This is a genomic window from Nocardiopsis sp. CNT312 (assembly GCF_000515115.1).
In the GTDB taxonomy this organism is placed as follows: domain Bacteria; phylum Actinomycetota; class Actinomycetes; order Streptosporangiales; family Streptosporangiaceae; genus Nocardiopsis.
Genome location: NZ_AZXF01000020.1, coordinates 1 through 55,915 on the forward strand (window position 1 = coordinate 1; position 55,915 = coordinate 55,915).

Annotated in this window: 52 protein-coding genes and 2 pseudogenes (1 of these 54 cut by a window edge); 36 read left to right on the forward strand and 18 right to left on the reverse strand. The window is 72.4% G+C overall.

Annotated features, from left to right (window positions below; all coding sequences use genetic code 11):
• The 5 genes and pseudogenes from B042_RS26060 to B042_RS0110005 all read left to right on the forward strand — a co-directional run.
• A pseudogene (locus tag B042_RS26060) lies at positions 1–274 on the forward strand (IS30 family transposase); the annotation flags it as partial.
• A gap of 230 nt (positions 275–504) precedes the next feature.
• The gene (locus tag B042_RS0109990) at positions 505–786 is read left to right on the forward strand and encodes a DUF1049 domain-containing protein (protein ID WP_028648169.1); all 282 of its coding nucleotides are present in this window, start codon (positions 505–507) and stop codon (positions 784–786) included.
• Between the two features lie 367 nt (positions 787–1,153).
• Complete coding sequence (folP, locus tag B042_RS0109995) at positions 1,154–2,014, forward strand: dihydropteroate synthase (protein ID WP_028648170.1); 861 nt, start codon at positions 1,154–1,156, stop codon at positions 2,012–2,014.
• Positions 2,011–2,703, forward strand: coding sequence for a hypothetical protein (locus tag B042_RS0110000; protein ID WP_028648171.1), 693 nt, complete (start codon positions 2,011–2,013; stop codon positions 2,701–2,703). Before folP ends, B042_RS0110000 begins: the two co-directional genes overlap by 4 nt.
• A complete protein-coding gene (locus B042_RS0110005) occupies positions 2,691–3,461 on the forward strand; it encodes a dihydrofolate reductase family protein (protein WP_036554590.1) in 771 nt (256 codons plus the stop codon). Before B042_RS0110000 ends, B042_RS0110005 begins: the two co-directional genes overlap by 13 nt.
• Before the next feature lie 233 nt (positions 3,462–3,694).
• Here B042_RS0110005 and B042_RS22690 read toward each other — a convergent pair whose 3' ends face one another.
• From B042_RS22690 to B042_RS0110030, 4 genes are all read right to left on the reverse strand, one after another.
• Entirely contained in the window at positions 3,695–4,726 is a 1,032-nt protein-coding gene (locus B042_RS22690) for a PrsW family intramembrane metalloprotease (RefSeq protein ID WP_051415600.1), read from the reverse strand.
• Positions 4,723–5,346 (reverse strand): hypothetical protein, encoded by a 624-nt coding sequence (locus B042_RS22695; protein ID WP_155988991.1) that lies wholly within the window; start codon positions 5,344–5,346, stop codon positions 4,723–4,725. The genes B042_RS22690 and B042_RS22695 overlap by 4 nt, the downstream gene beginning before the upstream one ends.
• 99 nt (positions 5,347–5,445) lie before the next feature.
• Positions 5,446–6,492, reverse strand: coding sequence for an NAD(P)-dependent alcohol dehydrogenase (locus tag B042_RS0110020; protein WP_028648173.1), 1,047 nt, complete (start codon positions 6,490–6,492; stop codon positions 5,446–5,448).
• Positions 6,493–7,018: 526 nt separating this feature from the next.
• A complete protein-coding gene (locus tag B042_RS0110030; RefSeq protein WP_028648174.1) occupies positions 7,019–9,505 on the reverse strand; it encodes an ATP-dependent Clp protease ATP-binding subunit in 2,487 nt (828 codons plus the stop codon).
• A gap of 223 nt (positions 9,506–9,728) precedes the next feature.
• Here B042_RS0110030 and B042_RS0110040 point away from each other — a divergent pair, with 223 nt between their 5' ends.
• From B042_RS0110040 to B042_RS0110050, 3 genes are read left to right on the forward strand one after another with little or no spacing between them, the layout of a single operon-like run.
• Entirely contained in the window at positions 9,729–10,772 is a 1,044-nt protein-coding gene (locus tag B042_RS0110040; RefSeq protein WP_028648175.1) for an ABC transporter substrate-binding protein, read from the forward strand.
• 8 nt (positions 10,773–10,780) lie between these two features.
• On the forward strand, positions 10,781–11,551 hold the full coding sequence (locus B042_RS0110045; protein ID WP_028648176.1) for an ABC transporter ATP-binding protein: 771 nt from the start codon (positions 10,781–10,783) through the stop codon (positions 11,549–11,551).
• On the forward strand, positions 11,544–12,413 hold the full coding sequence (locus B042_RS0110050) for an ABC transporter permease (RefSeq protein ID WP_028648177.1): 870 nt from the start codon (positions 11,544–11,546) through the stop codon (positions 12,411–12,413). Before B042_RS0110045 ends, B042_RS0110050 begins: the two co-directional genes overlap by 8 nt.
• 49 nt (positions 12,414–12,462) lie before the next feature.
• Here the strand turns inward: B042_RS0110050 and B042_RS0110055 are convergent, their stop codons facing one another.
• Positions 12,463–13,056: a Dps family protein gene (locus B042_RS0110055; RefSeq protein ID WP_028648178.1), complete on the reverse strand. Its 594-nt coding sequence runs from the start codon at positions 13,054–13,056 to the stop codon at positions 12,463–12,465.
• A gap of 331 nt (positions 13,057–13,387) precedes the next feature.
• On the opposite strand from B042_RS0110055, the gene B042_RS0110060 reads away from it, so the two are divergent.
• Positions 13,388–14,215 (forward strand): aldo/keto reductase, encoded by an 828-nt coding sequence (locus tag B042_RS0110060; RefSeq protein ID WP_028648179.1) that lies wholly within the window; start codon positions 13,388–13,390, stop codon positions 14,213–14,215.
• A 23-nt stretch (positions 14,216–14,238) separates the two neighbouring features.
• Here the strand turns inward: B042_RS0110060 and B042_RS26065 are convergent, their stop codons facing one another.
• Positions 14,239–14,400 (reverse strand): hypothetical protein, encoded by a 162-nt coding sequence (locus tag B042_RS26065; protein WP_197024247.1) that lies wholly within the window; start codon positions 14,398–14,400, stop codon positions 14,239–14,241.
• Positions 14,401–14,482: 82 nt separating this feature from the next.
• Here B042_RS26065 and B042_RS0110070 point away from each other — a divergent pair, with 82 nt between their 5' ends.
• Complete coding sequence (locus B042_RS0110070) at positions 14,483–15,007, forward strand: RidA family protein (protein ID WP_028648180.1); 525 nt, start codon at positions 14,483–14,485, stop codon at positions 15,005–15,007.
• Between the two features lie 76 nt (positions 15,008–15,083).
• Entirely contained in the window at positions 15,084–15,695 is a 612-nt protein-coding gene (locus tag B042_RS0110075) for a TetR/AcrR family transcriptional regulator (protein ID WP_028648181.1), read from the forward strand.
• On the opposite strand, the gene B042_RS0110080 is transcribed toward B042_RS0110075, so the two are convergent.
• Positions 15,686–16,615: a sulfotransferase gene (locus tag B042_RS0110080; protein ID WP_051415602.1), complete on the reverse strand. Its 930-nt coding sequence runs from the start codon at positions 16,613–16,615 to the stop codon at positions 15,686–15,688. The genes B042_RS0110075 and B042_RS0110080 overlap by 10 nt on opposite strands.
• A gap of 573 nt (positions 16,616–17,188) precedes the next feature.
• On the opposite strand from B042_RS0110080, the gene B042_RS0110085 reads away from it, so the two are divergent.
• Complete coding sequence (locus tag B042_RS0110085) at positions 17,189–17,989, forward strand: Sir2 family NAD-dependent protein deacetylase (RefSeq protein ID WP_028648183.1); 801 nt, start codon at positions 17,189–17,191, stop codon at positions 17,987–17,989.
• 552 nt (positions 17,990–18,541) lie between these two features.
• Here the strand turns inward: B042_RS0110085 and B042_RS0110090 are convergent.
• The 3 genes from B042_RS0110090 to B042_RS0110100 all read right to left on the reverse strand — a co-directional run bounded on the left by B042_RS0110090 (position 18,542) and on the right by B042_RS0110100 (position 22,889).
• Complete coding sequence (locus B042_RS0110090) at positions 18,542–19,216, reverse strand: uracil-DNA glycosylase (protein ID WP_028648184.1); 675 nt, start codon at positions 19,214–19,216, stop codon at positions 18,542–18,544.
• A gap of 754 nt (positions 19,217–19,970) precedes the next feature.
• Entirely contained in the window at positions 19,971–21,776 is a 1,806-nt protein-coding gene (locus B042_RS0110095; protein WP_231493916.1) for a glycoside hydrolase family 15 protein, read from the reverse strand.
• Between the two features lie 432 nt (positions 21,777–22,208).
• Positions 22,209–22,889 carry a YitT family protein gene (locus B042_RS0110100; protein WP_028648186.1) on the reverse strand — a complete coding sequence of 227 codons (681 nt, stop codon included), beginning with the start codon at positions 22,887–22,889 and terminating at the stop codon, positions 22,209–22,211.
• Positions 22,890–23,025: 136 nt separating this feature from the next.
• On the opposite strand from B042_RS0110100, the gene B042_RS0110105 reads away from it, so the two are divergent.
• Complete coding sequence (locus tag B042_RS0110105) at positions 23,026–24,495, forward strand: PLP-dependent aminotransferase family protein (RefSeq protein WP_028648187.1); 1,470 nt, start codon at positions 23,026–23,028, stop codon at positions 24,493–24,495.
• A 4-nt stretch (positions 24,496–24,499) separates the two neighbouring features.
• Here the strand turns inward: B042_RS0110105 and B042_RS0110110 are convergent, their stop codons facing one another.
• The gene (locus tag B042_RS0110110; protein WP_028648188.1) at positions 24,500–25,321 is read right to left on the reverse strand and encodes an alpha/beta hydrolase; all 822 of its coding nucleotides are present in this window, start codon (positions 25,319–25,321) and stop codon (positions 24,500–24,502) included.
• 339 nt (positions 25,322–25,660) lie between these two features.
• Between B042_RS0110110 and moaA the strand changes: the two genes are divergently transcribed.
• The 3 genes and pseudogenes from moaA (at position 25,661) to B042_RS0110125 (ending at position 27,533) form a co-directional block, all read left to right on the forward strand.
• Positions 25,661–26,668 (forward strand): GTP 3',8-cyclase MoaA, encoded by a 1,008-nt coding sequence (moaA, locus tag B042_RS0110115; RefSeq protein WP_028648189.1) that lies wholly within the window; start codon positions 25,661–25,663, stop codon positions 26,666–26,668.
• Positions 26,669–26,788: 120 nt separating this feature from the next.
• Positions 26,789–26,929 (forward strand): annotated as a pseudogene (locus tag B042_RS25645) (RtcB family protein); the annotation flags it as partial.
• Between the two features lie 22 nt (positions 26,930–26,951).
• The gene (locus B042_RS0110125; protein WP_028648190.1) at positions 26,952–27,533 is read left to right on the forward strand and encodes a molybdenum cofactor guanylyltransferase; all 582 of its coding nucleotides are present in this window, start codon (positions 26,952–26,954) and stop codon (positions 27,531–27,533) included.
• Positions 27,534–27,639: 106 nt separating this feature from the next.
• Here the strand turns inward: B042_RS0110125 and B042_RS0110130 are convergent, their stop codons facing one another.
• Positions 27,640–27,858, reverse strand: a complete 219-nt coding sequence (locus tag B042_RS0110130) for a hypothetical protein (protein WP_028648191.1) — start codon at positions 27,856–27,858, stop codon at positions 27,640–27,642.
• 517 nt (positions 27,859–28,375) lie between these two features.
• Between B042_RS0110130 and B042_RS0110135 the strand changes: the two genes are divergently transcribed.
• On the forward strand, positions 28,376–28,585 hold the full coding sequence (locus B042_RS0110135; RefSeq protein ID WP_028648192.1) for a dodecin: 210 nt from the start codon (positions 28,376–28,378) through the stop codon (positions 28,583–28,585).
• Between the two features lie 49 nt (positions 28,586–28,634).
• On the opposite strand, the gene B042_RS0110140 is transcribed toward B042_RS0110135, so the two are convergent.
• The 3 genes from B042_RS0110140 to B042_RS0110150 all read right to left on the reverse strand — a co-directional run bounded on the left by B042_RS0110140 (position 28,635) and on the right by B042_RS0110150 (position 31,910).
• Positions 28,635–29,432, reverse strand: a complete 798-nt coding sequence (locus B042_RS0110140) for a hypothetical protein (protein ID WP_051415603.1) — start codon at positions 29,430–29,432, stop codon at positions 28,635–28,637.
• Positions 29,433–29,524: 92 nt separating this feature from the next.
• The gene (locus B042_RS0110145) at positions 29,525–30,238 is read right to left on the reverse strand and encodes a hypothetical protein (protein WP_028648194.1); all 714 of its coding nucleotides are present in this window, start codon (positions 30,236–30,238) and stop codon (positions 29,525–29,527) included.
• A 130-nt stretch (positions 30,239–30,368) separates the two neighbouring features.
• The gene (locus tag B042_RS0110150) at positions 30,369–31,910 is read right to left on the reverse strand and encodes an LCP family protein (RefSeq protein ID WP_028648195.1); all 1,542 of its coding nucleotides are present in this window, start codon (positions 31,908–31,910) and stop codon (positions 30,369–30,371) included.
• Between the two features lie 487 nt (positions 31,911–32,397).
• On the opposite strand from B042_RS0110150, the gene B042_RS0110155 reads away from it, so the two are divergent.
• The gene (locus tag B042_RS0110155) at positions 32,398–33,306 is read left to right on the forward strand and encodes an Lrp/AsnC family transcriptional regulator (RefSeq protein WP_028648196.1); all 909 of its coding nucleotides are present in this window, start codon (positions 32,398–32,400) and stop codon (positions 33,304–33,306) included.
• Positions 33,307–33,427: 121 nt separating this feature from the next.
• Here B042_RS0110155 and B042_RS0110160 read toward each other — a convergent pair whose 3' ends face one another.
• Positions 33,428–34,135 (reverse strand): FadR/GntR family transcriptional regulator, encoded by a 708-nt coding sequence (locus B042_RS0110160; RefSeq protein WP_028648197.1) that lies wholly within the window; start codon positions 34,133–34,135, stop codon positions 33,428–33,430.
• Between the two features lie 260 nt (positions 34,136–34,395).
• Between B042_RS0110160 and B042_RS0110165 the strand changes: the two genes are divergently transcribed.
• On the forward strand, positions 34,396–35,583 hold the full coding sequence (locus B042_RS0110165) for an MFS transporter (RefSeq protein ID WP_036554575.1): 1,188 nt from the start codon (positions 34,396–34,398) through the stop codon (positions 35,581–35,583).
• Here the strand turns inward: B042_RS0110165 and B042_RS0110170 are convergent.
• Both B042_RS0110170 and aceA read right to left on the reverse strand, forming a co-directional pair.
• On the reverse strand, positions 35,552–36,361 hold the full coding sequence (locus tag B042_RS0110170; RefSeq protein WP_028648199.1) for a CPBP family intramembrane glutamic endopeptidase: 810 nt from the start codon (positions 36,359–36,361) through the stop codon (positions 35,552–35,554). The two genes, B042_RS0110165 and B042_RS0110170, sit on opposite strands and share 32 nt — an antisense overlap.
• A gap of 171 nt (positions 36,362–36,532) precedes the next feature.
• On the reverse strand, positions 36,533–37,831 hold the full coding sequence (aceA, locus tag B042_RS0110175; protein WP_028648200.1) for an isocitrate lyase: 1,299 nt from the start codon (positions 37,829–37,831) through the stop codon (positions 36,533–36,535).
• A gap of 213 nt (positions 37,832–38,044) precedes the next feature.
• Between aceA and B042_RS0110180 the strand changes: the two genes are divergently transcribed.
• From B042_RS0110180 to B042_RS22705, 17 genes are all read left to right on the forward strand, one after another.
• Positions 38,045–39,487 (forward strand): helix-turn-helix transcriptional regulator, encoded by a 1,443-nt coding sequence (locus B042_RS0110180; protein WP_028648201.1) that lies wholly within the window; start codon positions 38,045–38,047, stop codon positions 39,485–39,487.
• A 450-nt stretch (positions 39,488–39,937) separates the two neighbouring features.
• Complete coding sequence (locus B042_RS25650) at positions 39,938–40,372, forward strand: hypothetical protein (protein WP_028648202.1); 435 nt, start codon at positions 39,938–39,940, stop codon at positions 40,370–40,372.
• 236 nt (positions 40,373–40,608) lie between these two features.
• Positions 40,609–41,007, forward strand: coding sequence for a hypothetical protein (locus B042_RS0110190; protein ID WP_028648203.1), 399 nt, complete (start codon positions 40,609–40,611; stop codon positions 41,005–41,007).
• A gap of 129 nt (positions 41,008–41,136) precedes the next feature.
• Positions 41,137–41,925: a hypothetical protein gene (locus tag B042_RS0110195; RefSeq protein WP_028648204.1), complete on the forward strand. Its 789-nt coding sequence runs from the start codon at positions 41,137–41,139 to the stop codon at positions 41,923–41,925.
• Between the two features lie 58 nt (positions 41,926–41,983).
• Positions 41,984–42,382, forward strand: coding sequence for a MerR family transcriptional regulator (locus tag B042_RS0110200; protein ID WP_028648205.1), 399 nt, complete (start codon positions 41,984–41,986; stop codon positions 42,380–42,382).
• On the forward strand, positions 42,382–43,347 hold the full coding sequence (locus B042_RS0110205; RefSeq protein WP_028648206.1) for an aldo/keto reductase: 966 nt from the start codon (positions 42,382–42,384) through the stop codon (positions 43,345–43,347). Before B042_RS0110200 ends, B042_RS0110205 begins: the two co-directional genes overlap by 1 nt.
• Positions 43,348–43,549: 202 nt before the next feature.
• Positions 43,550–45,319, forward strand: a complete 1,770-nt coding sequence (locus B042_RS0110210; RefSeq protein WP_028648207.1) for a hypothetical protein — start codon at positions 43,550–43,552, stop codon at positions 45,317–45,319.
• A gap of 74 nt (positions 45,320–45,393) precedes the next feature.
• Positions 45,394–46,350 carry an SEC-C domain-containing protein gene (locus B042_RS0110215; RefSeq protein ID WP_028648208.1) on the forward strand — a complete coding sequence of 319 codons (957 nt, stop codon included), beginning with the start codon at positions 45,394–45,396 and terminating at the stop codon, positions 46,348–46,350.
• 95 nt (positions 46,351–46,445) lie between these two features.
• A complete protein-coding gene (locus tag B042_RS0110220) occupies positions 46,446–46,670 on the forward strand; it encodes a hypothetical protein (protein ID WP_155988993.1) in 225 nt (74 codons plus the stop codon).
• Between the two features lie 470 nt (positions 46,671–47,140).
• Complete coding sequence (locus B042_RS0110225; protein ID WP_028648210.1) at positions 47,141–47,608, forward strand: peroxiredoxin; 468 nt, start codon at positions 47,141–47,143, stop codon at positions 47,606–47,608.
• Positions 47,609–47,680: 72 nt separating this feature from the next.
• Positions 47,681–48,661 carry an SEC-C domain-containing protein gene (locus B042_RS0110230; protein WP_028648211.1) on the forward strand — a complete coding sequence of 327 codons (981 nt, stop codon included), beginning with the start codon at positions 47,681–47,683 and terminating at the stop codon, positions 48,659–48,661.
• 46 nt (positions 48,662–48,707) lie between these two features.
• On the forward strand, positions 48,708–48,947 hold the full coding sequence (locus B042_RS0110235) for a hypothetical protein (protein ID WP_197024249.1): 240 nt from the start codon (positions 48,708–48,710) through the stop codon (positions 48,945–48,947).
• Between the two features lie 196 nt (positions 48,948–49,143).
• Positions 49,144–52,302: a DEAD/DEAH box helicase gene (locus tag B042_RS26940; protein WP_028648213.1), complete on the forward strand. Its 3,159-nt coding sequence runs from the start codon at positions 49,144–49,146 to the stop codon at positions 52,300–52,302.
• Positions 52,302–53,027 (forward strand): SWIM zinc finger family protein, encoded by a 726-nt coding sequence (locus B042_RS22700; RefSeq protein ID WP_051415606.1) that lies wholly within the window; start codon positions 52,302–52,304, stop codon positions 53,025–53,027. The genes B042_RS26940 and B042_RS22700 overlap by 1 nt, the downstream gene beginning before the upstream one ends.
• Before the next feature lie 176 nt (positions 53,028–53,203).
• On the forward strand, positions 53,204–53,914 hold the full coding sequence (locus B042_RS0110250; protein WP_028648215.1) for a Crp/Fnr family transcriptional regulator: 711 nt from the start codon (positions 53,204–53,206) through the stop codon (positions 53,912–53,914).
• A gap of 111 nt (positions 53,915–54,025) precedes the next feature.
• Positions 54,026–54,868, forward strand: a complete 843-nt coding sequence (locus tag B042_RS0110255; protein WP_028648216.1) for a hypothetical protein — start codon at positions 54,026–54,028, stop codon at positions 54,866–54,868.
• Positions 54,858–55,915 carry the 5' portion of a hypothetical protein gene (locus B042_RS22705; RefSeq protein WP_051415607.1) on the forward strand. The gene runs 919 nt beyond the window's last position, so the window shows 1,058 of its 1,977 coding nt (coding positions 1–1,058); the start codon lies at positions 54,858–54,860; its stop codon lies beyond the right edge, outside the window. Before B042_RS0110255 ends, B042_RS22705 begins: the two co-directional genes overlap by 11 nt.

The window sequence follows — 55,915 nt, forward strand, 5'->3', positions numbered from 1 at the left end:
CCACGCCGCGGTGACGGTGGCCACTGACCTGCCGGTGTTCTTCGCTGATCCGCACTCGCCGTGGCAGCGGCCCACGAACGAGAACACGAACCGCCTGATCCGGGAGTATCTGCCCAAGGGCACCGACATCCCGCAGCATCAGCCGTACCTGACCGCGATCGCTGAGGAGCTCAACACCCGTCCTCGGGCGTGCTTGGGGTTCTACACACCGCAAGAGGTGTTCCACAAGCAACTGTTGGAGGGCCAGGGCGAGGGCGTTGCTTCAACGAATTGACACCACCGGGGCGTTCCCCCCGGGCGAGCGCCCTTTCGGCGTTCCCGGGACGGTTGCCGTCGTGCCGGGCACGCCACCCCGGTCCGTGTCCGGGGTGCTGTCGGATCCGGGACGGGAATTGACCCTCCCCTGCCCCGGCGGCGGCCGGACCAGGGAATGCCTACGGACCCGGGGCGCGCATCCCGCCCGGCTCGGGGCAGGCATCACCGATCCTGGGCCGGGAGGCGCAGATGGACTCACCTACACCGCCGGACGGTACGGCCGCCGGGGAGAGGGCCTCCCGTTTCTCCCCGGGGTCGATCCCCACTCGCCTGTGGGTGGCGCTCATCCTGCTGATCCTGGCGGTCATCTTCGTGGCGCAGAACCGCGAGGCGGTCCAGATCCAGGTCCTCGTCGTGTCCCTGTCCGCTCCGCTGTGGGCCACACTGGGCTGTGCCGTCCTGGTCGGCCTGGTCATCGGGCTGCTCCTGCGCCCCTCGGCCCGCAAGCAGCGCAAGGCCGCCCAGCGCTGACGCCCCTCGCGGCCACATCGCTTCCGTACCCCGGGTCGTCACCGACGGGGACGGCGAGGCCGCCTGGGACCTGCGCGCGTTCTCCTTCCTCCAAGGCGGTGCCGGCACCGCGCCCCGCCCACCGTCCGGCCGCACCCGCGGTGCCAGGGGCGGCTGACCGCCCTCAACGGCTTGTTCGAGGCCGCCGGGGGCATCTACGGGCCACAGGCGCAGACCCACCGAGCACCCGGCGCAACCCCCTTCGGCGACGGCGCCGCCCCCGCCTGACGGTGCGCGCGTTCCCGACTTCGGCTGACGGTCTCCGCGGCCCCCGGCACGCTCCGGCGCGGCGGTGGCCTAGTGTGGGCGCCAGGGAGGCGGATACCGAGTGCTGAGACTGCGGGGGCGCGAGTACGGCCCGGACGAGACGCTGGTCATGGCGATCGTCAACCGGACCCGGGACTCCTTCTACGACCACGGTGCCACCTGGGAGGACGCGCCCGCCTTCGCGCGGGTGCGCCGGGCGGTCGCCGAGGGCGCCGACATCGTCGACATCGGGGGCGTCAAGGCCGGCCCCGGCGAGGAGGTCGACGCCGAGGAGGAGATGCGCCGCACGGTCGGCTTCGTGGCGGCCGTGCGCGCCCAGTTCCCCGACCTGGTCATCAGCGTCGACACCTGGCGCGCTCCGGTGGGGCGCGCCGCGGTCGAGGCCGGCGCCGACCTGCTCAACGACTCCTGGGGCGGCTACGATCCCGGCCTGGCCGAGGTCGCCGCCGAGTACGGGGCAGCCCTGGTGTGTACCCACACCGGCGGCCTCACGCCCCGCACCGGCCCGGTGCGTCCCGTCTACGACGACGTAGTGCGCTCCGCGATCGAGGCGACGGTCGGGCTCGCCGAACGCGCGGTGTCCCTGGGAGTCGACCCCGCCTCGGTGCTCATCGACCCCGCCCACGACTTCAACAAGAACACCTGGCACTCGCTGGAGCTCACCCGCAGGCTCGACGAGATGACGGCGACCGGCTGGCCGGTGCTTGTCGCCCTGTCCAACAAGGACTTCGTGGGGGAGGCGCTCGGTGCCCCGCTGGGGGAGAGGCTGCCCGGAACGCTCGCCGCCACCGCCGTCTCAGCCTGGCACGGGGCACAGGTCTACCGCGTCCACGAGGTCGCCCAGACCCGCCAGGTCCTCGACATGGTGGCCTCGATCCGAGGCGTGCGGCCCCCCGCGCGGGCGGTACGGGGGCTGGCGTGATCGTCGCGACCGCCGTGTGCCCGCATCCGCCGCTGCTCATGCGCGAGCTCACCGGAATCCAGGACGCCGCGGCCGACCTGCGCGGGGTGTGCGTGTCGGCGGTGTCCTCGCTCCTGTCCGTCCCAGACCTGGACGTGGTCGTGGTGGTGGGGGGCGGCGACGCCTCCGGCGAGGGCGTCTCCGGCGGCGACCCGGCGCACCTGTACGCGGCCCGGCCCCGGACGGAGGGGGAGCGGCTCCTCCCCCTGAGCCTGGCGGTCGCACACCGGCTCCTGGGCGCGGTCGACCACGGAGTCCCCGTGGAGACGGCCACCGTGGCCTGGGACGCCCCCGCAGGGGAGATCGCCGTGCTGGGCCGCACCCTGGCCCGGCGCGCGCCCCGGGTCGGCCTGCTCGTCATGGCCGACGGCGGGACCCGCTGGGGCGTCATGGCCCCCGGGCACCTGGAGGGAGCCAGCGTCGACGTCGACCGGGCCGTGGGCGAGGCCCTGGCCGCCGGGGACGCCCGTGCCCTGCTGGACGTGGACCCCCGGCAGGCGGATGAGCAGCGTGTGGGCGGGCGCGCCGCGCTCCAGGTGATGGCCGCCGCCGTGGCCGAGGGGCCCGTCGTGCCCCGCCCGGAACCGCTCTACCACGACGCCCCCTTCGGCATCACCTACTTCGTGGCGGTGTGGTCGTGCGACTGCTGATGAATGACATCGCCCCCGGTGTGGCCGCCCCCGGCGACCTCCTGGACGGCCGTGCTCTGGAGCGGCTCTACGCCTACCCCGACACGACAGCCCGGGCGTGGACGCGTGCCAACATGGTGGCGACCCTGGACGGGGCGGCCGCGGGCAACGACGGCAGGACCGCCTCCATCAACACCCCTGCCGACCTGGTCGTCTACACGCTCCTGCGCGACCTGGCGGACGTGGTCCTGGTGGGTGCGGGCACGGCCCGGACCGAGGGCTACCGGCGGACCGAACCGCGCTCGCCCGTCTTCCGGGAGCGCGCCGCCGCCGAGGGGCGGACGGAGTGCCCCGTGACGGCCGTGGTGAGCGGTGCCGCCCGGGTGCCGCCCCTGCTCGCCGCGGACGTCCCAGGACACGGGGACGTCCTGCTGGTGACCTGCGCGGGCGCGGGCGGGGAAGCCCTGGCGCGGGCGCGGCACACGGTCGGCCCCGAACGCGTGATCGTGGCCGGGGACACCGGTGTCGACCTGTCCGCCGCCGTCGCCGAACTCCGCGCGCGGGGCCTGCCGCGCGTCCTGTGCGAGGGCGGTCCGCGCCTGTTGCGCGACGTCGCCGCCGCCGACGTGCTCGACGAGCTGTGTCTGACCGTCGTGCCCCGTCTGACCGCGGGTGTGGAGCAGCGCATCACCGTGGGCGCCGGTGTGGACCGGGCGCTGGTGCCGCGCCTGGTGGTCGAGCGGGAGGGCACTCTCCTGCACCGCTGGATGCGTCCCTGAGCCGTGTCTCCGTGAAGCTTCGCCTCGGCCCGCCCGTCGCCCGCCACCACCCTCAACGGACGCCTTCGGCGTGGTTTTTCCTTTGCTCGTCGCCCGCCACCACCCTCAACGGAGGCCTTGCGGCGCAGCCCCTCTCCGCTCGGGCGTCTGGAGAACGGGAACCTGCGGCACCTTTGCCAGCCCCGTGGGCGCCCTCGCCCACTGAGGTACGGCACCGTGTTCAACCATGGGCTCTATTCGGGTGTCGGCGGGGGATCCGTAGCCGGTGTGCGGCGGACGCGCCGCAGGTGGGCGGTGCGCGCCGCCGCGTAGACGGCCATGGCGGCGGCGAAGATCAGCAGGACCTTCACCAGGATCAGGGGGACGCTGCCCTGGAGGAAGGGGGCGTCCAGGAGCCAGTGCTGGCCTATCGCGAGCAGTACGAGCAGGGCGGCCCCGGTGGCGCGGCGGCGGCTCGGGCGCCAGTCGGCGGCGGCGAGCAGTCCCACGGCGGTTCCGGCGACGGCCGACATCGCCCAGTGCGAGCCCAGGCCGGTGAGCCCGACCCGCGCGACGGTGGACTGGAGGGCGGTCAGTACCGGGTCGGTCGCCCCCGACCAGGTCACGGACTGGAGCGCGTAGATGAGGTTCTCGGTGACCTCGAAACCGAGTCCGAGCAGGGCACCCAGCACGAACCCGTCGACGGGGGTGCGCAGCGCGTGCGGGAACACCAGGGCCACGAGCACGATCCCCGAGAGTTTGAGGAGCTCCTCGTTCAGCGGTGCGGTGAGCGAGGCCCCCCACACCCCGCTGAACTCCAGGCCCAGCAGTGTCGACCAGAGGGCGCCGAGCCCGCCGTTGGCGATGATCCCCGCGCTCGTGGCGGCGGTCAGCCCGGTCGCGACCGCCACGGCGGCGGCCGGTGTGTCGGGGGCGCCCCCCGGCCGGATCCGGCGCAGGATCCAGAAGCCGAAGGCCAGTGTCGCCAGGCCGAGGGCGGCCGCGAGTACCGTCGCGGCGGGGAAGGCGCGGGCGTGGCCGAAGAGCTGGTAGAGGAGGAACCCTGAGCCGACCGCGCACGCCGCCGCCAGCACGGCCGCCGCGGTGAGGGCGGGGAGCCGGGTGCCGGGTGGGTAGGCGCGGGCCCGGAGACGTGGGGACAGGGCGTGCCGGGGCGCGCTCCGCTCCCCGGACGGTGTGTCGCCGGGGGCGCGCGGGGCGGGGACGGCCCTGTGCCGGGGGGCCGGTCCGGTGCCGGGGCGCTTCTCACGGCGGGTGGGGCTCATCGGTCGCCCTCCTCGGTGAAGGTGACCGACCGGACCACGCCGCCGACCGCGGCCAGGTCGGCGGGGGTGGTGTCCTCGCCGCCCAGGACCACCTCCACGGCGAAGTCGCCGCCGGGGGAGGGGAAGAGCGAGGCGATCCCCGGCCCGTCGTCGCTGTGCAGGGTGCCGGTGAGGCCCGGGGTGCCGTCGTCGGAGGTGGTGGGGTCGGGGGCGGCGAGCCGGGCGGACGGGTCCTCGGCGCGCATGATCCGGCCCATGCCGTCCCACAGTTCGGTCTCGTCGGGAGGTTCCTGCTCGGTCGGGACGACCGAGTTCAGGGTCAGTTCCACCGGTCCGCGGGTGAAGTAGTAGGTCCGGTCGGCGGTGCTGGCACCGGGGTGCAGCGCCCACCCGGCCTGGTCGAAGGTCAGGGAGGCCTCGTAGCCGCCGTAGGTCCCCACGGGCATCGCGCTGCCCTCCGGGACGGGCTCGGCCCCGGGCAGGATCCAGTTGGCGACCGGCCAGGCCACGACCAGGAAGGCCGCCACCCCGGTGGCCGCGGCCAGGGCCGCCCACCGGCCGACGGCCGGGTGGCCCCTCCGTGTCCCGGTGCCCATCGCGGGCTCGGTTCCTCCGCTCACCGCGCCTCCCTCTGGTTCCTCCCAAGCGAAGCACCCGTACCGGTGCGAAGTGTGCCGGAAAGGAGGTCTTGGCGGGTTTTTGCCGGGATTTCACCCCGATCAGTCCGGGTCGGGCAGCACCACGGCGCGTCCGGCCAGCGCCCCCTCCTCCAGCCTGCGGTAGGCGTCCAGGGCGTCGTCCATGGCGAACAACTCCAGCTCCGGGCGGATCTGCCCGGCCCGGTACATGTCCACGACCTCCCACAGGTCGCCGACGGTGCCCCAGTAGGTGTTGGTCACGTAGGACTCGTAGGGGGTGCTGAAGAACGAGAACTCGTGGGTGCCGCCCGCGATCCCCACCACGCTCAGGCGGCCCTTGGGAGCCATCGAGGAGGCCGCGGCGGCGATGGTGCCGGTCGTGCCCACGAAGTCGAAGGCCGCGTCGACGCCCCGCCCCCCGGTGATCTCGCGGACCTCCTCGACCTGCCGTTCGCCGCCCGTGATGGTGACCGCGCCGCCCCGTTCGGCGAGGTCGCGGGCCTTGGCGTTGAGGTCGGTGGCGATGACGGTCGCCCCCGTCAGCGCCTTGAGGATCTGCACGCCGATCTGGCCGAGGCCACCCAGGCCGATCACCAGGGCGTGGCGTCCGCCGCCGGCCAGGTGCGGCAGGGCTTGTTTGACCGCGTGGTACGGGGTCAGTCCGGCGTCGGCGAGCGGGGCCGCGTGCACCGGGTCGGCGTCCCCCAACGGGATGAGGTGGTGGGCGGGGACCGTCACGTACTCGGCCATGCCGCCGTCACGGCCCAGGCCGACCGCCAGGTAGGGCAGGGACGCGGCGTTCTCGCAGTAGGTCTCCTCGCCGCGCGCACACGCACGGCAGTGGCCGCAGCCGATCGGCCCGTAGACCAGGTAGGCGGCCCCGGGGTCGATGCCCGAGACGTTGTCCCCGAGCCGCTCGGCCCACCCCGAGGTCTCGTGTCCGAGGACGAACGGGGGTTTCTGCGCGCCGGGCTGCCCCTCCTCGAAGTGCCGGTAGACGCTGACGTCGGAGTGGCAGGCCCCCGCTCCGGCCACGCGGAGCAGGACCTCGTCCGGGCCCGGTTCGGGCACGGGGACGTCGGCCAGGGTGGGGAAGCGCTGGTAGTTCTCGAAGACCACGGCTTGCATCGGCGACCCCCTGTGCACGTCGGCTGCCTGTGCGTCGGGTAGGGCGTGCCCCCGTTCGCGCCAATGCACGACCCCGCACCGGTGCTTTTGTCCTTGACCTTGCACGGGGTGCCCGTGCCGGCGGTGCACGGTTCCATGGGCTCATGCCGGGTAGATGCATTGACATCCGGCCCGTGGCCGACCGTCGTGGCTGCGGGCCGCACCGCCCGCACAGGGAAGGAGGACGGAGATGACCGCCCGAACCCGGGACGGCACCCTCCGCGAGCCGGGTCCGATGCCGCCGGACCCGTTCCCCCCGACGCCGATGCCGGACCCGCCGCCCGTACCGGAGCCGCCGATCCCCGAACCGGTTCCGCCGCCGGGGCCGGCCCCGGAGCCCGAACCGGAACCCATGTCGACGTGACCCGGTCCTGGAGGACCGGGCCTGGAGGGGGCGCCCGACCGGCTGCCGGGTGGGCCCCTCCGTCCGGACACCCCGCTACGGGGCGGGCAGGGACGCGTGACCCGCGCCCCGCGGTCCACGCGGTCAGAACGCGTCGACGGTCGCGATCCGCAGCCGCTGGTCCTCGGCGCCCGCGTCCACGAGGACCTTGTCCCCGGGGGCGATCCGGTCGTCGAGGACCTGGCGCGAGAGTTCGTTGCCGACGTTGCGCTGGATCGTACGGGCCAGCGGCCGGGCCCCGTAGGCGGGCTGGTACCCGTGCTCGGCGATCCAGTCCACCGCGGCGTCGGTGAAGCGGACCGCGATGTCCTGCTCGGCGAGCCGCTCCTCGATGCGCTTGAGCATCAGCCGGGTGATCTGGGCGAGCTCCCCGGACTCCAGCGGCTTGAACACGATGACCTCGTCGATGCGGTTGATGAACTCGGGCCGCAGCTCCTCGCGCAGCCGCCGCAGCACCCGCTGCTCGGTCTCGGCGTCCATCAGGCCGTCACTGGTGAAGCCCATCGGGCCGCCGCTGGTGATCGCCTCCGACCCGAGGTTGCTCGTCATGATCACCACGGTGTTGCTGAAGTCGACCGTGCGCCCCTGCCCGTCGGTGAGACGGCCGTCGTCCAGGAGCTGGAGCAGCAGGTTGAACACGTCCGGGTGGGCCTTCTCCACCTCGTCCAGCAGGAGCACCGAATACGGGTGCCGCCGCACCGCCTCGGTGAGCTGCCCGGCCTCCTCGTAGCCCACGAATCCGGGGGGCGCGCCGGTCAGGCGGCTCGCGGTGTGCCGCTCCTGGAACTCGCTCATGTCGATGCGGGTCATCGACTCCTCGTTGCCGAAGAGGCTCTCGGCCAGCGCACGGGCCAGTTCCGTCTTGCCCACGCCGGTGGGCCCCAGGAACAGGAAACTGCCCACGGGCCGGGCGGGGTCGGCCAGCCCGGCGCGCGAGCGGCGGATCGACTCTGAGAGCGCGGTGACCGCCTCGCCCTGGCCGATGACGCGCCGGTGCAGGTCCTCCTCCAGGTGGACGAGCCGGTCGCGCTCCTCCCGGGTGAGCTGGGCGACGGGGATCCCGGTGTTGCGGGAGACAACCGCGGCGATGTCGTCGGCGCCCACCTCGGGCACCGACGAACCGGTGCCGCGCGCCTGGTGCACGGTGCCCTTGTGCCGGGTGATCTCGTCGCGCAGGGAGGAGGCCAGTTCGTAGTCCTCGTCCTGGACGGCCTTGTCCTTGCGCTCCTCCAGCTCCCTGACCTTGTGTTCCAACGCGCGCAGCGCGGAGCCGGAGCCCTTGTTGCGCAGCCGGACGCGGGCCCCGGCCTGGTCGACGAGGTCGATGGCCTTGTCGGGAAGGAAGCGGTCGGTGACGTAGCGGTCCGACATCTGCGCGGCGGCCACCAGGCTCGCGTCTTCGAAGCGGACCTGGTGGTGGGCCTCGTAGCGGTCGCGCAGGCCGCGCAGGATCTCGACGGTGTCCGACACCGACGGCTCGGGCACCAGGATCGGCTGGAAGCGGCGCTCCAGGGCCGTGTCCTTCTCCAGGTTCTTGCGGTACTCGTCGACGGTGGTCGCGCCGATGATGTGCAGATCTCCACGGGCGAGCGCGGGCTTGAGCATGTTCCCGGCGTTGACGGCCCCCTCGCCCGCGCCGGCACCCACGATCGCGTGCAGTTCGTCGATGAACACGAGCAGGCGGCCCGCCTGTTCGCGGATCTCGTCGACGATCTTGGTCAGCCGCTCCTCGAAGTCGCCCCGGTAGCGGGTTCCGGCCACCACCCCGGCCAGGTCGAGCTGGACCAGGCGGCGCCCGTGCAGAGTCTCGGGCACGTCGTCGTCGACGATGCTCTGGGCGATGCCCTCCACGATGGCGGTCTTGCCCACGCCGGGGTCGCCGATGAGGACGGGGTTGTTCTTGCGGCGGCGGGCCAGGACCTCGATGCACTGCTCGACCTCGTCGTCACGGCCCACGACCGGGTCCAGCCGACCCTCCCGCGCCATCGCGGTCATGTCGGTGCCGAACTCGTCGAGGGTGGGAGTCTCCGAGGGCTCGGCCTCCTGCTCGGCGGGGGCGGCGGGGATTCCGGCCGCCGTCTGGAGCTTGCGGGGGGTGACTCCGGAGCCGTGCAGGACCTGTCCGACCGGGCTGTCGGCGTTGACGGAGAGGGCGAACAGCAGGGTTTCGGGCGTGATGCTGGGGCTCTCGGCGGCGCGGGCGATCTGGAAGGCGTCGAGGAGGGTGCGCTTGGCCGCGGGGGTGAGCCGGGCCGACCCGCGGACCGCCCTCGGTGCCTGGGAGACGGCCTGTTCGATGACGGCCATGAGTTCCTGGACGTCGGCATCGGTGCTCTGCACGAGTAGGCGGGTGGGTTCGTAGTGCAGCAGGGCCCAGAGCAGGTGGGCGCTGTCGACGTCGGCGCCGCCGGAGTTCAGGGCCCGCCGGGCGGCGGCGTCGGTGACCTCGCGGGCCTCGGGGCTCATCAGCTTCGACAGGTCCACGCGGTGGATCGGGCCCCGCGCCCCGAAGAAGCGGGACAGGAACTCGTCGAACGATCCGGCCTCGCCGCCGGAGGGGTCGTTGGTCATCGAGCGTCGCTCCCTGTACGTGAAGTGTTCGTATCCTCACTTTAGGTGATGATCTGTGTGTTGCCGGTGGTGGCGGCGCGGCCCGTCTCCGGATGGCTTCCGGGTTCCGGGTGGCGGGGATCACTTCTTCGGGTCGTGCGTGGGTCCGTGTCCAGCTTCCACAAAACCTACTCATTAAGTAGAGTTTCAGGTGGACGTCCGAACCGAGAGGGGGCCACTACTGATGCGACCGCCCGCGCCCGCCACGCGCGCGCTCGCCGCGTGCACCGCCCTGGTACTGGCCCTGGCCGGCTGCGGAGCGCCCGGCGAGGACGACGGCCCCTCCGTGACCCTCGGCTACTTCCCCGCCCTCGCCCATGCCCCCGCACTGGTCGGCGTCGAGACCGGTGCCTACGCCGACGCCCTGGGGGAGGGCGTCGCCTTCGACACCCGCGTCTTCAACGCCGGTCCGGACGCGATCAACGCCGTCTTCTCCGGCGAGGTCGACGTCGCCCTGGTCGGTCCCAACCCCGCCGTCAACGGCTGGGCCCAGTCCGAGGGCCAAGCCCTGCACATCATCGCCGGAGCGGCCTCCGGCGGGGCCGGGCTCGTCACCGCCGAGGGGATCGAGGACGTCGACGACCTGCGCGGCGGCACCGTCGCCAGCCCCCAGCTCGGCAACACCCAGGACGTGGCCCTGCGCTGGTTCGCCCGCGAACGCGGCTGGGACACCGACGCGGCCGGAGGCGGAGAACTCTCCATCCTCCCCCAGACTCCGGCAGAGATCGTCAACGCCCTCGAACTCGGCGAGATCGACGGCGCGTGGGTCCCCGAGCCCCACCTGAGCCGCCTGCTCACCGAGACCGGAGCCCACCTGCTCGTCGACGAGGCCGACACCTGGAGCGGCGGCGCGTTCGTCACCGCCCACCTGGTCGCCGGAACCGCGTTCCTCCAGGACCACCCCGACCTGGCCGAGGACCTGCTGCGCGGCCACATCGACACCGTCGACTGGATCAACGGCCACCCCGAGCAGGCGCGGGCGGCCGTCGACGACCACCTCGAGGCGATCACCGGATCACGGCTGTCGCCCGAGGTCACTGAGGCGGCCTTCGGCCGGATCGACTTCACCGTCGACCCCGTCGCTCCGTCGCTGTACACCGGCGCCGAGCGCGCCGAGGCGGTCGGCCTGCTCGACCCCGTCGACCTCACCGGAATCTATGCCCTGGACACGCTCAACGCCCTCCTCGCCGAGGACGGCCGCGACCCCGTCTCCGTGCTGGAAGGTTGAAACGGCCCATGACCATCACCACCGAGGCACCCCTGCGCACCAGCGCCGTGGAGGTCGACACGATCTCCAAGGTCTTCGGACGGGGGCCGGCGGCCGTGACCGCCATCGACGGCATGTCCGTCTCCGTCGCCGAACACGAGTTCCTGTCCATCGTGGGTGCCTCCGGGTGCGGCAAGAGCACCCTGCTGTCCATGGTCGCCGGGCTCGACCACCCCACCACGGGCAGCGTGGACGCCGGCGGCCACAAGGTGGCGATGATGTTCCAGGAATCCGCACTGTTCCCGTGGCTGACCGTGGGTGCCAACATCGAGGTCCCCATGAAGGTCGACCGCGTCCCCAGAACCGAGCGCAAGCGGCGCGTCGCCGAACTCCTGGACCTGGTACGGCTGGCCGGGTTCGAGCGCAAGCGCCCCCACGAGCTGTCCGGTGGTATGCGCCAGCGCGTGGCCATGGCCCGGGCCCTGGCTCAGAACGCCGACGTGCTGCTCATGGACGAGCCCTTCGCCGCCCTGGACGCCATGACCCGCGACATCCTCCACGACGAACTGGAGCGCATCTGGAGGGAGAAGCGCCTCACCGTCCTGTTCGTCACGCACAACGTGCGCGAGGCGGTGCGCCTGGGCGACCGCGTCGTGCTGCTCTCCAGCCGCCCCGGCCGCGTCATCGACGAGTTCGCCATCGAGGCCGAGCGCCCCCGCCGCATCGACTCCGCGCCGATCGCCACCCGGGCCGCCGTGATCACCGACCGGCTCCGCCAGGAGGTCTCGCGCCATGCCTGACACCGACACCCGGGACCGGCAGGTCCAGGGCCTGGACGCCCTCGAACTCAGACCCGGGAGCGCCCAGCGCGGAGCGGCCCACACGGCCCGCCGGGTCTGGGCCGCCGCCTGGCCCAAACTGCTCGCGGTCGCCGTGGTACTGGCCGCCTGGCAGTTGGTCGTATGGTCGGGATGGCGCTCTGAGTGGGTCTTCCCGGGGCCCGACCGGGTACTGCCCGTCCTGTTGCAGGAGGTCACCGGCGCCGAGTTCTGGGCCGCGGTGGGCGTCACCCTGCGGCGCGCCCTCACCGGGTTCGTGCTGGCCCTGGCGATCGGCCTGGTCCTCGGGCTCGCCGTCTCCCAGATCAAGCCGCTGCGCGTCGCCATCGGATCGCTGATCACCGGCCTGCAGACCATGCCCTCGATCGTGTGGTTCCCGTTCGCCATGCTGCTGTACGGCATCAGCGAGTCGGCGATCATGTTCGTGATCGTGCTGGGAGCCGCCCCCTCCATCGCCGGCGGCCTGGTCACCGGGATCGACTACGTCTCGCCCTCGCTCAAACGCGCCGGGCAGGCGATGGGGCTGCGCGGCCTCCAGTGGTACCGGCTGCTGATCGTGCCCGCCGCGCTGCCGATGTTCGTCGGCGGCCTCAAACAGGGGTGGGCCTTCGCCTGGCGCTCCCTCATGGCCGGCGAGCTGCTGGTGATCATCGACCAGCAGAACTCCATCGGCTGGGCGCTCAGCCAGGCCCGGCAGCTCAACGACGCCGAACTGCTGCTGAGCTACGTCATCATCGTCCTGGCCATCGGCATCGTCATCGACGTGTTCTTCAACTGGGCCGACCGCTCCCTGCGCCGCCGGTGGGGCCTGGCCACCGCGTGAACCGCCCGGGTCCGCGCCCCGCCGCGGGGCGCGGACCCGGGCGCTGTGTCTACGAGTGCACGAGCGGCGTGTCCACCAGGTGCTCGGCCAGGAACCAGGCCTGGAGCTCGTTGCGGCGGATGACACCGGAGACCAGCAGGTCGTTGGTGCCGTCGTCGCCCGCCTCCTGGCAGCGCGCTGCCGCCTCGTGGCAGTCCTCCAGGATGGCCTCGTGCGCCTCCAGCAGCCGGGAGAGCATCGCCGGGACCTCCTCGACCCCGTCCGGCGGGCGCGGGATACGGGTGATCTCCGCGACGTGCCTGGGGTCGCCGATGGCGACCCCGCCGAGGGTCTGGACCCGCTCGGCGATGTCGTCGATCAGGCCGGTCTGCTCGTCGGCGTGCTTGTCCATGAGCAGGTGCAACTGGTAGAACGTGTGTCCGCGCATGAGCCAGTGGTGCTTCTTGTACAGGCCGTGCAGGATCTGGGTGTCGGCCAGGACCTGGTTCAGCCGCTGGCACGAGTACATCCGTGTGTTGTAGGACAGGCCGACCGGGAGCTGGCGGACGGTGCCGAACTCCTGGATCTCCCTCCCCTTCTGGTGCAGCCAGGGCTGGCTGCTGCGCGGTCTGGGCGCCGTACCGGTGTTCTCCGCTGTGGTCACTGGGGACCTCCCCCTCCGTCGTCGGTGGACCGGTTCGGAGTGCGCGGACACGCACCCCACACGCCAGTGTCGGACACCGACCTTCGCGGGAGGAGAAAGCGCGCGCCATCGGCGGGCAAGGCTTCTCCGAAGCCGTGGCCTGCGGGCGCTCCCGGGCGTGTCGTCGGCGCGTCGGGAAGGGCGGCACAGGGGGCGGAGCCGAAAAACCCCGCTCCGGCGCGGCGCAGCCTCAACGCCTGGCGGGGGACGGCGTGGCAGGATGCGGACAGGGCACGGTGGTGCCGCCGCTGGAGGAGCCGGGACCGGCCAGGGCCGACGGGGGATTGAGAAGATGACGCTTCCCGACGTGACGCTGAACAACGGCGTGCGCATGCCGCAGTTGGGCTTCGGAGTATGGCAGGTGTCAGACGAGGACGTGGTCGACGCGGTCTCGGTCGCCTTGGAGACGGGCTACCGCAGTATCGACACGGCCGCCGGCTACGGCAACGAGCGGGGTGTGGGGGAGGCCCTGAGCCGGGCCGGACTCGACCGCGAGGACGTGTTCGTCACGTCCAAGCTGGCCAACGACGACCACGGCTACGACCACGCTCTGCGGGCCTTCGACACCACCATGAAGAACCTGCACCTGGAAGTCCTGGACCTGTACCTCATCCACTGGCCGCTGCCCGCGCGGGACCTGTACGTCCCCACGTGGCGGGCCCTGGAGCGGCTGTACGCCGAGGGCAGGGTCCGCGCCATCGGGGTGTCCAACTTCCAGCGCCCGCACCTGGAGCGGGTCATGGACGAGGGCGGCATCATCCCCATGGTCAACCAGATCGAACTGCACCCGCTGCTCGACCAGCGGGACCTGCGTGAGTTCCACGCCGAGCACCACATCGCCACCGAGGCGTGGAGCCCGCTGGGCCGGGGCTACCTGCTGGAGCACCCGGTGATCGTGGACATCGCCGAACAGATGGAGCGCACCCCCGCCCAGGTGCTGCTGCGCTGGCACATCCAGCTCGGCAACGTGGCCATCCCCAAGTCGGTGACCCCGGAGCGGATCGAGTCCAACTTCCGCATCGACGACTTCGAACTCTCACGAGCGGACATGGACCGCATCGACGGGATCGACGAGGACAAGAGGTTCGGCCCGCACCCCGACGAGTTCGACGGGCGGTAGGGGCCGACCGGCCGCGCGGGGCGTCAGTCGCGCAGGCCGCGCCGCTTGCGCGCACCGGCCAGCACGGCCTCGGGCCCCCTGCGGCGGATCCGGCCGACGTAGACGGCGCCCCCGACGAGGATCGCGGCGAACACGGCGAGCGCGGTGACCAGGGCGGCGGCCGACAGCAGGAAAGTAAGCGACATGCGCCCATCGTAGCGGCTGCGGACGGCCGCGGTCCGGCCGGTCCACGGCCGCGGACGGGGCGCCGGACCACGGAGGACCGCGATGGACCGTACACCGCACAGGATCGTCAACCCGATGTCCCTCCCCGAACCGGTGGGCTTCTCCCACGCGCTCCTGGCCGCGCCGGGCCGCACCGTGCACGTAGGCGGGCAGCTTCCACTGCGCCCCTCGGGCTCGGTGGTCGGGGAGACGGTGGTGCAGCAGTTCGACCAGGCCCTGGCCAACATGGTGGAGGCACTGCGCTCGGCGGGGGCCGAGCCCGGCCACGTGGTCGACATGTGCGTGTACACCACGTCCATGACCGCCTACCGGGCCAACCTGCCCACCCTGGGCTCGGTCTACCGCCGCCACATGGGGCGCTACTACCCGCCGATGAGCGTGGTGGGCGTCACCGAGCTGCTGGAGGCCGACGCCCTCGTGGAGCTGGTGTGCACGGCGGTGGTGCCCGAGGAGGTGGACGAGGCGCTGGAGGAGGGCGTCGAGGCCCTGGGGCTGGTGGAGGCGGTCGAGGAGACCCTGGTCGCGCAGCCGCCCGCGGAGCGGGTACCCGAGCGCAACCGTGCCTGACCTGCCGGGCGGCAGCGGCGTATACCGGTTGGTATAGTCACCGGGCACCGCCAGCACCCTCCGAAGGACGGCCCCGATGACCGCCAGCGCCACCGAAGCCAGACCGCTGACACCCGCCGCACGCAGGGTCCTCGACGTGGCCGGCCAGCTTTTCTACACGCGCGGCATCAACACCGTCGGCATGGAACTGCTCGCCGAGGAGGCGGGCGTGACCAAGAAGACCATCTACGACCGCTTCGGCTCCAAACAGGACCTGGTCGTCGCCTACCTGCGCGCCCGGGACGAGCGGTGGCAGGACTGCCTCGACCGCCACGTGGCGGTCGCCGGAACCCCGCGCGCCCGGGTGCTGGCCACCTTCGACGCCCTCTACGCCTGGATGGACGGGGAGAACCCGCGCGGCTGTGCCATGGTCAACGCCTACGCCGAACTGTCCGACCCCGACCACCCGGGCCGGGAGGTGGCCGTGGGGCAGAAGCTGCGGCTGCGCGCGCTCCTCGCCGACCTCGTCGAACAGGCCGGTGCCGCCGCCCCCGGACGCCTGGCCGAGGCCCTCGCCATGCTGCACGAGGGCGCGGTCGTCGCTTGCAGCGTCCTGGGCGACACTGACGCCACACGGACGGCCCGCGACGCAGCCGAGACCCTCATGGGCGCACACGGGATCGCGGCCGAAGCCCCGTCTCAGGTGTAGCCGAGCCGGGACAGCTCGGTGCCCGCGACCTCCCCGACCTCTCCGGCCTCCTGGCGGGTCAGGCGGTCGCGCCAGGCACCCGACCCCCACGAGGCGGGGTCCACCAGGTCCGTGGCCGACACGCGCGCCCCCGTGAACTCCCGCAGCCGCTGTGCGGCAGCCACCTCCCCGCCGGGCACGTCCTCGTAGCGCAGGGTCATGAGCCGGTCCTCGCCGATCTCCCCGCGCAGGCGCGCGTGCATCCGCACGGCACCGCGCCAGCGCATCGCGCACTTGACCGCGTTGGAGCCGTCCCGGAACGCGGTCAGGTCGGCCTCCTCCCCCAGACCGAAGAAGTGGTTGGGGAACTCGTGCTCGATCCTGGCCGCGCTGGGGTTGAGCCAGGCCAGGGCGACCTCGTCGTCGAGCATGGCCGCGACGGCGTCCCGGCCGTCCCGGATGACCTGGACGAACAGGGCATCGGGGAAGGCCTCGTGCAGGGCGCTGGCACAGAACAGCAGATCGGGCCCGGCGTCCCCGTACCGCCGGACCCCGGCGCTGTGCTCGCAGGGCTCTCCGGAGGTGTTGGCGGGCACGCCCGCCCCCGGTCCGGGGCACCGGGGGCAGGTCAGGGGGGTCAACTGCCAGGCCTCGGCGTAGGCCTCGCGGAGCAGGCTCGCGGTCCCCGAGACCTTCTCCTGGGCGAGGGAGGGGCGCCGTGCGACGGCGTAGACGGCGTTGAGCACCCCGGGGGATCCGAAGCCGAGGTGGAGCCCCGGCGCGTGGGACAGGGCGCTGGCGATCTCGGGGACTCCGGAGTGGGGCGCGCCCAGGACGAACACCGGGCGCTCCACCTTGGTCCCGTTGACCACGAGGATGTAGGACGGCTGCTGCTTCATGGCAGTGTCGATTTTCGCACCTTTGGGGCATGTGGTGTGCATCGGTAGGGCATTTCGCACACGTGTCTCCTGCGCGCCCGGCCTGGCGGGCACACCGCACCGGCCCGAAGACGGCGCGGAAGGAGACTGTAGAGCGCTCACCGCAACGATGGGGTGTGCACCCGGTCACGGATGCCGCACACCCGTCCGAACCGGGCGGCCCGACCGCGTCGACCGGTCGCCGTCGGCCCGGCGCGGGCGATGACGACGCGCCCGCCGTCCTGGTGTCGCTGCCACAGCTCCGGTAGAGCGGTTCCGGGACCACCAGCCCCGGCGGCCCCGACCAGAACCCCACGAACAACCCGCCCCGTTGCCTCCTGCGCACAGCCCCTCCGCACACGGCCCGAGGGGCGCTCGGAACCGGAGGGGCCGCTGCGGCTGCTCGACGAGGACGGGACGACCGTCGCCACCGCAGGCGACCGGCTGGAACCCGTGGGCGGTACGGGCGCGGCGGACCTCGCGTGCGGCGCCGCCAGTGCGCCCGAGCGGGTGTCCGGAGGCGTCGTGTCCGCCGAGGGAGGCCCCGTGCCGGTGGTGCGGAGGGAGGCCGCACGGCCTCCGCTGCAACAATGGACCATGGCCTCGACCACCGACACCGCACACCACTCCGACCGGGAGGCGTTCGAGCGCGCCGCCGACCTGCTGGTGTCGGCCGGACGCATCACCGTGCTCACCGGAGCCGGGGTGTCCACCGATTCCGGCATCCCCGACTACCGGGGGCCCTCCGGCGTGTGGACGAAGAACCCCGCCGCCCAGCTCATGACCGACCTCGACACCTACATGGGTGATGTCGACGTCCGACGCGAGACCTGGCTGCGCCGCCGCGCGCACCCGGTGTGGGAGGCCGCGCCCAACGCCGCACACCGGGCCTTCGCCGACCTGGCGGCTACAGGGCGGCTGCGGGCGCTCATCACCCAGAACATCGACGGCCTCCACCAGCGCGCCGGCCTGCCCCCGCAGCAGTTGGTCGAGGTGCACGGCACCATGCTGTGGGTGGTGTGCACGGCCTGCGGGTCACGCACCCCCACCCCGGAGGTCCTCGCCCGGCTGGACGCGGAGTCCGACCCCCGGTGCGCCGCGTGCGGCGGCATCCAGAAGTCGGACACCATCTCCTTCGGCCAGCGCCTCAAAGCGGAGGTCATGAGGGAGGCGGCGCGGGCGTCCCGCGAGTGCGACGTGTTCCTCGCGGTGGGCACCTCGCTGACCGTGCACCCCGTGGCGGGCCTGTGCGACATGGCGATGGTGTCGGGGGCCGGTTTGGTCGTGGTCAACGCCGAGCCGACCCCCTACGACGACTTCGCCGCCACCGTCGTCCGCGACCCCATCGGGGAGGCCGTCCCGGAACTGGTGGAGCGGGTGCGCGCGTCAGTTCTGTGAGGGACCGCCGCTGCCGCCGAAGCGGGATGCGGTTGGGCTCGTAGTCGGAGTAGGACCGGTTGGGCGCCGGGAACGGGGCGTCCCTGAACAGCTCCACGAGCAGGCCCGCGTAGGCCTCGCGCAGCCCCGGTTCCTCGTCCAGCCGCCGCCGCAGCAGCGTGCCCAGGAACTCCACGACCTTGTCGCGCCCCGTGTAGCAGGAGAAGGACGAGAGCGCGTAGAGCTCTCCGTCGTCGGGACGCACGCTCCTGCCCCGGCGCCGCGAGGGCCGACCGCGCGTGGCCTACAGGTCGTCCAGCGCGGTGGCCACCGCCCGCGCCACCAGGTACCCGCCGAACGTGGCGTGCAGGAACTCGAACACGCTCGCCGTCGGCGAGCCGCTCGCTGAACTCGGCCGTCTCGGGGTCGCCGCCGCCGAGGATCCTCAGGGCGTCGGCGCAGGTGAGCTGTTGCGCCATGGGGGCCTTTCCGCATCGGGGGTCGAACGCGGGCGGACCCGACACCGGGTGTCGGGTCCGTGGCCGTTATGGGGGCTTCGCTCTCTGTGACGCCTCAGGGCAGCTCCCAGTTCACCGGCTGGGCGCCCATCTCCTGGAGCATCTCGTTGGTCCTGCTGAAGGGGCGGGAGCCGAAGAAGCCGTTGCGCGCCGACAGGGGGCTGGGGTGGGCGGACTCCACGCACGGCACGCCCGGCATCATGGGGCGCAGGTTGCGGGCGTCGCGGCCCCACAGGATCGACACGAGAGGGGTGCCGCGCTCGGCCAGGGCACGGATGGCCTGTTCGGTGATGGCCTCCCAGCCCTTGCCGCGGTGCGACCCGGCCTGGCCCGGGGCGACGGTGAGGACCCTGTTGAGCAGCAGCACGCCCTGCTCGGTCCAGGGGGTGAGGTCGCCGGTGGAGGGCGCGGGCACGCCTAGGTCCTCCTGCATCTCCTTGTAGATGTTGCGCAGGCTCGCGGGCAGGCGCACGTCGGGGGCGACGGAGAAGCTCAGTCCCACGGGGTTGCCCGGGGTGGGGTAGGGGTCCTGGCCCACGATGAGTACGCGCACGTCGTCGAAGGGCTGTTGGAAGGCGCGCAGCACGTGGTCCCCGGCGGGCAGGTAGGTGCGGCCCTCGGCGACCTCCTGGCGGAGGAAGTCGCCCATAGCGGCGATCTGCGGGGCGACCGGCTCCAGAGCCTTCGCCCAGCCGCTGTCCATGATGTCGTTGAGATCCCTGGTCGGCATGGCCAGAACCCTAGCGCCTGGCGGTGACAGGCCAGACCGGTTCGGCTGACCCCGTGCGGGTTCGCCCCGCGCGTTCGGGGGCGTGCCCGTGGAACCGGCGTCCTATCGGCGGAGGCGGGCCTCCCAGCGCTCCAGGGGGCGGGGCGATCCGGGTGGCGGAGCGGGCGGGGCCTACGTCGTGATGGACCGGGTGGTGCCTGCCCTCACCGTCTCCGATCAGGCCGGTGCGTCGGTGGACACGGCCCTGGACGAGCACCGAACCGGGCGGAGGCTTCCGCGGAGCCCTTGGGGGAGCCTGCGGACCCGGAGGAGGCCTCGGCCGAGTCGGAGACGTTCCTGCCCGGTTCGCTCTCCGTTCGTGGGACGGAACCTGGCGTCCCGAGGTGGGGCGCGCAGGCCCACGGCGAGGGGGACGGCCATGAACGGGTCCTCGTGTGCCGAGACAACCCCGACGCTCCGTGCAGCGTGCGGGCCGACTCCTCCATCGACGGCGACTACACCTCCGTCACCGCGGTGACCGCGCTGGACGACCGCTCCGGAGCCGGGGGAACGACCTGTTCTTCCCCTGCGCCGACAGGGAGCCCCTGGAGCCGGGGGAGAGCCTCACCGCCGATGTGGGCGTCACCGGTGTGGAGGACCTTCGGCTGGAACTGGAGTCCACAGCGGACGGCCTCCCCCGGCCTGGATCGACCCTGCCCCGCACACTTGGCCCGCCGCCTTCCCGGGGCCGTGTCGCGGCCCCGGGAAGGGGCCGCTACTCCGCGCGCCAGCCGCCCTGGTGGTCGGCCAGGTTCAGCGCGGTGGTCACCAGCGGCACGTGGCTGAACGCCTGGGGGAAGTTGCCGACCTGGCGCCCGGCCCCCGGGTCCCACTCCTCCGCCAGCAGCCCGAGGTCGTTGCGTAGCGCCAGCAGCCGCTCGAACAGCTCCTCGGCCTCCTCGTGGCGGCCGATGGACAGCAGGGCGTTGGCCATCCAGAAGCTGCACGCCAGGAACGCGCCCTCGTCGCCGGGCAACTGGTCGGCGGAGTTGTCCAGGTCGGTGCGGTAGCGCAGCACGAACCCGTCGACCATCAGCTCCTTGCGCACCGCCTCGATCGTGCCCACCACCCGGGGGTCGTCGTAGGGCAGGAACCCCACTTCGGGGATGAGCAGCAGGGCGGCGTCCAGCTCCTTGCCGCCGTAGTACTGGGTGAAGGTGTTGCGGTGCGGGTCGTAGCCGTACTCGCACACCTCGGCGTGGATGGTGTCGCGCAGGGCCGTCCACCGCTCGATGGGGCCCTCCTTGCCGAACTCCTCGATGCTGCGCACCGCCCGGTCGGCGGCCACCCACGCCATGACCTTGGAGTGGACGAAGTGCTGGCGCGGGCCGCGGACCTCCCACAGGCCCTCGTCGGGCTCGTCCCAGCACCACTCCAGGTAGTTGACCAGCGAGCGCTGGATGCCCCACAGGTAATCGCCGCCGCGGATGCCCGAGCGGCGCGCCAGGTGCAGCACGTCCATGACCTCGCCGTAGACGTCGAGCTGGTACTGGCCGACCGCTGCGTTGCCGATGCGCACCGGCCGCGAGGATTCGTACCCGGGCAGCCAGTCGGCCTCCCACTCGGTGAGCCTGCGCTCGCCGCGGATGCCGTACATGATCTGCATGAGCTGCGGCTCGCCCGCCACGGCCCGTACCAGCCACTCGCGCCAGGCGAACGCCTCGTCCTTGTACCCGGAGCGGATCAGCGCCTCCAGGGTGATGGTGGCGTCACGCAGCCAGCAGTAGCGGTAGTCCCAGTTGCGCACCCCGCCGATCTCCTCGGGCAGGGAGGTGGTGGGGGCGGCGACGATGCCCCCGGTGGGGCGGTAGGTGAGGGCCTTGAGCACGATGAGGGAGCGGACGACCGCCTCGCGGTAGGGGCCGTCGTAGGTGCACTGGTCCACCCATTTCTCCCAGAACCGCTGGGTCCGCGACAGCGCCTTCTCCGCGTCCAAGTGGTCGGACTCCTCCACCTGGGAGGGGTGCCAGGTCATCACGAACGGCACGCGCTGGCCCGCCGTGATGGTGAAGCGCGCGTCGTGGGTGAAGTTGTGGCCCCGGAGGGTGACGGGGGTGCTCAGCCAGACGGCGTCGGGGCCGGCGATGGCTACGAGTTCGGAGCCGGAGCGGTGCATCCACGGCACCACGTGGCCGTAGTCGAACCGGATCCGCATGGCCGTCTCCATCTCGACGGACCCGCTGACCCCCTCGACGATGCGGACGATGTGGGGGGCGCCGCCGCGCGGCGGCATGAAGTCGATGACCCGTACGCTCCCGGTGTCGGTGTCCCACTCCGACTCCAGGATCAGGGTCTCCCCCCGGTACCTGCGGCGTGTGGCACGGGGGTCGCCCCCGGCCGGCCGCAGCGACCAGCTGCCGTTCTGGTCGTCGCCCAGCAGGGCGGCGAAACAGGCGGAGGAGTCGAAGTCCGGTAGGCACGCCCAGTCGAGTGAGCCGTCCCGTCCGATCAGTGCGGCGGTCTGCATGTCGCCGATCAGTGCGTAGTCTTCAATCCAGCCGGGCACGCGGCTCACCCCCAACATGTTGCTTCGGCATTTGCGGATGGCACGTGAACCCGTGCGGGGACACGGTTGCCGCTTCGTCGCGACTCCTCTCGCGCACGCCCGTGTACGCGCCCTGTCAGGGGCTCACTGGCCCGACCCGGCACCCGGACACCGCCCGGATGCGGGAAGGGGCGCCTCACGGATCACCGGACCACCTCCCTGCCGAAGCTCCCAGCCGCCGTATACCCGGTTATGTGCCCAGGTCAGGGCAGCCGAAAAGAACGGACACGGAAGAGGGCCGGCACCCGTCCCTTGCCGTCTACCGGGATCCATCTTCCCCTCTTGCACGGGCATTCGCTACCCACGACTGCACGTGCATTTCAGTTGTCGTGGCGATATGTGGTGTATTGCGGAGTTCCTCTTCGGAGAAGTTATCCCGCGGTGACACAGACCCGGCGGGAAGACGCCCTAGCGGTGCGGCACTGCGGCACCGATGCTCTCGTCCGGAACGCGCAGCAGCGAGAGGAACGCCTGTGCCATCGGTCCGATGGACAGCGCGAACACCACCGTTCCCACGCCCACCGTGCCGCCCAGCAGGGCGCCGGTGACCACGACGGCCACCTCGATCACCATGCGTGCCATCCGTACCGACCACCCGCGCTCGGCCAGCCCCGTCATCAGTCCGTCGCGCGGCCCCGGGCCGAGCCCGGCGCCGATGTAGTACCCGCTGCCCGCCCCGCACACGGCGACGCCCGCCACCAGCATCAGCAGGCGCACTTCCAGGGAACCGTTCTCGGGCAGCAGCCACAGGAACAGGTCGGTGGACAGGCCGAGAACGACCACGTTGCTGACCGTGCCCAGGCCGGGCCGTTGGCGCAGGGGGACCCACAGCAGCATCACCGCCGTCCCGGCGATCACGCTCCACGTGCCGATCGACAGCCCCGTCCGCCGGGACAGCCCCTGGTGCAGGACGTCCCATGGCATCGCGCCCAGCCCGGCGCGGACCAGCAGTGCGCCGCCGAGCCCGAACAGCACCAGCCCCAGGTACAGCCAGACCAGTCGCCGCAGCCGGGGCCGGGGCACCAGAGGGGTGACGAACAGGCGGCTCAGGGCGACGGCAGGCACGGGTCGGGGGCGCGGTGCGGTCATGGGACACTCCTGTGCTCGGATCAGGGGACGACGGTGCACGTGGGGGCCACCTGGGTATCGTGATCGTGGTGGCACTGGAAGAGAAGTGCCAATCGGATCAACTGGCCCGGTCGCGGGCGGTGCGGAGTATCACGACATGGCACGGCAGGGCCCCACACGTCCGTCTGGGAGAAGCGCTGCGGGTGGCGGCCGACGCATCAACGGTCGGCTCCTGGCCCGCCTCATCGGCGAGGCACCGGTGGAGCGACCGTACTATCTGGCCATCGCCCAGGCGGTGAGCGGGCTGGTCATGGACGGCCGCGTCCCCACCAACACCCGCCTGCCCGCCGAACGCGACCTGGCCACCGCGCTCGGCGTCAGCCGCAACACCGTCACCGCCGCCTACACCTGGCTGCGCGACCACCGCTTCCTGGAGAGCCGCCAGGGCGCGGGCAGTTGGACCCTCCTGCCCGACCCCGGCAACGGCGAGCTGTCGCCGTTGGTGCCCGAGCCCGAGCGGATCGACCTCGGCGTCGCCGCGCCCCCCGCGGTCGACGGGCTCAGGGACGCCTCCTTCCGGGCCGCCGAGCAGCTCGCCGCGTACCTGGGCGGCCAGGGCTACTACCCCCACGGCCTGCCGGAACTGCGCCACGCCATCGCCCGCCGCTACGTCGAACGCGGCCTGCCCACCACCCCCGAGCAGATCTTCGTCACCGCCGGCGCCCAACAGGCCCTCACCCTGGCCGTGGACCTGCTCGTCCAGCCCGGCGACGACGTGCTCGTGGAGTCACCCACCTACCCGCACGGCGTCGACGCCGCACGTCGGGCCGGGGCCAGGATCCGCACGGTCGGCGTCACCCCGCAGGGCTGGGACATGGACTACCTCGCCGACTCCTTCCGGCAGTGGCGGCCGAAGCTGGCCTACCTCATCCCCGACTTCCACAACCCCACCGGGGCGCTGATGGACGAGGGCGAGCGGCAGGCCCTGGTGCGCGAGGCCCGCCGTTGCGGAACCCACCTGGTGGTCGACGAATCCGTCGCCGAGCTGGCCATCGACTCCGGGGACCTGCCCGCGCCCGTGGCCGCACACGACACCGACGGCCGGGTGCTGACCGTCGGATCGGTGGCCAAACTGCTGTGGGGCGGGCTGCGCGTGGGCTGGGTCCGCACCACCGTGCCGATGGTCTCCCGGCTGATGGCGGCGCGCCAGCGCTTCGACCTGGCCGGGTCCGTACTCGACCAGCTCACCGTCACGCACCTGCTCGCCGACGTCCTGCGCATCCGCGCCGAGCGCAGCCGCCAGTTGCGCCGCAACCGCGACGCCCTGCTGCGGGCGATGCGCGAGCGCCTGCCCGACTGGCGGCCCAGCGTGCCCGGGGGCGGCCTGGTGCTGTGGGCGGCACTGCCCCAGCCGGTCGCGAGCGCGTTCGCCGCCGCGGCCCAGCGGCACGGCGTGCACACGGCGGCGGGGCCGGTGTTCGGTGTGGACGGAACCCTGGAGCGCTACGTGCGCCTGGCCTACACCCGCCCGCCGGACGTCCTGGAGGACGCGGTGGACCGGATGGCTGCGGCCTACAACGAGGCTCTCGCCCATCCGGCACAGCCGCGCGGGCGGCTCCTCGTCTGAGCGCTCAGGCGGGGACGAAGCGGCGGACGAACCGCAGCACCTCGGCCACGGCCTCGTCTCGGTCGGTGTCGTTGAACAGCTCGTGTCGGCCCCCGGGGAAGATCCGCATGGTGGCGTCGTCGCCCGCGTAGGCCATGACGCCGCGCTTGGTGCCCTCCACGGGCACGAGGGAGTCGGCGGAGCCGTGCAGCCACAGCAGCGGGACGCCGGTGTTCCCGGCCCCGGTGATCCGGTCCAGTTCGGTGAGCATGGCCAGGACCGTCGGCTTCTTGAACGGGCCGTGCCAGACCAGCGGGTCCTCGGCGTAGGCGGCGCCCACGGCGGGGTCGCGGGAGAGCGAGTCGGGGTCGATGGGCACGTCCGGCATCTCGTCGAGCCCGGCCAGGGTCTCCAGGACCTCCCAGCGCCCGAGCACGGGGGAGGACAGGACGAGCGCACGGACCTCCTCCGGGCGCGTCTGGGCGTAGCGCGCGGCGATCAGCCCGCCCATCGAGTGGCCGATGAGGACCAGGGGGATCGAGCGGTAGGCGGTGCGCGCTTGGGTGACGACGCGGTGTACGTCCTGCACCACGCCGGCGAAGTCCTCCACCAGCACCCGCTCGCCGGAGGAGGCGCCGTGGCCCCGGTGGTCGGCCCCGTAGACCACCGCGCCCGCGCCGACCAGGTCGGCGGCCAGTTGTTCGTAGCGTCCCAGGTGTTCGCCGTAGCCGTGGACCAGGATGGCCAGCCAGGCCGGTGCGCCCTCGGTGGGCGCCCAGGCCCGTGCCGCCAGTTTCCCGGAGCCGTCAGGGCCGCCTGCCAGTGCCCATTCGCGTGTGGTGATCATGGTTCCCAGTCTTCCTTGTCCGTCGGGAGACACATGATGGTGGTGCCCACGTTCGGGGTCTACGGTTGGGGAGGAAGATTGACCGGTATGACCGTTGTGCGGGTTGGTGTTGCACCGGCGGACGGCGCGCATCGGGCGGATAACGATCACCGTGCGTATGTTCCACGGAGTCCCAGGCGGGCGGGTGTGCCCCGTCGATCAGCGGCAAAAGACGACATAAGGTGCAATGAGTCTTACTCACCGTTAAAAGTGATCTTCTACCCTTAAGCCTGGGGGTGCCTCGGATTGGCTGATCCGAGGCAAACCCACACAAAATCTCGACTGGAGAGGGTGACGCTCGTGCTGGCCGACTCCTACGGGCGCGTGGCGACCGACCTCCGCGTCTCGCTCACCGACCGCTGCAACCTCAGGTGTACCTACTGCATGCCCCCCGAGGGCCTGGAGTGGCTGCCCAAGCCCGAACTGCTCACCGACGGTGAACTCCTCCGCCTGATCGGCATCGGCGTCACCCGCCTCGGTATCACCGAGGTCCGCTTCACCGGCGGCGAACCCCTGCTCCGTCGCGGCCTGCCCGGCATCATCGCGGGCACTGCCGCCCTCGCACCCCGTCCCCACACCGCACTCACCACCAACGGCATCGGTCTGGCCCGCATGGCCCCCGCACTCGCCGAGGCCGGACTGGACCGGGTCAACGTCTCCCTCGACACCCTGCGCCCCGACGTGTTCGAGGAACTCGCGCGCCGCCGCCGCCTCCAGGACGTCCTCGACGGCCTCGCGGGCTCCGCCGAGTCCGGGCTCACCCCCGTCAAGGTCAACGCCGTGCTCATGCGCGGCGTCAACGACGATGAGGCCGCCGACCTGCTGCGCTACTGCGTCGACCGCGGCTACGAACTGCGCTTCATCGAGCAGATGCCGCTGGACGCCCAGCACGGCTGGCGCCGCGACACCATGGTCACCGCCGACGACATCCTCGCACGCCTGGAGGCCGACTTCACCCTGGAAGCGGCCGACGCCGACACGCGCGGCAGCGCCCCCGCCGAACTCTTCCACGTACTGGGTGAGCGGTTCCCCAACGGGGAGCCGGCCACCGTCGGCGTCATCGGCTCGGTCACCCGGCCCTTCTGCGGCGCCTGCGACCGTGTGCGCCTGACCGCCGACGGCCAGATCCGCAACTGCCTGTTCGCCCGGGAGGAGTCCGACCTGCGCACCCCGCTGCGCGAGGGCGCCACCGACGACGAGCTCGCCGAGCGCTGGCTCTCGGCCGTGGCCGCCAAGCTGCCCGGCCACGGCATCGACGATCCCGCCTTCCTCCAGCCCGCCCGCCCCATGTCCGCCATCGGCGGGTAGCCCGGTGTCGGCCGCCAGGTGCGGCGGCCGACACCCCTTCGGGGAGCGGAGCCGCGTTCCTGGGGCGGGGGCGTCGTGCCGGCCGAAAACCAACTAGTCGGTTTTATTGTGGCGGCGGTGGGCGTGGAGTGCCGCAAGGACCTGGGCGTGGTGGACGAGATCACCGGCGCCTACAAGGACCCGGAGCCGGTGATCGAGGCGCAGGCCGACCTGGTCGAGGTCGTCCGCCACCCGCGGCAGGTGGTGTGGGTCAAGGGGTGAGCCCGTGGTGCAGGCTGGGGGCATGACGAGCACACGTACCATCCGCCTGGACGCGGTCGTCCTGGCCGGGGGAGGGGCGCGCCGCCTGGGCGGCACCGACAAGCCCGGCCTGGTCGTGGGCGGGCGGACCCTGCTGGAGCGGGTCGCCGGGGCGGTCCGCTCCCACACGCCCGACGCGGGCCTGACCGTGGTCGGGCCCGAGCGCGGGAGCCCGCGCGCCCGCTACGTCCGCGAGGACCCGCCCGGATCGGGGCCGGTCCCGGCCCTGCGCGCCGGACTGGCCCGCGTGGAACGGGAGTGGTTCGCGCTGCTGGCCGCCGACCTGCCGCACCTGGCCCCGGCCCACCTCACGGAACTCTCCGCCGTGCTCACCGAGGCGGACACCGGGGCGGTGTACGTGGACTCCGGGGGGCGCGAGCAGTGGCTCACCGGCCTCTGGCGCACCGCCGCCGTGCGCGAGGCGCTCGCCGCCTACGAGGGCCGGTCGCTGTACCGCCTGCTCGGCCCGCTGGAGCCCCGGACGGTGCCGCTGCCGGGCGGGGGCGCCTTCGACGTCGACACCCCCGAGGACCTGGAGCGTGCCCGTCGCGACCTGGACTGGTAAGGCGGAGGTCCCTCGCAAGCGCCAGTGCGTTCGAGCGCTTGGCGGGTCGCCGTAAGCTGAGGAGCGGAACGGGGTGCGCCGTGGACGGGCGCACCCCGTTCTCCCCTCATCCCTCGAACTCGTCCATCGGTACGACCTCGCGCAGGAACCCGCGCAGGTCCAGGAAGTTCGACAGGTACTCGCGGTGTTCGTCGCACGCCGTCCACACCTTCCGGCGGTCCGGCGCGTGCAGCTTCGGGTTGTTCCACACCAGCGCCCACCGGGCGTTCGCGCGGCAGTCCCGCCGGGAGCAGCGCGGGGACTCGGCGGTGTCGGGATGACTCAATCCTGTCCCCAAGGCAGTCGTCGTCGGCCTGTGGTCAAGGCGTGGCCACGTGCGGTCAAAGCCACCGCTCGGCGGCAAAAAAGGCGACGCCGGGTGGTTACGGGGGCAAACCACCCGGCGTCGCGTGTGATGTTTCGACGGGGGCTCGAAACATCACCCCGCGCTCCGACGGGGGACCGAAGCGCTAGAACCCAATGTACACCGCAGCCCCCGGGGGTACGTCAAGAGCTGATTACGACGTTGTCTCGGGACAGTCCCGCCGGACATGGGCCTTAAGTACCAGGTCAGGGCTAATCTGGCACTTTGCCCGCTCTTTCCTGCCACGGGCTTCGGCCCGGGGCGTCCCCCGTGTCGCTTCCGCCCCAAGGGGGCCCCTCTATCACGCCAGCGAAGGGCAAAGTCCCACCACCGCCCCCGCGTGTCGACCGCCTTCGGTGTCGGTGTCGTCCAGTGTGACCATTGGGGCTCCCGGAACCAGGGACCGGGAGGCCGCGCAACGACAACCCAGGGGGCGCTCATGTCTCACCACACGTACCGCGTCACGGAGATCGTCGGCACCTCGCCCGACGGGGTCGACGACGCCATCCGCAACGGCATCGGCAGGGCCTCGACCAGCCTGCGCGGCCTCGACTGGTTCGAGGTGACCGAGATCCGCGGTCACATCGAGGACAACGTCATCGGGCACTACCAGGTGGGCCTGAAGGTCGGGTTCCGGCTGGAGGGGTGAGGGGCGCTCGGGCGGCTCCCCGGGCGCGCTTCGAGGGCCGCCCGGGGCCTCAGCCCTGCGAACCCGAACCGGTGCCGCGCTGCACGTCCACGTGCACGTGGTCCAGGTGCCGCAGGATCTCGTTGTCGGGGTCGGGCGCGTCGTAGTCGCGCCAGCCCATGGAGGGGCGGTAGGTGCTCCAGATGCGGTCGTCGAAGATGATGACGTCGATCTCGTAGTCCGGGGCGTGCGCGATCAGCCAGTGCGCCAGGACCCACCCCGAGCGGCGGTTGCCCTCGTCGACCGGCCGGTAGAAGATGTCGATGGCCCGCCCCTCGTAGTGGGCCGACCGCTCGCCGTGCCCGGTGTTGTAGCCACCGGGGGTGTAGCCGCCCAGGGACAGGCCGCCGAAGACGCCCTGCATGCCCTGTCTGAGGTGTTCGGCGCGCGCCGTGAGTCCGGACGGCTCCAGGCCCTCCTGGACCGCCAGGTCGGGGTTCTTGCCGGACCGGCAGGTCAGCGACGGTCCGGCATCCCCCTCGGGTCCCTCCACCAGGGCGGTCATCACGGGTTCGGGGATGTCGGCGGTGTCGGGTGCGGTGATCGGTGCGGCCTCCCCCTGGGCCAGGACCGCGGCCGCTGTGGTCGCACGCCGGGCCTGGTCGCGGTCGAGGGGGAAGTCCTCCCCGCCCACCCACGCGGCGCACTCCGGCCCCCAGGGAGGTGTGAGGGAGGGGGTGGCGCGTTCGGCGATCCACCCCACGGCGAGGACGGCCGCGACGGCCAGTGCGACCAGGACCGCGAGGGAGATCAGCGGCCCCCGCCAACGGCTCCTGGACCGCCGCCTGTGCACCGTGTCCCCGCTCATGCGCCCTCGCCCCGTCCGTCGCCACCGGCCCCTCGCCGTGCGTGCGAGGGATCTCGCCCGGACAACGGACGGGGCCCGGCCGGAGTTTCTCCTCAGAGAACCGACCACAGGACGAACACGCCGCCCAGCAGCAGGGTCAGTGCCCAGACCCGGTCCATCGTGACCCCGCGCCACCTCAGGGCGTGGGAGCCGAGGAAGTCGTAGGCCAGGAGGGCGGCCACGGACGCCGCGCAGAACATGGCCGCGGTGTGCACCCCCGTCGCCGCCAGGCCGAGCAGGGTCGCGTCCCACAGCGTCCACGTCCCCTCCGCGGCGGTGGTCACGGTCGCCGGGGAGGCTTCCGGCACACCCGTGGCGGAGGCCTCGGCGGCGTGTCCCCCGTGGCCGTGTCCTCCGTGGGCGTGGGCGAGCTGGCCCGCCAGCACCGGCATGAGCATCAGCCCCGCCCCGTGGGCCGAGGCCATCAGGAACGACCACGCGCAGACCTGCCACAGGGGCAGTCGCACCTCGCGCCAGTGGAAGTGCCGGTGCGAGAGCAGCATCCACAGTCCGGCCAGGACGATCAGGGCGCCGCCGGCCACGGGGAAGAGGACCGACGCGGTGGCCGAACCGGTGACGGTGATGGCGACCGCCGCCACGCCGACGCTCACGGCGTGCCCCGCCGCGATCGCGGGGACCGAGCGCAGGACCTGCCTCCGCCCGCCCTCCTGCATGCCCCGTGACACGGCCAGGAGCCAGCCCATGCCCGGGTGCAGGCCGTGGAAGGCACCCAGAGCGACGAGGGTCCAGAGCTGCGCGTTCGTCACGGCGCCAAGGGTCACACGGGCTCTGGTCCGTGACAAAGCGAAGAACCCCATATGGCCGGTTCCGGTCATATGGGGTTCTTTATGTTTATCTATCTCAAGGGGGAGAGCAGCCCTTCGCGGACGCCGTTCCTCAGGGGCAGAGGGTGTTCAGGTCGATGGCGTCCTCGCCCACCTGGCGGCCGGGGTCGGCGGGAGCCGGCTCCTCCAGGCCGGTGTACTCCTGCCACGCGGTGAGGTCGTCCTCGGGGGAGGGCTCGGTGCCGTCGCCTGGACTCGCCTGGACGCCGTCCTCCGGCGAGGCGGAGGGGGATTCCGCGGGCCCCGCGGGCAGCGCGTCGCCGCCGGCGCCCAGCGCCTCGGCGACCAGGTTCTTGACCATCTCCCAGTCCGGGTTGCCGGTGTACACCTGCGGGGGCGACAGCTGGAGGGTGCTCATCGAACCGGAGCCACCGACCAGGTCGGCCAGTTCGATGAACGCGGGCACCTTGGTCTGCGGGATGTCCGTGGTCAGCGTGCGCTGGGTCGCGCCCGCCAGCTCCCGGTAGCCGGTCAGGACCGTGGCGGGGTCGATCTGGTCGGCCACGTACTTGATCAGGCAGCCTTGGCGGCCCATGCGCCCGTAGTCGTCGGAGTTGACCCGCGAGCGCCCGTACCAGAGCGCCTCGTAACCGTCGAGCCGGCGCAGGCCGGGCTCCAGGACACCGCCGTGGACACCGTAGGGGAGCGGCTCCTCGATGAGGACCTGGATACCGCCCACGGCGTCGATCAGGTCGCGAAAGCCCAGCATGTCGACCATCGCGTAGTACTTCACGTCCAAGCCGATGTTGTAGCCGATGACGGCCTTGAGGGTGTCGGCGGCGGGGTCCACCGCGGTCGGGTTGACCGCCAGTGCCCCGGGGTCCTCGGCCACCGTCTGGTACACCTCGTTGAGGAGGTCGTCGAAACCCCACGGCGGCGGGTAGCGCTCGGCCAGCGCCGTTCCCGTCGGGAACTGCGCGTCCTCCAGGTTGCGGGGCAGCCCGATGAGTACGGTGTCACCGGTGTCGGTGTCGATGCTGGCGACCATCATCGAGTCGGTGCGCGTCCCGTAGCGGTTCTCCGCCGAGTCCGATCCCAGGAGCAGGACGTTGACCCGGTCGGCCCCGTTCCAGGGGTCCGCGTCGTCGTGCGGGGGCTCGCTGTCGGGCTCGGGCGAGCCGAAGAGCGAGGCCAGCGTCTGGTGGGCGGTGTATCCGGCGTGCAGGACCATGCCGGAGGGTACGGCCACCGCCAGGCAGAGGAGGAGGACGGCCGCGGCACCCAGCACCTGCCGACCGACCGTGGCGCCCGGCGGCCGGGTGATCGTCCAGGAGTGCACGATGACCGCCATCCACAGCACCGCCGCCGCGAACACCCCGGCCATGGCCGCCAGGAGCCACTGGCTCTGCACGGCGATACCGGCCAGCCGGGTCGTCGCCTCCGACGTGTCGGAGGCGATCCACACGGCCGCGGCCGCGAGAACGGCGACGATCAGCAGGTACACACCCAGGATCAGGGCCCCCGACCGGCGGCGGTCCATCCGCAGGTGCGCCGCGCCCGGCAGCGGCACCGATACCGCGGTCCACAGCAGGGCCCGTCGTATGCCCCGTCGGACCCCGGGCCCCTTCTCTTGCCGCTCTTCTCCGCCAGCCACCGGCGATTCCTCTCCTGCCGCGGGGGTGCTGTGTCCCCGTGTCGCGGTACGGCCGAACGCCCACCGGTCGACGGCACGCACCGGGCACCCTGGCATGTCACCGGGCGCTTCTGTCATGTGCACGTGTTCGAGGGGTGCCCCGGATTCCCCCGCTGCGCCGCCGAACGGGTCATGGGACCTTCGGCGCGCACGACGCGCGGGGCGCTCGACGCCTACCGCGCGGAGCCCCTCTGTTCAGTGTGGACCTTTTGTCTGGGTTGTGGGTGCGGAGGTTGGCTCATTCTTGATCTTCTATACAAGTCTGTTATGTACGAGAGAGGTCGTCACTGAGTGGTTGGACGGCGCTTTCCTGTCGTTCACACGGGCGAAGCGGCCGTTTTCTTTCGCGATCGGTAGTGGAGTCGTCCCGTAGCTGCGATGATCTGGCCGCAGGAGGGCGCGTCGTTCGGGGGAAGGGCGGCGTCATGGGAACGAAAGAGGCACCATCGTGCTCGATGCGGTTGACGTCGCGCTGATGCGCGCGTTGCAGGGGGACGGCAGAGCGACGTTCCAGGCCCTGGCCGACGGGGTCGGCCTGTCCAGGACGGCCGTGCGCGCCAGAGTGCGCCAGCTCGTCCGTTCGGGGGCCATCAGAATCGTGGGCGTGCTCCACGCCGGAGTCGTCGGTATGGAGGTCCTGGGCCATGTGTCGTTCCGCGTCCATGGCCCCTCGGGGCCGCTGATGGAGGCACTGGACGAGCGGGAGGCGGTGACGTTCGCCGCCCAGTCGGCCGGGCGCTTCCCGGCCGTCGCGCAGGTCCGGGTGGCCGACGACGGCGCGCTCGCCAAGGAGCTCGCGGAGCTGCGGGCGATGCCGGGGGTGGAGAGCGCGGAGGTGTTCCGCGCGAGCGCCGTGTTCAAGGACGAGCACAGCAGCGTGCGCGAGCTGCGCGAGGTGGACTTGGACGCCTTGGACTGGCGGCTGGTGCGCCTGTTGCTCAAGGACGGCCGAGCCTCCTACGCCGACCTGGCGCGCCAGGTGGGGCTGTCGCAGGCGGCGGCCCGGTCCAGGGTCGTGCGCCTGCTGAGCTCGGGGGTCGTGCACGTCACCGCGATCGCCGAACCCTCGGCCGCAGGCGCGAACGAGCAGCTCGGGTTCGGGCTGCGGTGCCGGGGGGACGCCGAGGCGCTGGCGTCGGCGGTCGCGACCATGCCCCGGGTGTCCTTCCTGGCGAGCGGCTTCGGCCGCTACGACGTGATCGGCACGCTCACCGCGTCCGACCGGTGCGGTCTGGTCGAGGCGCTGGAAACGGTCCGGGCGGCACCGGGGGTGGGGTACGTGGAGACCTGGGACCATCTGAGGGTGCGCAAGGAGCGCCGAGGAGGGGAGCGGTCTGCCCAGTGGGGGCCCGTCTGAGGGGTGCGGGAGCGCTCCGTGAGGGGGCGGGGCCTTTCGCCCGAGGGCGGGGCGGCGCCTCTCTTTCCACGGGGTGTGCGCGGTGGGAAGGAGCGAGGGGGAGGGGCGGGCCCGCTCGGCCTCACTCCTGGGCGAGTGAGAGCGCTTCCTCGATGTAGCAGGTCGCCTCACGCGCCGCGGCCGCCGGGTCGCCGGAACGGACCGCCTCCACCAGTGCGGCGTGGTCCAGACCGACGGTGGTCGAGGTCGAGGAGGGGCGGGCGCCGGTCTCCCCGTCCTTCTCGTAGGCGGTGTGCGCGATGCTCGCGTAGACCACCTGTGCGATGTCGTCGTAGAGCTCGATGAGCAGTGTGTTGTGCGTGGCGTTGACGATCGCCCGGTGCAGGGAGAAGTCGGCCTCCACGAAGGCACCGGTATCGTGCGCCCGCCAGGCCTCCTCGCGCAGGGCCATGGCCCGGTCGATGTCGGCCATGTCCTCGTCGCTGTGCCGAAGGGAGGCCAGGCGCGCCGCCTCGACCTCCAGCGCACGGCGCACCTCCAGGTTCTCGCGCAGCCTGGAGCGTTCGAGGCGCCGTCGCAGGGCGCCGCCGAGCTCACTGGAGGCGCGGACGAACGTGCCCGCCCCCTGCCGGATCTCCAGCAGGCCGGCGTGGGCGAGGGCGCGGACCGCCTCGCGTACGGTGTTGCGGCCCACCTCCAACTGGTCGGAGAGCTCCGACTCGGTGGGGATGCGGTCGCCCACGCCCCACTCGCCCGAGTCGATCTGGGCTCGTAACTGGTTGATGACCTGGTCGACGAGACCGGTCCGGCGTGTCGAGGCGAGGGGCACGCTTCCTCCTAGGGGCGGTTCGTCTGATGACGGGGCCAGTACGCTGATTCGGATCGGTTACGCCGGAGCTTAGACCAGTACGGGCGGGTAGGCGTCCACGAACGGGAATGCGTTATGGTCATGAAGTACATCGGGTCATCCTACGAATATGCGAGGCACCCCCTATGAGCTCCGATGCCGCCGCGCGGGCCTCGGCCGCGGACGCTCCCCAGGCGGGGAGTGGTACCGCCCCGGCCTCCCGTGGAACCGTGCTTTCCCTGATGACCGCCGGTGTCGCGCTGGCCGCCCTCAATCTGCGTACCGCCATCACCAGTGTCGGCGCCGTGCTCGACGAGGTCTCCCGCGGCCTGGGCCTGTCCGCGGTACAGGCCGGACTCCTGACCACCCTTCCGGTACTGTGCTTCGCCCTCGTGGGCGGGCTCACCCCCCTCCTGTCGAGGCGCCTGGGCGAGCACCGCCTGATGGTGTACGCGCTCGCGGCGCTGGCCGCCGGGCTCGCCGGCCGCGCCCTGGCCGACGGCCCCGGGCTCTTCCTCGTGTTGAGCGCCCTGGCGCTCTCCGGGGGAGCGGTGGGCAACGTTTTGCTGCCCACCCTGGTCAAGCAGCACTTCCCCGACCGGGTGGGCCTGATGACGACGGTGTACACCACCGCCCTCGCGGTGGGTACCGCGCTCGCGGCCGGGGCCACCGTTCCCCTGGAACAGGCCACCGGGCAGTGGCGGATCGCCCTGGGCTCCTACGCCCTGTTCGGGGTCGCGGCCCTCCTGCCGTGGCTGCTGGTCCTGCGGCGCGGCGGCGGGGAGGGCGGACAGAGACCCGGGGCGAGCCCCCTACGGGTACTGCGCACGGGGCTGGGCCGGCAGAGCGTCCTGTACTTCGGTACGCAGTCCGCGGTGGCCTACACCATGTTCGGCTGGTACGTCCAGATGCTGCGCGACCAGGGTATGGACCCTCAGACGGCGGGGCTGGCGCTGTCCTACCTCAGCCTGCTGGGGGTGCCCGTCTCCCTGTTCCTGCCCCTGCTGCTCACCCGGATGGGCGACCAGCGCCCGGTCGCCGCCGTGTTCACCGCGGCCTACCTCGCGGGCATCGCGGGTCTGTGGTGCGCGCCGCTGGCGGGCGTGTGGCTGTGGACGACGTTCCTCGGCGTGGCCATGGGCGGCAGCTTCGTGTTCGCCCTGACCTCGTTCGCGCTGCGCACCCGCACGGGCGCGGGTACCACCGCGCTGTCGGCCGCCAGCCAGGGGCTGGGCTACCTGATGGGCGGCGCGGGGCCCTTCCTCTTCGGGTTCCTGCACGAGAGCTCCGGCGGCTGGCACGCCCCGCTGCTGCTCGTGCTGCTCCTGGTCGCGGCCAACGCGGTCGCGGGCCAGGCGCTGGGGCGCCCCCGCCACCTGGAGGACGCCCTGGGGCGGGTCACCCCGGCAGCCAGTCGACGCGGCCGATGAGGTACACCGAGCCGACGAAGGCCACGATGTCGATCAGGGTGTGCGCGACCACCAGGGGCATCACCCGGCCGTAGCGGGTGTAGAACCAGCCGAAGACCAGCCCCATCACCAGGTTGCCGAAGAACATCCCCACCCCCTGGTAAAGGTGGTAGAACGCCCTGAGCACCGAACTCGCCAGTACGGCCTTCCACGGCGACCACCCCAGCTGTCCCAGCCGGTGCAGCAGGTAGCCGACCACGATCACCTCTTCGAGGATCCCGTTCTTGGCCGCCTGGAGCACCAGGACCGGTACGTCCCACCAGTTGCCGTCCAGGCTGCTGGGCCGGACCGTCACCGTCAGGCCCAGCTGCCACGAGAACACGTACACGGCTAGCCCGCCCGCGCCGATCACCGCGGCCAGTGCCGCGCCCGCGGCCAGGTCCGGGCCCGGCCGGCGCACGTCGAAGCCGAGGGTGTGCGCGCCCTCGCCCGTGCGCTGGAGCAGGTGTACGGCCAACAGTACGGGGACGAGCGCGAAGGCCACCGAGGCGAGCTGGCGCGACAGGTCCAGCCAGGGGCGGTCGTTCGCCCGCGGGTTCACCAGGCTCGCGGTCTGTTCGGACAGCGGCTCCGGGGCGGTCAGCACGCCAGCGAAGGCGATGACCGAGTAGACCGCGGCGGGGATCAGGGACAGGGCCAGGACGCACAGCACCTCCCCGCGCAGCAGGCGCGGGGAGGCGGGCGGCGCGGAGGGCGTGTCCGTGCCGGTGCTAGGGGTGTCGTGGGTCTTGTCGGTCACACGAAGCAATGTACGTGCCGTGTGTGGCCGCCTCGGACGTGAAGCGGCCGTCGGCCGCGCGGCGTGTGACACGGACCGCGCGCGGCCGACGGCCGGGAGGGACGGCCGTCCCTCCCCGCCCCAGCCACGAAAGCGGGGAGGGACGGCCGTCGGGGAACGAAGACCTGAGTCTCAGTGAGCCTCTGAGAACTGGTCTTCCTCGGTGGAGCCGGTGAGGGCCGTGGTGCTGGCCTCGGGGGCGATGGTCGTGCTGATGGCGTCGAAGTAGCCGGTGCCGACCTCGCGCTGGTGGCGGGTGGCGGTGTAGCCCTGCGCCTCGGCCGCGAACTCGGCCTCCTGGAGCTCGACGTAGGAGGTCATCCCGTTCTGGGCGTAGCCCTTGGCCAGGTTGAACATCGAGTAGTTGAGCGAGTGGAAGCCGGCCAGGGTGATGAACTGGAACTTGTAGCCCATGTGGCCGAGCTCGCGCTGGAACTTGGCGATGGTCGCGTCGTCCAGGTGGCGCTTCCAGTTGAAGGAGGGCGAGCAGTTGTAGGCCAGCATCTGGTCCGGGTACTCGGCCTTGATGCGCTCGGCGAAGTCGCGGGCGACCTCCAGGTCCGGCGTCGCGGTCTCCATCCAGAGCAGGTCGGAGTGCGGGGCGTAGGCCAGGCCGCGGGCGACGCAGGCCTCGACACCGTTGCGGAAGCGGTAGAAGCCCTCCGCGGTGCGCTCGCCGGTGATGAAGGGCTGGTCGCGCTCGTCGATGTCGCTGGTGATCAGCGTGGCGGCCTGCGCGTCGGTGCGGGCGATGACCAGGCTCGGGACGCCGGCCACGTCCGCGGCGAGGCGGGCGGAGTTCAGCGTCTTGACGTGCTGGCTGGTCGGGATGAGGACCTTGCCGCCCAGGTGGCCGCACTTCTTCTCGGAGGCGAGCTGGTCCTCCCAGTGCACGCCCGCGGCGCCGCCGGCGATCATGGCCTTCATGAGCTCGTAGGCGTTGAGGGTGCCGCCGAAGCCGGCCTCGGCGTCGGCGACGATCGGGGCGAGCCACTCGGGGGCGCTGTCGTCACCCTCGGCCCAGGTGATCTGGTCGGCGCGCAGGAGGGCGTTGTTGATGCGGCGGACGACGTTGGGGACCGAGTTGGCCGGGTAGAGGCTCTGGTCCGGGTAGGTGTGGCCCGAGAGGTTGGCGTCGGCCGCGACCTGCCAGCCGGACAGGTAGATGGCCTTCAGGCCGGCCCGCACCTGCTGGACCGCCTGGTTTCCGGTGAGGGCGCCGAGGCTGTTGACGTAGTCCTCGGTGTGCAGCAGGTCCCAGAGGCGCTCGGAGCCGCGGCGGGCCAGCGTGTGCTCCTCGGTGACCGATCCGCGCAGCTTGACCACGTCGTCGGCGGAGTAGGTGCGCTCGATACCGGCCCACCGGGGGTTGGTCTCCCAGTCGCGTTGGAGTGCCGCGCTGGCTTCCTGACGTCGAGCGCTCGTGCCCATTTCGATCCCGCCTCACGTGTAGCCCCAAGTGTTCACCCCGGTCGAGGTCCGGTGCCACAGGGCCGGGGTGAGCCCTGAGCGGTAAGTTCCCCGCCGGTAACTATGATTCTTGGGCAAGATCCAAGACTTTTCCACTCGAAATCGTGCGAAGAAGCTCGATTCTTTCCGTATCATGAACGCATGGCGTACTTTGGTACTGAAGAAATACCGTCTTTGCCAGGTGACCTAGATCTCGTTACCTTTGGGCAGCGTCTCCGTCATCTGCGGCGCGCACGCGGAATGACCCTCTCTGACCTGGGGGAACGCGTGGGGCGCGCCCCGTCCCAGCTCTCCCTGTTGGAGAACGGCAAGCGCGAGCCCAAGCTCTCCCTCCTCACGTCCCTGGCCTCGGCCCTCGGCGTCTCCGTCGAGGAACTCCTCTCCAAGCAGCCCCCGAGCCGGCGTGCCCAACTGGAGATCGCGGTGGAGGAGGCCCAGCGCGACACCGTCTACCAGGACCTCAACCTGCCGCACCTGAAGATCGGCAAGCGGGTCCCCAACGACGTGCTCGAACACATCGTCGGCCTGTACGACGAACTCAAGCGTCGCAGCGTCAAGCCGACCGCCACCCCGGAGGAGGCCCGGCGGGCCAACGCCGACCTGCGGCGGCAGATGCGCGAGCGCGGCAACTACTTCGAGCACATCGAGAAGGCCGCGGCCGAGACCCTCGCGGCCGTCAACTACTCCACCGGCGCCCTCTCCCAGGGCCAGATCCTGGCGATCGCCACCCACCACGGGTTCACCCTCAGGTACGTGCAGGACCTGCCCCGCTCGGTGCGCTCCCTCACCGACCACATCAACCGGCGCATCTACCTCAAGCGCGAGACGACGCTGCTGGGCATGCACAGCCCCCGGACGATTCTCCTGCAGACGCTGGGGCACGTGGTCCTGGGCCACGGGCACCCGCGCGACTACGCCGACTTCCTGCGCCAGCGGGTGGAGGCCAACTACTTCGCCGCCGCGGTGCTCATCCCCGAGGCGGCGGCGGTCCCCTACCTCCAAGAGGCCAAGGAGGCGCGCGACCTGTCCGTGGAGGACCTGCGCGACGTCTACTCCGTCTCCTACGAGATGGCCGCGCACCGGTTCACCAACCTGGCCCACCGGCACCTGGGCCTGGTGTGCCACTTCATCCGCAACGACGAGACCGGCATCATCTACAAGGCCTACGAGAACGACGGACTGGTCTTCCCCACGGACGAGAGCGGGGCGATCGAGGGCCAGCGCATGTGCCGCCAGTGGTCGGGCCGCCAGGTCTTCGCCTCCCCGGACCGCTACTCGATCTTCTACCAGTACACCGACAAGCCCAACGGCACCCACTGGTGCGTCGCGCACGTCGACCCCAGCCGCGAGCGCAACTTCGCGATCACCCTCGGCGTGCCCTACAAGGAGTCGCGCTGGTTCCGGGGGCGGGAGACCACCAACCGCACCAAGTCCAACTGCCCGAACGGGGAGTGCTGCGTGCGCCCGCCGGCCGACCTCGCCGCCCGTTGGGAGGGCAACGTCTGGCCCTCGGCGCGGGCCCACTCCCACGTGCTGTCCGCACTGCCCTCCGGCACCTTCCCGGGGGTGGACGAGCACGACGTCTACACCTTCCTGGAGAAGCACAGCGGGGACTGACGGGCGGGGCGCGCCCCAGGCGCAACTGGCGAGGGGGTCGGCACCCGGGCACGGCCCCCTCAGCACGCCCGCCGAGGGGTTCCAAGGCTGATTCTTGACGGCTTGCTGAGGAGTCCATCGGTTTCCGGGTTCCTTTGGTTCGTTGCTCTTTCTTCTCTCTTTGCGTGCGGTGTTGCTGCTGTTTTTCATTGGCCCACACTTTTGCCTTTGATCTGTTACTTATAGTAATGGTATAAATACTGCAAGTAACTAAGGTTCTGTCTTGCCTGGTCATGCTTGTCCGTGTTGTGGTGATCTCGTGCCGACGCGAGGTGCTGGTTCGCGCGGAAAAGCATGTGCGCGCGGCGTGGATGCTGCCCTGAGTCCTTCGTTTTTGATGGCTCGGTGTTGCGTGGTTCGGCTGATCATGCGTGGTTCGAATTAATTCATCCGTGTGAAAAGGAAATTGTCATGAAGAAGACCATGGCCAGACTCGTCATCGCCGGTTTCGTCGCCCCGGGCCTGGCTCTGGCCGCCCCGGCCACCGCGTTCGCCGGCTACGCCGACTACGTGCTCAAGGACAACGTCAAGAAGGACCGGGTCCTGGAGATCGTCAACGAGATCGAGAGCGAGAACCTGAACTTCAACGAGCTCACCAACGTCCAGGGCCAGCACCAGGACCAGGAGGGCACCAACGCCCAGGGCCAGGCCCAGGACCAGGACCAGGTGAGTGTGCAGGACAACGAGAACGCTCAGGAGAACGCCCAGGGCCAGGCGCAGGGCCAGGGCCAGGAGGGTACCAACGAGCAGGGCCAGGGGCAGACCCAGGAGGGCACCAACGCCCAGGGCCAGGGCCAGGGCCAGGGCCAGGGGCAGGGGCAGACCCAGGACGACTCGCTGCTCTAGCGCCGACCGGCGCCATGACGGCGGACGCGGCGGCCTCCGGGTGCGGCGACCGCCGGGACGACCGGATCCACGGCATTCGCGGATGACGGCAACGGCCGTCGTCCGGAAGGGGCCCGCCCGCGAACGGGCGGGCCCCTCGGCCGCGTGCGTTCCCGGTCCCCACCGCAGTGATCCAGTGAGAATGTGCTCTTGCGCGGGCCTGCCATCGCGGGCCCGCGGGGAAGGGAAGAAACCAGATGAAGAAGGTCATCGCCCGTGCTCTCGTCGCCGGGGCCGCGGTCCCGGCCCTGGCCTGGCCGACGGCGGCCCTGGCCGACAGTCTCTCCGAACAGCAGAGCGCGGGCGGAGAGTGCGCCTCCTCGGGCTACTACCCGTCCGAGTGCTGGCACGGGGACGGCGGCCACAAGGGGGACGGCGGCAAGGACGGGGATACCCCGGTCATCAACGTCATCATCCACAACCACATCCACGTGGACAACGCCAATATCAACGACCTCGAGAACGTGCAGGGCCAGGTCCAGGGCCAGGAGGGCACCAACGAACAGGGCCAGGCCCAGTCCGCGGGGGAGGAGAGCGCCCCGCAGGAGGACCCCGAGCGGATCACCGTGGTCCCTCCGACGGAGCTCTCCTCCTGAGGCCGGGACCGGGGCGAGGGGCGGCGGGGACGGTCACCGGCCTCCCGTTGCCCCTCCGCACGGAGGGAGCGGGCCCGAGGACGGTCCGGCGGTGACGCGGGTCCGCGGAAGCCGCCCTACCCTGGGCCTATGAACGGCACCTTGGGCGACGCGACCTCCACCCTCACCATCCCGACCCACTGCAACGGACCCGACGGATCGGGCAACGGCGGCTACAGTTCCGGGCTGCTCGCCGCCCGGCTCACCGCCGAGGGCGGCCCCGCCGTCACCGTCACCCTGCGCACGCCCCCGCCGCTGGGCCGCCCCCTCACCGTCGCGGGCGACCCCGCGACCGGCCTGCTGCTCACCGACCCCGAGACCGACGGCAAGGGCCACCTGGTGGCCGAGGCCGTCCGCGCCGAACTCCCCGACCGCCCGGCCGTCCCCGGCACACCCGCCACCCCCGGTGAGGCCGCCGAGGCGGAGAAGCGCTACCCCGGACTGGAGGGCCACCCGTTCCCGCGCTGCTACAGTTGCGGCCCCGACCGCCCCGAGGGCGACGGGCTCCACCTCTGCCCCGGCAGGGTGCGCCCGGGCACCGGACCCGACGGCGCCGGAACCGTCGTCGCCTGCACGTGGACCCCGCACCCCGGCCTCGACGGCGGCTCCGGCACCGTCGCCCTGCCCGACACCTGGACCGCACTGGACTGCCCCGGCGGCTGGTCCCACGACGTCAAGGGCCGACCCATCGTCCTGGGCCGCTTCACCGCCCGCGTCCAGGAGGCGCCCCGGATCGGGCGTACCTACGTGGCGATGGGCCACCTGGAAGCCGTCGAGGGCCGCAAGGTCCACACCGGCAGCGCCCTCTACGACGCATCCGGCCGCCTGGTCGCCCAGGCCCACGCCACCTGGATCATGGTGGCTCCGCCTACCTCCTGAGCGGCGTTCCGCGCCTCCGCTTGACCTGGAGCGCACTCCAGGTCCCATGCTTGGGGCCATGAAGGACCACTTCACTCCCGGGGAGGTCGCCGAACGGTTCGGCCTGACCCTGGACACCCTCCGCTACTACGAGCGGGAAGGGCTGCTCAGGCAGGTCGACCGCGCTCCCAGCGGCCACCGCCGCTACCGCGCCGACGACGTCCACCTCCTCGGCCTGATCCGCTGCCTGCGCGACACGGACATGCCCATCGCCCGCCTGCGCGAGTTCGCCGAACTCGTCCGCTCCGGAGACCACACCATCACCCAGCGGGTCCAGGTGCTCCAGACGCACCTGGACCTCCTGGAGCGGCGCATCGCCGAGTTGCACGACCGGCAGGCGGTCATCCAGACCAAGATCGACCACTACGTCACCGTCCTCACCGAACACGCACCCCGAAAGGTCGAGGAGACCACCTGATGCGCTACACCGCCATCGGCGACCGCCGCGTCAGCGCCCTGTGCCTGGGCGCGATGAAGTTTGGCAGCGAGACCGACGACGCCACCGCCTCCGCCCTGCTCGACCGCTTCGTCGAGGCCGGCGGGACGTTCGTCGACACCGCCGACTGCTACCAGTTCTGGGTCGAGGGCTTCCACGGCCACGAGAGCGAGACCTTCCTCGGCCGCTGGCGGCGCGAGCGCGGCGTCACCGACGAGGTCGTCATCGCCACCAAGCTCGGCGCCCAGCCCACCGTGCCCGGCACCGGGCTGGAGACCAGGGAGGGCCTGTCCGCCGAGGCGGTCGCCGAGGCCGCCGAGCGCAGCCGCGAGCGCCTGGGCACGGACCGGCTCGACCTCCTCTACGCCCACCAGGAGGACCGATCCGTCCCCTTGGAGGAGACCATGGGAGCGTTCGCCGGACTCGTCGCCGACGGCCACGTCGCCGAGCTGGGCCTGTCCAACCACCGCACCTGGCGCCTGGAGCGCGCCCGCTCGATCGCCGAGGCCCGCCACTGGCCGCGTCCGCGCGTCCTCCAGTACCGGTACAGCTATCTGCAACCCCGCTTCGACCGGCCGCTCCAGTCCATGGGCCACATGCACGCCACGCCCGAGCTACTGGACTTCGTCCGCGCCGAGCGCGCCGAGGGCCGCGAGTACACGGTGGTGGCCTACACGCCGCTGCTGTGGGGTGCCTACACCCGCCGGGACAAGGCCCTGGACCCCGTCTACGACCACCCCGGCACCGCGGCCCGCCTCGCCGTCCTCGACGACGTGGTCGCCGAGACCGGCGCCACCCGCAACCAGGTCGTCCTGGCCTGGCTGATGGACAACGGCGTCGTGCCGCTGGTGGGGGTGAGCGGTACGGCCCAGCTCGACGAGGCGATCGAGGCCGGTGACCTCGCCCTCTCGGGTGAGCAGCGGTCCCGCCTGGACGAGGCGGGCTGACACGGGGACCTCCCGTGCCCGTGGCAGCGGTCCCGCCACGGGCACGGGAGCCCCGGCCGTGCCCGCCCGGAGGAGACCGCACCGTCGGAGGCCCGTGGAGGGCGGTGGTGGGCGAAGGCCCCTGTTTTCCCCAGCGCCCACCCGGATACCTTCCCTAGAGGCGGCCGACACGCCGCCTCGGTCCGAGCACCCGGGAGGGGCGTTGCCCGACAGCACCTACCACCAGATCCACTTCGCCTGGGCGGAACCGACCCTTCTGGGGCGCAACGGCCCCGGCCCCGCAGCCACCTCCCTGCCCGAGGACGAACTCCCCGCGCTGCGCTCCTGGCGCGACCGGCTCGTCCCCGCCCTCACCGCCGACTACGGCGCGGCCCTGCCCGGCACGCCCCCCGCCGACTACCCCGAGACCCTCTGGTCCCGCGCCTACCCCGACGGGCAGGCGGCCCTCGTCTACCGCTGGCCCGGCGAGGTGCACCGCGCGCACGCCTGCGCGATCGTGGGCCCCGCCCACGGGCTCACCCTCCCCCGCGTGCTGTCCCTGCACGAGAACCCCCGCACCCGCCCCGCCGAGAACCGTCCACCCGGACCCGGCTGGGAGACCATGGAGCCCCTGGCCCTCCCCGAACCGTGGGAGGCCACCGCCGCCCCCGGGGCCCAGCGCAACCGCGACCGCCGCGCCGCCGAGACCGCGATCTGCGGCGAGCCCGTCCTGGCCGGAGCCGTCGCCGCGGCCCTGGCCCACCCCGAACGCGCGGTCCGCCTCGCCCTGGAACCCGAGCACGCGGACCTGTGGCAGGGCCTCCAGTTACGTTTCCTCTGGGGCCTGCACCGCGTCCTGTACGACGTCCTCACCCCCGCCGACGCACTGCCCGCGGCCGGATGGGACTGGTCCTTCTCCACCTACGAGCCGCTCCTGGGCCCCGACGACGGCCCGCACACCGCCTTCGGGCCGCCCACCGCCGACACCCTCTCCCCCCGCCCGGTCCCGCCGCCCGACTTCCTGCGTGTGGCCGAGGCCCTGGTGTCCCTCCTGCGCGAGGAGGGCGGCGACGCACTCGCCGACCGCCTGCGTGAACGCGGGGTTCCCGACGCGCCGACCTTCACCGAACGCCGCGACCTGCTGTGCGACTGGCTCGACCCCCGCACCCGGATCCGGCCCGCCGAGGAGGCCGAGCGTCCAGAGCCCGCCGGCACCGCGGCCGCGCCCCGGCCGCCGCGGGAGGGTGAGGACGCCCTGGTCGCGGAGGCGCTCCCCGGCCTCGGACCCGACGGCGGGGAACCGCGGGGGGTGGGTGCCGCCGAGGGAACCGACGAGGCGGAGGAGCCCGCCGTCGAGTCCCTTCCCGAGGAGGGCCGGCCGCTCTCCGCGCCCGCACCGTCCGACGACGGCGCCGCGGGCCCCGAACCCGATGACGAAGTCCCCGCCCCGGAGGACCTGCCGCCCGACGACACCGGAGCGCTACAGCCGCCCGCCCCCGACGGCCCCTCCCGGGAGTGCCCGGCCCCCGAACCCGACTACGCCTCCGAGACCCTGCCCGGAACCGAGGAGATCCGTCCCGACCTCGCCGACGAGGGCAACTGGCCCACCCAGTACGCCGACCTCCCCCTCGCCCGCCTGGAGCGCTGGCACACCCGCCGCGGCCCCGAGGCGGCCCGCGTGGACATCGTCGACGCCCGCGCGGCCGTCCGCGCCGAACGGGCCGAACTCCAGCGCGTCCGCGGCGAGCGCGACGACTACCACGCCGAGGTACAGGACCTGCGCCGCGAGGTCGCCCGCCTCGACCAGCCCTGGATCGGCGCCGACGGCCCTCTCCGGTCCCGCCGCAGGCGGCGGCGCCGTGGGCTCGCCTGGACGCTCGCCCTGCTCCTGGCCGTCCTGGCGGCGGCGGCCGGACTGGAGGCGGGCGCGCGGTACGGGCAGGGCGCCCTCGAACTGCTCACCCTGGCCTGGTCCCGCCTCCCGCTGGGCTGACCCCGGTGCCGCGATGCCGAGGCCCACACGCTGTGCCCGGCCGAGCACACCCCGGTGGCACCTAGCCTGGGGGCATGATCCACAGCCAGCCCTCGGCCCCGCTCCCGCCGGAGTTCCTCGGCGCCGTCTTCGCCCTCGACCTGCCCCAGGCCTGCGTGGACGAACTGGCGGCCGACCCCGCCGACGCCGGCGGCATCCTCCTGGACTTCGCAGACGGGCTGCGCCACAGCGACCCGGACCGGGCGCAGCGGCTGCTCGGCGTCCTGCGGGAGCGCGCCCCCGAACCCGTGCACCGCCAGTACGCCGTCCACATGGCGGCGGGGATCCTGCGCGACCAGGGCGAGACCGCCGAGGCCGACCGGCTCATCGACGAACTCATGGACCCGGGCACGCTCCTGCCCGAGACGGCCTTCGTGCTGGCCGAGGACTTCGAAGGGGACGGCGACCTCGAACGCGCCCTGGCCTGCTACAACGTGAGCTGTCGAGGACTGCTGGCCCGCCCGGCGGACCTCGTCGCGGGCCTCGACCCCCTGGGGCTCATCCCCCTGCTCTCCCGGGCGCGCCTGCGCGACGCGCTCGGCCACGCCCCCGACGCCCACGACGAGGCGGCCCTGGCCGCCGACGGCCGGCAGGGGAGCCTGCGCGACGAACTCGACCTGCTCGACGAGCGGCTGCACGGACCCGCGGGGGTCGACGGCGGCCCCACCGCCCTGGTGGTGCTGGACCAGGCCTCCCACGCGCGTGCCCGCGCCGAGGGGCGCGTCGCCGAACGGTCCGCGGCCGACTACTACATGGCGGCCGAACGGCGGCTGCGTGCCTGGCCGGGGGAGCGCCCCGCCGTGGTCCTGGCCGGCCTCGACGAGGTCGCGGACCTGCTGGAGGACGCCGACGGCCTGGACCGCTGGGCCCGGGACACCGCTCCCGAGGGCTCTTTGCGCCGCCGCCCCTGGCCGCCCGAGCGCAACCGGCCGTGCTGGTGCGGCTCGGAGCGCAAGTACAAGAAGTGCTGCGGCGCCCCCTCCACCCGCTGACGGCCGCAGGTCACCCGTGTGCGACCCCGAAATGCACTACCCTTTGCTCTTGGTCGAATTCGGAGAGTAGTGAACGTGGTTTTCGGGGGAACACCATGACCGTTGGAAGGACACTGTGGGCCGCTGTGCTCGCGGCCGCACTCACCCTGGCTCCGGGGGCGGCCCACGCCCAGGGCGACGAGCAGCAGGTCGAGGTCCGCTGTGAGCGCCTCGACTCGTTCTGGTCCCTGGTGGTCTGCGCCGCCACCTGCGGCGAGGCACTCGACAAGGAGAGCGTCACCCTCCAGGAGTGCACGGCGCTGCAGGAGCGGAGCCGCTGACCCGGGGCGGTCGGCGCGGACCGCCCCCGACGGTTCTGGTGGGGCGTCCGGGCCGGACGGACCCCGGGAACCACGGGGGTGGGCCGATGCGCGCGACCGTGAGCCGGGACGCCGTCTTCGAGCGCGTCCCGGCCCTCCCCGGGAGCGGTACCCGGACGCGTCCGGGCGTCTGGTCCGCGCGGGGGAGGGCCCGACCGGAGCACCGTGCGCCTGGGGTCCGCCCGAACGCGGCTGCACTCCACCCGCACTGGCCACCCCGGCACACCCTCCTGGTGCTGGAACGAGCCCTGGACCGGCCCGCCGACATCTGCGGCACGGAGCCGTAGGGGGTGCCGGGCCGGGCGCGCCGTCCTACCGGGCCCCTGTGTGGGCATCATGGAGGATTCCGCGGTGTACCCGGCCCTCGGTAATCTCACCGATAGCATCCCCGAAGCCGTGCAGCGTACGGCCGATTGCGAAAGTAGGCGACGATGGCCAAGGGCATCCAGGTGGGCGACAGTGCCCCCGACTTCACCCTCCCCACACAGACCGGCGAGAAGGTCCGCCTGCACGACCGGCTCGGCGAGCACCCCGTGGTGCTGTACTTCTACCCCAAGGACAACACCCCCGGCTGCACCGCCCAGGCCTGCGCCTTCCGCGACAGCCACGAGGTCTTCAGCGACGCCGGTGCCGAGGTGATCGGCGTCAGCTCCGACTCCGTGGAGCGCCACGCGGCCTTCGCCGACCAGCACAGGCTCCCCTTCACCCTGCTCAGCGACGACGGCGGCGCCGTCCGCAAGAAGTTCGGCGTACCCTCCGCGCTCGGCCTGCTCCCGGGCCGGGTCACCTACGTGATCGACCGCGAGGGCGTGGTCCGCCACGTCTTCAACTCGATGACCGGCATCGACAAACACATCGAGGAGGCCCTCACCGTGGTCCGGGGGCTCAAGGGGGAGTGAGCCCGCGGCGGCGGGGTACCGGTTTCGGGAAACGGCCCACCGGCGTTGCCGGCGGATCCTAGGCTGGTGGCCATGACCGACCTCGCCCCCGCCGCTGTGCCCCTCGCGCCCGAGTTCCACGGCCTGGACCTGCCCCGCCGCCTGCTGGACGACGCGGCCGCCGCACCCGAGTTCGCGGGCGACCTCCTCCTGGAGCACGCCGGGGACCTGGTCCGGGCCGGAAGGAGTGAGCAGGCCCGTCGCCTGCTCTCGACCGTGCGCGAGCACCCGCCCGCCCCCGAGGACGGCCAGTACGCCGCCGTCGAACTGGCGCGGCTCCTGCGCGAGGAGCCCCGGGTTCGGGACACGGCCGAGGCGGAGCGGATCACCGGCCAGCTCCTGAGCCCCGGCGGCCTCGGCGAGGGCCCCGCCCAGGTCCTCGGCGAGGACCTCCAGGAGCTGGAGCGCTGGGAGGAGGCCCTGCGCTGCTACAACATCTCCGCCCGGGAGCTGCTCGCCCAGCCGGCGGAGGCACTCGACGGCGAGGACGCCCTCACCCTGACCCCGCTCATCGGCCGCCTGCTGATGCGCATGCGGCTGGGACTGCCCGCCGACGCCCACGACGAGGTGGCCCTGGAAGCGGCCGAACGGCGGACCGGGGACCTCCTGGAGCCGTTCGACCACGAGGAGGAACCGGACGAGGCGGAGGGCGTGGAGGCGCTCTACTCCCGCGCCGCCTTCGACGAAGCCCGCGAACGGGGCCTGCTCACCGGAGCGGCCGCCGAGGACGGCGTCGGCGCCTACTACCGCGCCGCCGAGCGCTCCCTGCGGGAGCGGGCGCGTGAGTACCCGCAGACGCGCTGGAACGTGGTGCTGCTCAGCACGGCGGAGGCCGTGGCGGCCGCCGAGCGGGCGGGTGCCGACCTGTCGGAGGAGGGTACCGGACTGGGCGAGGCGGGGTTCGCCGTGGACGACCCCCGGCTCCGGCCGTGGCCGCCCCAGCGCAACGACTCCTGCTGGTGCGCCTCGGGCCGCAAGTACAAGAAGTGCTGCGGGGCCCCCGCCAACCGCTGAGGGGCCCGGGCTGTCCGATCGGCGACCGGGGGCCGTGGTCCCGCTGATGCGGTCTGCACACGGCCTCTCCTGCATCAATGAAGTGGGGTATCAACACGGCCTCAGCGCGAACCTGGTGAAGAAGCTTGAAGAGTTCGTGATTCGGCATGTGGAGCAGGGTTCCACGCCGGAGTCCCAGAAGACTCTCGTCAAGCAGGTAGAGGGCATGTTCACGGCCGCTGGTGTCCAAGACAAGTTCGCCGAAGCGGTCGAGGATGTCGATCGCCTGTGCGGACGGCGGGGCTGAGCGGCTTTGCCTCCTGGGTTCCGCGGGGCCGAGGTGAAAGCCCAAGATCCGCGCCGACAGCCGCTCGAAACCCTGCCTCCGCCACCCCCGCCCCGAACGGCCGCGGGGCAACACGGTACCCAGCGACCGCGAGGGCACCGGCCATCACCGGACGGAACCGGCCACAGCGTTCCCGCGCCGCCGTGACAATGGGAACATGCATGTGATCGAGGCGTTCTGGGCAGCGGACCGGCTGCGGGTGTGGGGACTGGACAGTGCCCGGCCCCCCGTGACCGCCTCCCGCAAGAGGTTCCGCCCCCACCCCTACGCCCTGGACCGCACGGCGCTCGCGGAGGCGATCGGCCTCCCGGAACCGGCCGTACCCGGACCGGGCACGGCCCTCCTGCACCTGCCCGGCACCCCCCGCCACCCGGTGCCGCCGCCGGAACTCGCGGCCATGGAAGGAACACCTCGGTACCGGCCCGACCAGGTGGTGCTCCGCCCCTGGGAGGTGCCCGTCCTCGACCTGTCCGGGCCCGACGCCCTGCACCTGCTGCGCCGCGCCCACACGCATCCCGGGAGCCGCTCGCTGCCCCACCTGGCCGCACTGCTGGAGGCCGCCGAGGCCCTCGTCGACACCCGCCGGACCATCCCACGCCTGCTGGAGGAGAGCGTTTCCGTCAGCGACGGCATGTTCTCGACGGCGGTGCCCCGCGCCCGCTGGCGGCCCCTGCTGGACCCGGCGGCCATGGCCTGGCTGCGTGCCCACGTCCGGGCGCTGCCGCACGCGGCGCGCGCCCACCACGAGCCCGACCTGGACGCGGCCGAAGCAGGAGCCGACGCCATGTCCGACACCCTGGAGGCGCTGTGCGCCCTCACCGACCTGGTCGCCCGTGAGCGCCTGGCCCACCACACCGTCGACCTGCCCGGCCACCCCCGCGTCCAGCACCTGTGGCTGGCCGCCCTCACCGGGCCCGACGGCGACCTGCGCCACTCCGGTCCCCTGACCGGGCGCGGCGCGGACCGGCTGGTCGACGACCTGGGGGAGTGGTTCACCGCCGCCCACCGGTTCGCCGGGGCGATCCGGCTCACCTTCCGCCTCGTCGAACCCGCGCCCGCCGCCGACGGGGAGGACGAGGACCTCGGAACGGACGATCAGGAGACCGGCACCGGAGAGGCACCGGAAGAGGGGGTCGCCCGGGGACTCCACATCCCCGGCGAGGAGCCCTGGCGGTTGCAGATCTGGGTGCAGTCCGTCGAGGAGCCCTCCCTCATGGTGCCGCTCGACGGCCTGCGCGAGGGCGAGGGCGCCGACTGGCTGCCCCGCGACCCCGCCGAACCCGTCGACCGCGCCCTGGCCCAGGCCGCCCGCGCCTGTCCCCTCCTGGTCCGCGCCCTGGCGCCCGAGCGCCCCGGCACCCTGGAACTGACCCCGGACGAGGCCTGCGACGTCCTGGCCCGGCACGCCCACGCCCTGCACGAGGCCGGGTTCGGTGTGCTCCTGCCGCCGTGGGTCGGCGAGGTCGGGGTGGGCACCCGGCTCACCTTGTCCGAACACCGGACCGACCGCCCCGACACCGGTACGGGGATCGGCCGCACGCTGGTCGACTTCCACTACCGTGCCGCCGTCGGCGGCGTCGCCCTCACCGCCGCCGAACTCGCCGAACTCGCCCGGCTCAAGCGCCCCCTCGTCCGCCTGCGCGACGAGTGGGCCCGCCTGGACCCCGCGCAACTGCGCCGCGCCGCCGCCTACCTGTCGGGGCGGGAGAGCGGAACGGTCCCGGTGGGCGAGGCCCTGCGCATGGCCCTGGTGCCCGAACCCGACGCACCCGAACTCACCGCCGTGGACGCCGGGGGCGACCTGGGCGCCCTGCTGGCCGGGCGCGCCGAACAGGTCTTCGCCCCCATGGCCGAACCCCCCGGGTTCAACACCGAACTGCGTCCCTACCAGCGGCGCGGCGCCGCGTGGCTGCGCTACCTCGACCGTCTCGGCCTGGGCGCCGTCCTCGCCGACGACATGGGCCTGGGCAAGACCGTGCAACTACTCGCCCTGATGGCCGACGAGCGCACCGGAGACCAGGCCCGCCCCGCGCCCACCCTCCTGGTCTGCCCGACCTCGGTGGTCGGCAACTGGCGCAAGGAGGCCGCCCGCTTCCTCCCCAAGCTCCGTGTCCACCTGCACCACGGCGCCAACCGGCCCAAGGGGGAGGACATCGCCGCGACCGCCGCGGAGAACGACCTGGTGGTGACCACCTACGGGGTGGCGCTGCGCGACCGCGAGGAGCTCTCCGCCCTCACCTGGGCGCGGGTGGTCTGCGACGAGGCCCAGAACATCAAGAACTCCCGCACCAAACAGGCCCAGGCCATCCGCGCTGTCCCCGCGCCCTCCCGGATCGCGCTCACCGGGACCCCGGTCGAGAACCACCTGGGTGAACTCTGGTCGATCCTGGACTTCGCCAACCCGGGCCTGCTCGGCAGACGGGAGGCCTTCGAGAAGGGGATCGCCGCCGACGTGGGCCGCGAACTCGCCACCGACGGGAACACGGGAGCCGCCGCCGCGCTGCGCAGGGTCACCGCGCCGTTCGTCCTGCGCAGGCTCAAGACCGACACCTCCATCATCTCCGACCTGCCCGCCAAGCAGGAGATGCGCACCTGGTGCACCCTCACCCCCGAACAGGCCTCCCTGTACAAGGCCACCGTCGACGAGATGACCGCGCTCGTCGACGAGGCCACCGGCATCCGCCGCAAGGGCCTGGTCCTGGCCACCATGACCAAGCTCAAACAGGTGTGCAACCACCCCGCCCACCTGCTCGGCGACGGCTCGCGCCTGTCGGGGCGCTCGGGCAAACTCGCCCAGTTGGAGCAGTTGCTCGCCGAGATGGCTGTCGAGGGCGACAAGGTGCTGTGCTTCACCCAGTACACCGAGTTCGGCTCCCGCCTCGCCCCCTACCTCGAAGGCAAACTCGGCATGCCTGTCCTGTGGCTGCACGGCGGCACACCCCGGCGCAGGCGCGAGGCGATGATCGAACGGTTCCAGAGCAGCGACGAACCCCTGCTGTTCCTGCTCTCGCTCAAGGCCGCCGGAAGCGGACTCAACCTCACCGCGGCCCGCCAGGTCGTCCACTTCGACCGCTGGTGGAACCCGGCCGTGGAGGACCAGGCCACCGACCGCGCCTTCCGCATCGGCCAGAGGCGCAACGTCCAGGTGCGCAAGATGGTGTGCGTGGGCACCCTGGAGGAACGCGTCGACGAGATGATCGAACACAAGAAGAACCTGGCCGAGGCGGTCGTGGGCACCGGCGAGGACTGGCTGGGCGAGATGAGCGTGGCCGAGCTGCGCGAGGTCGTGCGCCTGGCCCCCGAGGCGGTGGCCTGATGGGTCTCCAGCAGCCGGTCTGCGAGAGCTGGTGGGCCCGCCGCCTCCTCGAAGGCGCAGGCGACGGCGACCCCGGCAGGCTCAACCGGGGGCGCGCCTACCTGCGCCGGGGCGCGGTCGCCGAGATCACCGTCGACGCCGGCCGGGCCGCCGTCAGCGCCGAGGTCCACGGTTCGCGCGTGCACCCCTACTACGTCTCCCTCGTCTACCAGACGGTCGGTGACCGCCTCTGGGACCGCATCCTGGCCGACCTGGCCGCGAGCGCGGACACCGCCGCCGACCTGCTGGCCGGGGTGCTGCCCGAACGGATCGAGGAGGTGTTCGCCCGCCACGGGGTGGCGCTCTTCCCCGACTCCGTCGACGACTTGGGCCTCCACTGCACCTGCCCCGACTGGGGCTATCCCTGTAAGCACGCCGCCGCCCTCCTGTTCGCCTTCGCGGCCCTGCTCGACGACGACCCGCTGCTGCTCTTCACCTGGATGGGGCGGACCGAGGGCGAGGTGCTCGGCGCCCTGGCGGGGGCCGGGAAGGGGCGGAGGGGGGAGCTGTCCGTGGAAGTAACGCCGTCGGCCGACCGTGTCGCCGACTTCTGGGAGGGCGCGGAGCCCGCACGACTGGCCCCGCCGCGCCCCTTCACCCCCCTTGACCACTGGGAGGGCGCCACCCCGGGCGTGTTCTCCCGCCTGGCCCCGATGTACGAGAGGCTGGGGCGCGCCGGCCGGTGACCCCTGCTCCGGAGCGGGGGCCGGCGGCGAAGCGCCCCCGGCGCAGGGCGCCGCGGTTCGGGCCGGTCCCCGGCCACCGGCGCCGCGGCCGGAACCGGCCATCCCCTCGCCCGGCACGCCGCGGACGGTCAGAATCTCCCTGCCGGTCGTGATCTATCGGAGAAGGAGACCGCAGCATGTCCAGGCACGGTTTCGGAGGGCTGGTCACCGACGAGCAGTGGCGGCGCCTGGTCCACGCGGCGGTGCCGCGCACCTTCGCCACGGGCGACACCGTGCTGCGGCAGGGCGAGCCGGGCGCGGGCGTCCACCTCATGGTGAGCGGCCGTGCCAAGGTGGTCCTCCTGCGCGCCGACGGTTCCCGTGTGCCCCTGGCCTTCCGCGCCTGCGGGGAGATGCTGGGGGAGTCCGTGCTGGCCGGAGCGCAGCACCCCAGGAGCGCCACCGTGACGGCCCTGTGCCCCAGCACCACCGCCTTCCTGACCGCGGCGCGCTTCCAACGGCTGCTGTCCGACCTCGATCTCCAGTCCGCACTGGTGCGCAGTTTCCTCATGCGCCAGCACGAGGGCGACAGCATCAGGGCACGGCAGTCGGCCCTGCCCGCCGAACTCAGGCTGCCCGCCGTCCTGCTCCACCTCGCCTCGGTCGTGGGCGAGCCGATCCCCGAGCCCGCCTCTGAGCACGGCCGCCGGACCGCACGCGGCTGCCTGCTGGCGATCTCGCTGGCCCAGCACGAGATCGCCGAGTTCGCGGGAATGTCGCGCACCTCAGTGCACAACGCCTACACCGGGCTGCGCGAGCGCGGCATCATCCGCACCGGACGGCAGTACGTGGCGATCCTGGACCTGGACGCACTGGAGGCACTGGTGGAGGAGAGGCAAGACATGTGACGCCGGACACTTCCCTCCGTTTGTGTTCAAAAGTGAACACAGCGCCATCGCGCCTGCGGGGAGTGTGGTCCCGACCGGCCTGAAACGAGGCCCTACCCCCAGGAGTGCCCGGTGGAGATCGACCTGTCCCGCATCAGCGAGAGCGCACCGCTTCCGCCCTACCGCGCGGTGCTGGCGGTGGACATGGAGAAGTTCAGCGCCAGCAGCGCCCGCAACCAGCAGTCCATCGGCCGGTTGATACCGCAGGTGCTGGAGGAGGCGTTCACCTGCGCCGACATGCTCCCCGTGTGGAAGGACGCGCGCTTCCCCCGTCACAGCGGCGACGGCTACGTCATGGGGGCCGAACCCGAGCACCTGCCCTACCTCATCAGCCCCTTCCTGGAGGAGCTGCAGAAGGCCCTGGAGAGAGCGCAGCCCTACCTGGCCGTCCTCGACCGGAACCTGCGCATGCGGCTGCGCGCCAGCATCGACGTCGGCCCCCTGCCCGACACCGGCGACGGCAGCGGGATCGACGCCATGGGCGAGGCGATGATCAGCACCCACCGCCTGCTGGACTCCGAACCCGTACGGCGCGAACTGGAGAACTCCGACCCCGACACCACCCTGCTGGCCACCATCATCTCCCGGCGCGTCTACGAGGACGTGGTGCTCGGCGGGTTCAGCTCCATCCGGGCCAGCCGCTGGCGGCCCGTCCAGGCGGCCGTGCCCGCCAAGGACTTCCAGTCCGAGGGCTACCTCTTCGTCCCCACCCCCTCACACGGGGCCGACACCGCCCGATCCCAGGAGGAACCCGGGCAGGACGGTGGAGACCGGTCACAGCCACGTTCGAAGCCCGCCCCGACGTCTCAGGGCGCACCAGGCAACAGCGTCGGCCACAACGACCACGGCCAGGTCGTCCAGGCCGGCACGCTCCACGGCGGCGTCACGTTCGGAGGCGTCTCCGATGGCGCCTGAGGAGGAGGGACACCAGGACGCGGTGCCGCCCGACCCCTGGGAGACCCGGCCCGCGGCCAACCACGTCGGCCACAACGGCCACGGCCGTCTCGTCCAAGCCGAGACGGTGCACGGAGGGGTGCACTTCCATGAGAGCCTCGACTCCTCCATCGAGTCCGCCCTGCGCAGGATCCGCCACGAGTCCGGGCTGGGCCCCGACCGAATCAGGGACGTCCTGGACACCTTCTGCCCCAGTGACGCCCGCAAGTACACCGTGTTCACCGAGGAACTCGCACGACACCGCCTGGGCCTGATCACGGGCGAACCCGGCCGGGGGCGGACCCACACCGCCGTCCACGCGCTGGCCACGCTGAGCCCCGGCACACCCGTGGACGAGGTGGTCATCGACGCCGACACCGCCGATGCGGGACTGGCCGACTTCACCCCCGCCCCGGACCGCCCCCGGTTCCTCGACCTGAGCGATCTGCCCGCCCCCGGAGCCGGACAGCGGGTCGCCGTCAGGACCCTGGTCGAGCGGGTCCGCGTCTCCGGGGCCCTCCTCGTCCTCGTCTGCCGCCCGGGCCCCTGGGAACAGGAGCTCTCCGCCTGCCGGGCACGGCTGCGCATCGACGCCCCGGTGGCCGCCGCGGACGTCTTCCGGCGCACCATGGCCCGACGCTACGGGGCGGACCGCGCCGGTCGCTGGGCGGATACCCCCCGGGTTGCGGCGGCGCTGTCCGGAGCCGGACCGGAGCGGGCGGTGCGGCTGGTGCGCGAGGCCGAGCGCACACGCCCGCCGCACGCGCCCCTCGCCGAGGAGGACCACGCCGCCTGGATCGACCGCGCCCTGAAGGACTTCACCGACCCCGCCGACGTGCTCCCCGGATGGTCGCGCGACGGCGAGGGCACCGAGTTCCGCCGTGTCCTGACCCAGTCGGTGGCACTGCTGGAGGGAGCCCCCTCGGCCACCGTGCTCCGCCACGCCCACCGGCTCGCCGAGGCGTGGGGCGTGCCACCGGTACGGCCCACCCCTGTCTCTGGTGACGGGTTCAGCGGGGACCTGGCGGA

What these genes read in the sequence shown, in the direction of transcription:
- B042_RS0110090 (WP_028648184.1), bottom strand. Translation starts at nt 19,216, where the DNA reads ATGCCGACCAGGGATCTCAACGACATCATGGACAGCGGCTGGGCGAAG.
- B042_RS0110250 (WP_028648215.1), top strand. Translation starts at nt 53,204, where the DNA reads ATGTCCAGGCACGGTTTCGGAGGGCTGGTCACCGACGAGCAGTGGCGG.
- B042_RS0110225 (WP_028648210.1), top strand. Translation starts at nt 47,141, where the DNA reads ATGGCCAAGGGCATCCAGGTGGGCGACAGTGCCCCCGACTTCACCCTC.
- B042_RS0110080 (WP_051415602.1), bottom strand. Translation starts at nt 16,615, where the DNA reads ATGCACACCACATGCCCCAAAGGTGCGAAAATCGACACTGCCATGAAG.
- B042_RS22700 (WP_051415606.1), top strand. Translation starts at nt 52,302, where the DNA reads ATGGGTCTCCAGCAGCCGGTCTGCGAGAGCTGGTGGGCCCGCCGCCTC.
- B042_RS0110105 (WP_028648187.1), top strand. Translation starts at nt 23,026, where the DNA reads ATGGCACGGCAGGGCCCCACACGTCCGTCTGGGAGAAGCGCTGCGGGT.
- B042_RS0110075 (WP_028648181.1), top strand. Translation starts at nt 15,084, where the DNA reads ATGACCGCCAGCGCCACCGAAGCCAGACCGCTGACACCCGCCGCACGC.
- B042_RS0110085 (WP_028648183.1), top strand. Translation starts at nt 17,189, where the DNA reads ATGGCCTCGACCACCGACACCGCACACCACTCCGACCGGGAGGCGTTC.
- B042_RS0110205 (WP_028648206.1), top strand. Translation starts at nt 42,382, where the DNA reads ATGCGCTACACCGCCATCGGCGACCGCCGCGTCAGCGCCCTGTGCCTG.
- B042_RS0110020 (WP_028648173.1), bottom strand. Translation starts at nt 6,492, where the DNA reads ATGCAAGCCGTGGTCTTCGAGAACTACCAGCGCTTCCCCACCCTGGCC.
- B042_RS0110235 (WP_197024249.1), top strand. Translation starts at nt 48,708, where the DNA reads ATGCGGTCTGCACACGGCCTCTCCTGCATCAATGAAGTGGGGTATCAA.
- B042_RS0110200 (WP_028648205.1), top strand. Translation starts at nt 41,984, where the DNA reads ATGAAGGACCACTTCACTCCCGGGGAGGTCGCCGAACGGTTCGGCCTG.
- B042_RS0110140 (WP_051415603.1), bottom strand. Translation starts at nt 29,432, where the DNA reads ATGAGCGGGGACACGGTGCACAGGCGGCGGTCCAGGAGCCGTTGGCGG.
- B042_RS0110165 (WP_036554575.1), top strand. Translation starts at nt 34,396, where the DNA reads ATGACCGCCGGTGTCGCGCTGGCCGCCCTCAATCTGCGTACCGCCATC.
- B042_RS0110125 (WP_028648190.1), top strand. Translation starts at nt 26,952, where the DNA reads ATGACGAGCACACGTACCATCCGCCTGGACGCGGTCGTCCTGGCCGGG.
- B042_RS26065 (WP_197024247.1), bottom strand. Translation starts at nt 14,400, where the DNA reads ATGTCGCTTACTTTCCTGCTGTCGGCCGCCGCCCTGGTCACCGCGCTC.
- B042_RS0110230 (WP_028648211.1), top strand. Translation starts at nt 47,681, where the DNA reads ATGACCGACCTCGCCCCCGCCGCTGTGCCCCTCGCGCCCGAGTTCCAC.
- B042_RS26940 (WP_028648213.1), top strand. Translation starts at nt 49,144, where the DNA reads ATGCATGTGATCGAGGCGTTCTGGGCAGCGGACCGGCTGCGGGTGTGG.
- B042_RS0110135 (WP_028648192.1), top strand. Translation starts at nt 28,376, where the DNA reads ATGTCTCACCACACGTACCGCGTCACGGAGATCGTCGGCACCTCGCCC.
- B042_RS0110100 (WP_028648186.1), bottom strand. Translation starts at nt 22,889, where the DNA reads ATGACCGCACCGCGCCCCCGACCCGTGCCTGCCGTCGCCCTGAGCCGC.
- B042_RS0110040 (WP_028648175.1), top strand. Translation starts at nt 9,729, where the DNA reads ATGCGACCGCCCGCGCCCGCCACGCGCGCGCTCGCCGCGTGCACCGCC.
- B042_RS0110050 (WP_028648177.1), top strand. Translation starts at nt 11,544, where the DNA reads ATGCCTGACACCGACACCCGGGACCGGCAGGTCCAGGGCCTGGACGCC.
- B042_RS0110060 (WP_028648179.1), top strand. Translation starts at nt 13,388, where the DNA reads ATGACGCTTCCCGACGTGACGCTGAACAACGGCGTGCGCATGCCGCAG.
- B042_RS0110045 (WP_028648176.1), top strand. Translation starts at nt 10,781, where the DNA reads ATGACCATCACCACCGAGGCACCCCTGCGCACCAGCGCCGTGGAGGTC.
- B042_RS0110030 (WP_028648174.1), bottom strand. Translation starts at nt 9,505, where the DNA reads ATGACCAACGACCCCTCCGGCGGCGAGGCCGGATCGTTCGACGAGTTC.
- B042_RS0110195 (WP_028648204.1), top strand. Translation starts at nt 41,137, where the DNA reads ATGAACGGCACCTTGGGCGACGCGACCTCCACCCTCACCATCCCGACC.
- B042_RS0110070 (WP_028648180.1), top strand. Translation starts at nt 14,483, where the DNA reads ATGGACCGTACACCGCACAGGATCGTCAACCCGATGTCCCTCCCCGAA.
- B042_RS0110190 (WP_028648203.1), top strand. Translation starts at nt 40,609, where the DNA reads ATGAAGAAGGTCATCGCCCGTGCTCTCGTCGCCGGGGCCGCGGTCCCG.
- B042_RS0110110 (WP_028648188.1), bottom strand. Translation starts at nt 25,321, where the DNA reads ATGATCACCACACGCGAATGGGCACTGGCAGGCGGCCCTGACGGCTCC.
- B042_RS22690 (WP_051415600.1), bottom strand. Translation starts at nt 4,726, where the DNA reads ATGAGCCCCACCCGCCGTGAGAAGCGCCCCGGCACCGGACCGGCCCCC.
- B042_RS25650 (WP_028648202.1), top strand. Translation starts at nt 39,938, where the DNA reads ATGAAGAAGACCATGGCCAGACTCGTCATCGCCGGTTTCGTCGCCCCG.
- B042_RS0109990 (WP_028648169.1), top strand. Translation starts at nt 505, where the DNA reads ATGGACTCACCTACACCGCCGGACGGTACGGCCGCCGGGGAGAGGGCC.
- B042_RS0110215 (WP_028648208.1), top strand. Translation starts at nt 45,394, where the DNA reads ATGATCCACAGCCAGCCCTCGGCCCCGCTCCCGCCGGAGTTCCTCGGC.
- B042_RS0110220 (WP_155988993.1), top strand. Translation starts at nt 46,446, where the DNA reads ATGACCGTTGGAAGGACACTGTGGGCCGCTGTGCTCGCGGCCGCACTC.
- aceA (WP_028648200.1), bottom strand. Translation starts at nt 37,831, where the DNA reads ATGGGCACGAGCGCTCGACGTCAGGAAGCCAGCGCGGCACTCCAACGC.